Source organism: Streptomyces sp. WMMC940 (assembly GCF_027460265.1).
GTDB lineage: Bacteria > Actinomycetota > Actinomycetes > Streptomycetales > Streptomycetaceae > Streptomyces.
Map to the genome: position 1 here is coordinate 5950353 of NZ_JAPZBC010000001.1, position 56902 is coordinate 6007254.

Genomic DNA, 56902 nt, shown 5'->3' on the forward strand with positions numbered 1-56902 from the left:
CGGCGGGACCGGCGCCCGGGCGGGAGGGCGGGTGCGCGTGCCCCTGCGGCGGCCCCGGTTGTCGGTGCCCGCCAGTAGGGTGGGCGGCATGGCAGACCCCTCCAGCTACCGCCCCAAGCCGGGACAGATCCCCGACTCGCCAGGGGTCTACAAGTTCCGCGACGCGCACCGCCGGGTGATCTACGTCGGCAAGGCGAAGAGTCTGCGGCAGCGGCTGGCGAACTACTTCCAGGACCTGGCGGGTCTGCATCCGCGCACCCGCACGATGGTCACGACCGCGGCCTCGGTGGAGTGGACCGTCGTCTCCACGGAGGTGGAGGCCCTTCAGCTGGAGTACTCCTGGATCAAGGAGTTCGACCCCCGCTTCAACGTCAAGTACCGGGACGACAAGAGCTACCCGTACCTCGCGGTGACCATGAACGAGGAGTTCCCGAGGGTCCAGGTGATGCGCGGCGCCAAGAGGAAGGGCGTGCGCCACTTCGGTCCGTACGCGCACGCGTGGGCGATCCGCGAGACGGTCGACCTGATGCTCCGGGTCTTCCCCGTGCGCACCTGCTCCGCCGGGGTCTTCAAGAACGCGGAGCGCACCGGCAGGCCCTGTCTGCTGGGCTACATCGGCAAGTGTTCCGCGCCCTGCGTCGGCAGGACCGGCGCCGCGGAGCACCGCGAACTGGCCGAGGAGTTCTGCGACTTCATGGCCGGCCGCACCGGCACCTACATCCGCCGCCTGGAGAAGGAGATGACGGCGGCGGCCGAGGAGATGGAGTACGAGCGGGCCGCCCGCCTGCGGGACGACATAGAGGCCCTGAAGCGCGCCATGGAGAAGAACGCGGTGGTGCTTGCCGACGCCACCGACGCGGATCTGATCGCGGTCGCCGAGGACGAGCTGGAGGCCGCCGTCCAGATCTTCCACGTCCGCGGCGGGCGCGTGCGCGGTCAGCGCGGCTGGGTCACCGACAAGGTCGAGGCCGTCGACACGTCCGGCCTCGTCGAGCACGCGCTGCAGCAGCTGTACGGGGAGGAGAGCGGTGACGCCGTCCCCAAGGAGGTCCTCGTCCCGGCCCTGCCCGAGGACCTCGCCGCGGTCACCCAGTGGCTGGGCGACCGCCGGGGTTCGGCCGTTTCGCTGCGCATCCCCCAGCGCGGCGACAAGAAGGACCTGATGGAGACGGTCGGGCGCAACGCCCAGCAGGCCCTCGTCCTGCACAAGACCAAGCGCGCCAGCGATCTGACGACCCGCTCCCGGGCCCTGGAGGAGATCGCCGAGGCGCTCGGCCTGGACTCCGCGCCGCTGCGTATCGAGTGCTTCGACATCTCTCACCTCCACGGGGAGGACGTGGTCGCGTCCATGGTCGTGTTCGAGGACGGGCTGCCCCGGAAGAGCGAGTACCGGCGCTTCCAGATCAAGGGTCGTGTCGGAGACACGCAGATCTGGCACGGCGAGGGCCAGGACGACGTCCGCTCGATGCACGAGGTGATCAGCCGGCGCTTCCGGCGCTATCTCGCGGAGCGGGAGAGGACCGGCGAGTGGGCGGTCCCGGAGGACGGCGAGGCCCTGGCGGGCGGCGAGGTGCCGTCGGCCGCGGTGGACGACGGCAGACCCAGGAGGTTCGCCTATCCGCCGCAGCTGGTGCTCGTCGACGGCGGGCAGCAGCAGGTCGCGGCGGCCCAGCGGGCCCTGGACGAGCTGGGGATCGACGACGTCGCCGTCGCCGGCATCGCCAAGCGCATGGAGGAGGTGTGGCTGCCGGGGGAGGACGACCCGGTCGTGCTGCCCCGCTCCAGTGAGGGGCTGTACCTCATCCAACGGGTGCGTGACACCGCTCACGACTTCGCGATCCGCTACCAGCGGTCCAAGCGCACCAAGCGGCTGCGGACCGGTCCGCTGGACTCCGTGCCGGGTCTCGGCGAGACCCGCAAACAGGCACTGATCAAGCACTTCGGCTCGGTGAAGCGGCTGCGGCAGGCGACGATCGAGCAGATCTGCGAGGTCCCGGGCTTCGGCAGGAAGACCGCGGAGTCCGTGGCCGTCGCCCTGGCGCAGGCCGCTCCGCCCGCCCCGGCGGTGAACACGGCGACAGGCGAGATCATGGAAGAGGACCTCGGGGCAGCAGCGACGGAAGGAATCGGGGGAACCACGGAATGACCGAGCGGAACAGACAGGAACACGGAGCAGGAGACGTGAGTACGGGCACGACCGAGGCCGGGCAGGCCGCAGAGGCGGCCATCCCCGAGCTGGTGATCATCTCCGGAATGTCGGGCGCCGGCCGCAGCACCGCGGCGAAGTGCCTGGAGGACCTCGGCTGGTTCGTCGTGGACAACCTGCCGCCCGCGCTGATCCCCACCATGGTGGAGCTCGGCGCACGCTCCCAGGGCAACGTGGCGCGGATCGCCGTCGTCGTGGACGTCCGCGGCCGGCGGTTCTTCGACAACCTCCGCGAGTCCCTCGCGGACCTCGACGCCAAGCAGGTCACCCGCCGGATCGTCTTCCTGGAGTCGTCCGACGAGGTCCTGGTGCGCCGTTTCGAGTCCGTGCGCCGCCCGCACCCGCTGCAGGGCGACGGCCGGATCGTCGACGGCATCGCCGCCGAGAGGGACCTGCTGCGGGAGCTGCGCGGCGACGCCGACCTCGTGATCGACACCTCCAGCCTCAACGTCCACGAGCTGCGCGCCAAGATGGACGCCCAGTTCGCGGGCGACGAGGAGCCGGAGCTGCGGGCCACCGTGATGTCGTTCGGGTACAAGTACGGCCTGCCCGTCGACGCCGACCTCGTGGTGGACTGCCGCTTCCTGCCGAATCCGCACTGGGTTCCGGAGCTGCGCCCCTTCACCGGGCTGAACGAGGAGGTGTCGGGCTATGTGTTCAACCAGCCAGGGGCCAAGGAGTTCCTCAACCAGTACACCGGGCTGCTGCAGCTGATCGCCGCGGGCTACCGCCGCGAGGGCAAGCGGTACGTGACGATCGCCGTGGGCTGCACGGGCGGCAAGCACCGCTCCGTCGCCATGTCCGAGAAGCTCGCAGCCCGGCTCGGTTCCGAGGGGATCGAGACCGTCGTCGTCCACCGGGACATGGGGCGCGAGTGACCGCACGCAATCTCCGGCTGCGCCGGCTGCGGGGCAGTGACGCGCTCCGCACCGGCCGCAGACGCGGGACCCAGCCCAAGGTCGTCGCCCTCGGCGGCGGCATGGGCCTCTCCGCGTCCCTCGCGGCGCTGCGCCGCATCACGGGCGACCTCACCGCCGTCGTCACCGTCGCGGACGACGGGGGCTCCAGCGGGCGGCTCCGCAAGGAGCTCGGGGTGCTGCCGCCCGGCGATCTCCGCAAGGCGCTCGCGGCGCTGTGCGGCGACGACGACTGGGGCCAGACCTGGTCCCGGGTCATCCAGCACCGCTTCCAGTCCCAGGGCGAGCTGCACGAACACGCGGTCGGCAATCTGCTGATCGTCGCGCTGTGGGAGCAGCTCGGCGACCATGTGCAGGCCCTGGACCTGGTCGGCAGGCTGCTCGGCGCCCACGGCCGGGTGCTGCCCATGTCCGCCGTGCCGCTGGAACTCCAGGCGCTGGTCAAGGGGCACGATCCGGCGCGGCCCGACGAGGTGGGCACGGTGCGCGGCCAGGCGACGGTGGCGCTGACGCGGGGCGAGGTGCAGTCCGTGCACCTGGTGCCGAACGATCCGCCGGCCGTCCCGGAGGCCGTCGAGGCCGTGCTGGACGCCGACTGGGTGGTCCTCGGCCCCGGCTCCTGGTTCTCCTCGGTCATCCCGCACCTGCTCGTGCCCGAGCTGCTGGACGCGCTCGTCGAGACCAAGGCCAGGCGTGTTCTGTCGCTCAATCTCGCCCCGCAGCCCGGGGAAACGGAGGGCTTCTCTCCGCAGCGTCATTTGGAGGTTTTGGGGCGACACGCCCCTAAACTCGCCCTGGACGTGGTGCTGGCCGACGAGGCCGCCGTGCCCGACCGCGAGTCCCTCGCCGACGCGGCGAAGCGGCTCGGTGCCGCGGTCGAGCTGGCGCCCGTGGCGAGACCCGACGGGGCTCCGAAGCACGACCCGGAGCTGTTGGCCGCCGCGTACGACCGTATTTTTCGGATGCATGGAAGGATCGGCCCATGGCGATGACGGCAGCGGTGAAGGACGAGATCTCCCGGCTCCCCGTCACCCGGACCTGCTGCAGAAAGGCGGAGGTCTCGGCGATCCTGCGGTTCGCGGGCGGGCTGCACCTGGTCAGCGGCCGCATCGTGATCGAGGCGGAGCTGGACACGGGCATCGCGGCACGCAGGCTCCGCAAGGACATCCTGGAGATCTTCGGGCACTCCTCGGATCTCGTGGTGATGGCTCCCGGCGGGCTGCGGCGCGGCTCGCGCTACGTGGTGCGCGTCGTGGCGGGCGGTGACCAGCTTGCCCGCCAGACCGGGCTGGTCGACGGCCGGGGCCGCCCCATCCGCGGGCTGCCGCCCCAGGTCGTCTCGGGCGCCACGTGCGACGCGGAGGCCGCCTGGCGCGGTGCCTTCCTCGCACACGGCTCGCTGACCGAACCCGGCCGTTCGTCCTCGCTCGAGGTGACGTGCCCCGGCCCCGAGGCCGCGCTGGCGCTGGTCGGTGCCGCGCGCCGGCTCTCCATCGCCGCGAAGGCCCGTGAGGTGCGCGGAGTGGACCGGGTCGTGGTGCGCGACGGCGACGCCATCGGCGCGCTGCTGACCCGGCTCGGCGCGCACGAGTCGGTCCTGGCCTGGGAGGAGCGGCGGATGCGCCGTGAGGTCCGGGCCACCGCCAATCGGCTGGCCAACTTCGACGACGCCAATCTGCGCCGCTCGGCCCGGGCCGCGGTCGCCGCCGGCGCACGGGTGCAGCGCGCTCTGGAGATCCTCGGCGAGGAGGTCCCCGAGCACCTCGCGGCGGCGGGCCGGCTGCGCATGGAGCACAAGCAGGCGTCGCTGGAGGAGCTGGGTGCGCTGGCGGACCCGCCGCTGACGAAGGACGCGGTCGCGGGCCGTATCCGCAGGCTGCTGGCGATGGCGGACAAGCGCGCCCAGGACCTCGGGATCCCGGGTACGGAGTCCAATCTGACGGAGGAGATGGCCGACGGCCTGGTGGGCTGAGCCCGCCCGGGGCGCGCCCGCCTCTCCGAGTGGCCGCCTCCCGAGGCCGCGCGCACGGACACCCCGTGGCCGAGGCCGCGTCCCGGGTCGGCTCGCTCTCGGGTTGGGGCTCGCCGGGCCGCGCTCGCGACGATGCGTTTGTGGGGTGTGTTCCGCGTACGCGTTTCCCGCGGCTCCGTGGGCGAGGCCGCTCTTGCCGGGTTTCCGTCCGCCGGGGTGGTCCTGCGCGTGTCCTTCCGGTACGAGGTCGTCTCGGGCCGGGTTCGCCGGGCCGCGATCGCCGAGACCCCCTCCGCGGGTCCCGCGTTGCGCTGCCCCACCCCGCGAGCCGTGCCCCGAACGCACGCGCCCCACAGAGCCAACTGACGGATCCGTTCCACGGTCCCACCAGGGCGTCTTGCGAAAGTCCCTCCCGCCCTGAGGGCGGGCGGAGGCACCTTCCCGACCCGCCCGGGCGCAGGCCGTCCCGCGTCCGCCCGTGGACGTCACGGCCCGTCGGGCCGTCCGCGGCCGGACGGCGGACGTGCTCCTCCGCACCCGTCACGCTCCGCGCGCGGCGCGCTCATCCGCCTCAACGCCCAGTGTGCCAAGGCCACTTGGCCGTCCAGAGCATCTTGACATGATCATGAACTGTCATGAGCCTGGCATCTGTTTTCTTTCGCGACAGACGAAAGCAAGGGGGGCCAATGAGACGAAGAGCGAGATCGATCCTCGCCGCGACCTCACTCCTGATGGCCGGTCTGGCCGCCGCGCCGCTCGCCCGGGCGGACACCGGCGCCGACGCCGCCGGACTATCCGTGTGGCAGGCGGAAGTCACCAGGGAACAGGTGCCACTGCTCCTCCAGGCGGGCGCCGACGGTCATGAACTGACCGAGCAGGTACCGGCCAAGGGCACCGCCACGGTCGAGGTGTTCCTCACCGAGGCCCAGGCGGGAGCGCTCCGCGACAAGGGCGTGAGCCTCACCGAGCACACCGTGTCCGGCGCGGCGAAGAAGCGCGTCGCCGCCGCCGGGGACGGTGTCTTCCGGCCGTACGGCGGGGAGGGCGGCCTCCAGGAGGAGATCCTCGCCGTCGCCGCCGCCAACCCGTCGATCACCAAGGTCGTCAGCATCGGCAGGACCGTGCAGGGCAAGGACATCCTCGCCCTCAAGCTGACCAAGGGCGCCAAGAAGCACCGGGACGGCGCCAAGCCGTCCACCCTCTACATGTCCAACCAGCACGCCCGCGAGTGGATCACGCCCGAGATGACCCGGCGGCTGCTCCACCACTACGTGGACGGCTACGGCAAGGACCGGCGCCTCACCCGGATCGTGGACCGCACCGAGCTGTGGTTCCTGCTGTCCGCCAATCCGGACGGCTACGACTTCACCCACGCCTCCGACAGCAACCGCCTCTGGCGCAAGAACCTGCGCGACAACAACGGCGACGGCAGGATCACCACCGGCGACGGTGTCGACCTGAACCGCAACTTCGCCTACAAGTGGGGCTACGACAACGAGGGTTCGTCCCCCAACGCCGCCAGTGAGACCTACCGCGGCCCCGGCCCCTCCTCCGAGCCCGAGACCGTCGCGCTGGACCGCTTCCAGAAGCGCATCGGCTTCGAGTACGGCATCAACTACCACTCCGCCGCCGAACTGATCCTGTACGGCGTGGGCTGGCAGGTCGCCACCCCCACGCCGGACGACGTGCTCTACAAGGCGCTGGCGGGCACCCCGGACAACCCGGCCGTGCCCGGCTACCACCCCCAGGTCTCCTCCGAGCTCTACACCACCAACGGCGAGGCCGACGGCCACGCGGCCAACGTCAACGGGACGATGATGTTCACCCCGGAGATGACGACCTGCCAGACCGCCTCCGCCGTCGACCCGAACGACCGGTGGCGGCCCGAGGACTGCCGTTCCGGGTTCAACTTCCCCGACGACGAGAAGCTGATCCAGGCGGAGTTCGCGAAGAACGTCGAGTTCGCGCTGTCCGTCGCCGAGACCGCCGTCCACCCCGACCAGCCGTCGTCGGCGGTCGGTCTGGAGGCCCCCGACTTCACCGTCGACCCGTTCACGACCTCCTACTCGCGCGGCGGCGACCAGGAAGTGTCCGTCATCGCCCGCAAGTCCCTGCGGGACAAGGAACTCAAGTACCGCGTCAACGGCGGTCGCACCCACGACATGGCGCTCCGGCCGTGGCGGGGCGGGGAGACCTACGGCGGCGAGGACAACATCCGCTTCGACCAGTACCGGGCCAAGGTCAAGGACGGGGACGTCGGCGACCGGGTCGAGGTCTGGTTCACCGGCGAGACCAGAAGCGGAAAGCGCGTCTCCAGCGAGCACTTCACCTACACCGTCGCGGTCCGGCCCAGAGCGGACACCGTGGTGGTGGCGGAGGAGGGTGCGCCTGCCCAGCACGCCCGGGCGTACGTCGACGCGCTCCGGGCCAACGGCCGCAAGGCCGTCGTGTGGGACGTCGCCACCCAGGGCGCCCCGCACCCGCTCGGAGTCCTCGGCCACTTCGCCACCGCCGTCCACTACACCGGCGCGCAGGCGCCCGGCGGACCCACCCAGCTCGCCCTTCGCGACTTCCTCAACGAGGGCGGCAAGCTGATCGAGGCCGGGGAGCTGGCCGGCGGCAACGCCCAGGTCGGCAGGGCCGTGACCAACGACTTCAGCCAGTACTGGCTGGGGGCGTACGGCCGCGCCTCGGCGCCCGGTGCCACCGGGTTCGCCGGAGCGGGAAGACTCACCGGATCCGGCGGGCCGCTGTCCGGTGCCACCGGCAACCCGCTGAACGCGCCGGGGGCGTACACGGTCACCTCCGACACGCTGCCGGTCGCGCGGTTCCCGCAGTTCGCGAGCGCCCAGGCGGGCCGCTTCGACGGGGTGACCAACCCCTACGCCCCGTACGCGGGCTCGTCGATGGCCTCCGCGACCCATGAGGACAACGACTGGAAGCGGCTCACCCGGACCGTCGACCTCACCGGGGTCACCGCGGCCGACGCGCCGCGGCTGAAGCTCGCGCTCAACTGGAACACCGAGCCGGGCTACGACCACGCGGTCCTGGAGGCCCACACCGTGGGCGCCGAGGACTGGACGACGCTCCCGGACGAGGGCGGGCTCAGCGGTACCGCGGTACCGGAGGAGTGCGAGGCCGGGTACTTCCTGGGCGGGCATCCCTTCCTGCGGCACTACCTCACCCTGGGCTCCGGCGGCTGCACCGCGTCCGGCTCCAGCGGCACCTGGAACAGCTTCACCGGCTCCTCCGCCGGCTGGAAGCAGGTCTCCTTCGACCTGAGCGCCTACGCCGGCAAGCGCGTGGAGCTCTCACTCGCCTACGTCACCGACCCGGGCAGCGGCGGCCGCGGTGTGTTCGCCGACGACGCCGCCCTGGTCGTCGGCGGGGCGGAGAGGGAGAGCGAGGGCTTCGAGACCTCGCTCGGTCCGTGGACGACGCCGGGGGCGCCGGAGGGCAGCCCCGCGCTCGGTGGTGACTGGGCGCGCACAGGTGAGCTGTTCGTCTCGTACGCGGCCGTCACCACCCGCGACACGGTTCTGCTGGGCTTCGGCCTGGAACACGTCACCGCGCCCGCGGACCGCGACGCACTGGTCCGGAAGGCGCTCGCCGCGCTCCGTCGCTGACACTGCGTAGTCGCCGAAAAGCGCCGGTGGTCCGTACTTGTCGGTAGGTACGGGCCACCGGTTTTCGGCTCGATCCGGGGGCGTGCTCGATGCCACTCCGGCTGCCCCGGGGAGGTAGGGTCGTAAGCGGTCGGGGACATCCCATATCAGCTCGCCGGCGTCGAAACCGGCGTACCACTGAGGAGATCGGTTCGTGACGATCCGCGTAGGCATCAACGGCTTTGGCCGCATCGGTCGTAATTACTTCCGCGCGCTGCTGGAGCAGGGTGCAGACATCGAGATCGTGGCTGTCAACGACCTGGGTGACACCGCGACCACCGCTCACCTGCTGAAGTACGACACCATCCTCGGCCGTCTGAAGGCCGAGGTCAGCCACACCGCAGACACCATCACCGTCGACGGGCACACCATCAAGGTGCTCTCCGAGCGCAACCCGGCCGACATCCCCTGGGGCGAGTTCGGCGTCGACATCGTCATCGAGTCCACCGGTATCTTCACGAAGAAGGCGGACGCCGAGAAGCACATCGCCGGCGGCGCCAAGAAGGTCCTCATCTCGGCTCCGGCCACCGACGAGGACATCACCATCGTGATGGGCGTGAACCAGGACAAGTACGACCCCGCGCAGCACAACGTCATCTCCAACGCCTCGTGCACCACCAACTGCGTGGCCCCGATGGCCAAGGTCCTCGACGAGAACTTCGGCATCGTCAAGGGCATGATGACGACGGTCCACGCGTACACCAACGACCAGCGCATCCTCGACTTCCCGCACAAGGACCTGCGCCGCGCCCGCGCCGCCGCGGAGAACATCATCCCGACCTCGACGGGTGCCGCGAAGGCCACCGCCCTGGTCCTCCCGCAGCTCAAGGGCAAGCTGGACGGCATCGCCATGCGCGTCCCGGTCCCCACCGGCTCCGTCACCGACCTCGTCCTGGAGCTGGACCGCGAGGTCACCAGGGACGAGATCAACTCCGCCTTCCAGAAGGCCTCCGAGGGCCAGCTGAAGGGCGTCCTGGAGTACACCGAGGACCCGATCGTCTCCTCGGACATCGTGAACTGGCCGGCCTCCTGCACCTTCGACTCGAAGCTGACCATGGTCCAGGGCAAGCAGGTCAAGGTCGTCGGCTGGTACGACAACGAGTGGGGCTACTCCAACCGCCTCGTCGACCTCACGGTCTTCGTCGGCAACCAGCTCTGATCGCCTGCCGGCGACGGTAAGCACCCCGATGTGAGCGGAGCAGGGCTCGGGCAGCGCAACGGCGCGCTGCGCGGGCCCTGTGGCGTGTCCCCGACCTCTCCTAGGAGCCAACAAAGCATGAAGACGATCGACGAACTCCTCGCCGAAGGCGTCTCCGGCAAGCGGGTCTTCGTCCGCGCCGACCTGAACGTGCCCCTCGACGGCACCACGATCACCGACGACGGCCGTATCCGTGCCGTGCTGCCGACCGTGAAGGCCCTGGCCGGCGCGGGCGCCCGGGTCGTCGTCGCCTCGCACCTCGGCCGTCCGAAGGGTGCCCCGGACCCGGCCTTCTCGCTCGCCCCGGCCGCCGCGCGGCTCGGTGAACTGCTCGGCGCCGAGGTGGCGTTCGCCACCGACACGGTCGGCGAGTCCGCCCGTGCGACCGTGGCCGGTCTCGGCGACGGCGGCGTCGCCGTCCTGGAGAACCTGCGCTTCAACCCCGGGGAGACGTCCAAGGACGACGCCGAGCGCGGCGCCTTCGCCGACGAGCTCGCCTCCCTCGCCGACGTCTACGTCGGCGACGGCTTCGGCGCCGTTCACCGGGGGCACGCCTCGGTGTACGACCTCCCGGCCCGGCTGCCGCACGCGGCCGGGTACCTCATCGCCGCCGAGGTCTCGGTGCTGAAGAAGCTCACCGAGGACGTCAAGCGGCCGTACGTGGTCGTCCTCGGCGGCGCCAAGGTCTCCGACAAGCTCGCCGTGATCGACTCGCTGCTGGCCAAGGCCGACCGCCTGCTGATCGGCGGCGGCATGGCCTACACCTTCCTCAAGGCGCAGGGCCACGAGGTCGGCGTCTCCCTCCTCCAGGAGGACCAGGTCCCGGTGGTGAAGGAGTACATGGAGCGTGCCGAGAGGAACGGCGTGGAGCTGGTGCTGCCGGTCGACGTCCTCGCCTCCACCGAGTTCCCCGACCTCAAGACCAAGGCGCCCGCCGAGTACATCGCGGTGGACGCCGACCGGATCCCCGCCGACAAGGAGGGGCTGGACATCGGCCCGAAGACGCGCGAGCTGTACGCGTCCAAGATCGCCGACGCCGCCACGGTGTTCTGGAACGGCCCGCTGGGCGTCTTCGAGCACCCGGACTACGCCGGCGGCACCCGTGCCATCGCCCAGGCGCTCGTGGACGGCAAGGCGTTCACCGTCGTCGGCGGTGGCGACTCGGCCGCCGCGGTCCGCACGCTGGGCTTCGACGAAAACGCATTCGGCCACATCTCGACCGGTGGCGGCGCGAGCCTCGAGTACCTCGAGGGCAAGACGCTTCCCGGACTCGCCGCACTGGAGGACTGAACACCACATGAGCACCCGCACCCCGCTGATGGCGGGCAACTGGAAGATGAACCTCAACCACCTCGAGGCCATCGCCCACGTCCAGAAGCTCGCCTTCGCCCTGACCGACAAGGACTACGACGCCGTGGACGTCGCGGTCCTGCCCCCCTTCACCGATCTGCGCTCCGTGCAGACCCTGGTGGACGGAGACAAGCTGAAGATCACGTACGGCGCCCAGGACCTCTCGGCGCACGACTCCGGCGCGTACACCGGTGAGATCTCCGGCACGATGCTCGCCAAGCTGAAGTGCGCCTACGTGGTCGTCGGTCACTCCGAGCGACGCCAGTACCACGCCGAGTCCGACGCGCTCTGCAACGCCAAGGTGAAGGCCGCGTTCCGGCACGGTCTGACCCCGATCCTCTGCGTCGGCGAGGGCCTGGACGTCCGCAAGGCCGGCCAGCAGGTCCAGTACACGCTGAACCAGATCGACGGCGGACTGAAGGACATCACGGCCGAGCAGGCCCAGACCCTGGTGATCGCCTACGAGCCCGTCTGGGCCATCGGCACCGGTGAGGTCGCCACCCCGGAGGACGCCCAGGAGGTCTGCGGGGCGATCCGCGGCCGGCTCGCGGAGCTGTACGGCCAGGAGGTGGCCGCCAAGATCCGCATCCAGTACGGCGGCTCGGTGAAGTCGAACAACGTCGCGGCGATCATGGCTCAGCCCGACGTCGACGGAGCCCTGGTCGGCGGCGCGTCCCTCGACGTGGACGAGTTCGTCAAGATCGTGCGCTTCCGGGACCAGTGAACGGGCGGTAGCGCTGCCCGCCCTCCTCGTCACCTGCGGTGAGGAGGGTCCGGCCCGCGGCGAGGGTCGTGGAAATGGGTAACCTCGTCGTACGCTTGCGGGGGCCGAGGCTTGTGGGCTCGGCCCCCGTTCTCCTGATCAGTTGTTCAGTCTGATTCGTTCGTCCGAGGAAGTTGGTCCAGCCGTGGTTATGGGGTTCTCGATCGCCCTGATCGTCTTCAGCCTGCTGCTGATGCTGCTGGTGCTGATGCACAAGGGGAAGGGCGGCGGCCTCTCCGACATGTTCGGTGGCGGCATGCAGTCGTCCGTCGGCGGCTCCTCGGTCGCCGAGCGCAACCTGGACCGCATCACGATCGTGGTCGGCCTGATGTGGTTCGCGTGCATTGTCGTACTTGCTCTGTTGATGAAGCTGGGCGGCTGACCGCAAAGGGCGTCCCGGAGGTGGGGGTGTAACTCCAATCACTGGACGAGCGTTGGGCCTTACGTAGACTGGGGCATCTTCGAGCACCATCACGCAGGGAGTTACGACCGTGGCAAGTGGCAACGCGATCCGGGGAAGCCGGGTCGGGGCGGGGCCGATGGGGGAGGCGGAGCGGGGCGAGTCCGCACCGCGTCTCCGCATCTCCTTCTGGTGCTCGAACGGGCACGAGACGCAGCCGAGCTTCGCCAGCGACGCACAGGTTCCGGACAGCTGGGACTGCCCGCGCTGCGGGTTCCCGGCCGGCCAGGACCGGGACAACCCACCGGACCCGCCGCGTACCGAGCCGTACAAGACGCATCTGGCGTATGTGCGCGAGCGGCGCAGCGACGCGGACGGTGAGGCGATCCTCGCCGAGGCGCTCGCCAAGCTCCGAGGTGAGATCTGAGCAGCTGACGCCGGGCCCGGCCGGCGGTGGGATCCCAGGATCCCGCCGCCGGCCGGGCCCGATGCGTTCCGCCCGCACGCCGTTGCGTCGCGCCGGCCGCCCTCACGATCAATTAGGTTGGTGGGGCAGCGGGGACGCAGTCAGGTACGAGAAGAAGTGGGCTGAAGATGAACGCAATCCGGCTCAACCGGAGGCCCGAATGGGCTGCTCTGACCAAGCACCGTGAGCAGATGGCGGACACGCATCTACGGGAGCTGTTCGCCGCGGATCCCGAGCGCGGCAGCCGGTACACCCTGAGGGCCGGCGATCTGCACCTCGACTACTCCAAGCAGCGGGTGACCGACGAGACGCTGGCACTGCTGCGCGACCTCGCCGCCGCCACCGGGGTCACGGAGCTGCGGGACGCCATGTTCCGCGGTGAGAAGATCAACATCACGGAGGACCGGGCGGTCCTGCACATCGCGCTCCGCGCCCCCCGGGACGCGGTCATCGAGGTCGACGGCGAGAACGTGGTGCCCGCCGTGCACGCCGTGCTCGACAAGATGAGCGACTTCTCCGGGCAGATCCGTTCGGGCCGCTGGACCGGTCACACCGGGAAGCCCATCAGGAACGTCGTCAACATCGGTATCGGCGGCTCCGACCTCGGCCCCGCGATGGCCTACGAGGCGCTGCGCGCCTACACCGCACGGGACCTGACGTTCCGTTTCGTCTCGAACGTGGACGGGGCCGACATCCACGAGGCGGTCCGCGACCTCGACCCCGCGGAGACGCTGTTCGTCATCGCCTCCAAGACGTTCACCACCGTCGAGACCATCACCAACGCCACCACCGCCCGCGATTGGCTCCTGACCGGCCTCGGCGCGGGCCAGGAGGCCGTGGCCAAGCACTTCGTCGCGCTGTCCACCAACGCGGAGAAGGTCGCCGACTTCGGCATCGACACCGCGAACATGTTCGAGTTCTGGGACTGGGTCGGCGGCCGCTACTCGTACGACTCGGCGATCGGGCTCTCGCTGATGATCGCCATCGGTCCGGAGCGCTTCCGCGAGATGCTGGACGGATTCCACCTCGTCGACGAGCACTTCCGCACGGCGCCGCCGGAGGAGAACGCGCCGATGCTGATGGGCCTTCTCGGCATCTGGTACGACGACTTCTTCGACGCCCAGTCGCACGCGGTCCTGCCGTACTCGCACTACCTGAGCAAGTTCACCGCGTATCTGCAGCAGTTGGACATGGAGTCGAACGGCAAGTCCGTCGACCGCGAGGGCGAGCACGTCGAGTGGCAGACGGGACCCGTCGTCTGGGGCACGCCGGGCACCAACGGGCAGCACGCGTACTACCAGTTGATCCACCAGGGAACCAAGCTCGTGCCGGCCGACTTCATCGGCTTCGCCGACCCCGTCGACGAGCTGCCCGCCGGACCGGCGGGTCACCACGACCTGCTGATGGCGAACTTCTTCGCCCAGACCCAGGCGCTGGCCTTCGGCAAGACCCCGGAGGAGGTGCGTGCGGAGGGCGTGCCCGAGGAACTGGTGGCGCACAAGACGTTCCGCGGCAACCACCCGACCACGACGATCCTCGCCGGCAGGCTGACGCCCTCCGTCCTCGGCCAGCTCGTCGCACTCTACGAGCACAAGGTGTTCGTCCAGGGCGCCGTCTGGAACATCGACTCCTTCGACCAGTGGGGCGTCGAGCTCGGCAAGGTCCTGGCCAAGCGCCTGGAGCCGGTGCTCACCGAGGGCCGCGGGGGCGAGGACCTCGACAGCTCCACCGCCGCGCTGGTGTCCACGTACCGCACTCTGCGCGGCCGGAGCCCGCTGGGCGGCGGGGCGTAGGACGGGATCCGATGACGGGGGAGGGGACCGTGCGGCTGAGGCCGCCGAGCAACACGCTGAACGAACGGGCCGTCGGGTGGTGGCGGGCGCGGTGCCTGCTGACGGCGGCCGTGCCGGTGGCGGTGCTCGCCGCACTCGGCGCGTTCACCGTGCCCGCCAGGACCTGGCTGTGGTTCGCTGCCGGGGCACTGGCGGTCCTCGGCCTGGCCGGCACGGCCTTCTTCCCCTCCTGGTGGTACCGGGTCCACCGCTGGGAGGTCACGGAGGAGGCCGTGTACGTCCGCACGGGCGCCCTCTGGCAGGAGTGGCGGATCGCCCCGATGTCCCGGATCCAGACCGTCGACACCGTACGCGGTCCGCTGGAGCAACTCTTCCGGCTGGCCACGGTCACCGTCACCACCGCCTCCGCCAAGGGAGCGCTCAGGATCGAGGGCCTGGACCACGAGGTCGCGGCCCGACTGGCCGAGCGGCTGACGCGGATCACCCAGGCCACTCCCGGCGACGCCACATGAGTTTCCTGAGTCAACCTCTATGCCGCCATCCGCGTCTCCGCGGTCGTGTTGATCTTGCTGTTGGATTGGTGGATCACGGGGTCATAGCAGGTGCCGTCGCGCCAGCAGGCCCACATCACGCGGAGCCATGCTCGGGCCAGGATGCGGATCGCGTGGGGGTGTCGCTTCTTGCGCGCCCTGGCGTCGTTGTAGATCTTGGCGGCCCAGTCGCTGCCGTGGCGGCTGTTGTCGGCGAAGGTCGTCAGCGCGAGTCGAGCTCTTCGGTTGGTCGCGAAGCGGAAGGAGACCGTGCGGGCCTTGCCCGAGGCCCGGGTGACCGGGACGACGCCAGCTTCGGCGACGAGTTGTTCGCAGGTCTGGGCGCGTTCCAGGATCGGGCCGATCTCGCCGATGATCTGCCCGAGGCTGACCTTGCCGATGCGCGGCATGGTGGCGAAAAGCGGTGCGTAGGGATGGGTTGCGGCTGCTTCGGCGATGGACTTGTCCAAGACACGGATCGTCGCGCGTATGCCCTGCACCAGCTGCACCTGGACTCGGACGAGCTGTCCGGCGACCTGTTCGCTGAGGCGGGAGGCGGCCTTCGGGGCCAAGCGCAGGCGTTCGATCAGGACGCTGCCGGGCTTCTTCCCGGAGTATCCGTGGCGCTTGCACCAGGCTTCGAGGCGTCCGGCGGTGAGCCTGGCGGCGGAGGCCGGGGTGGGGTAGCGCTCCAGGAAGGCCATGGCGATGTCGCTGTCGAGTTCGTAGAAGACGGCCTTGCCCCCGGGCCGGTGCTCGTCCAGCAGGGCGGCGAGCTGGTTGACGGCGGCGACCTTGGCCTCGATGTGGTCGGCACGCTGCCGGGTGAGGGCCTGGAGGTCGAGGGTGGCCTGCTCGGTGGGTTCCAGTCTGGGCAGCATGTGCCCGTCGGTGCGCAGGTAGTCGGCGAGTTTCATGCTGTCGCCGGCGTCGGTCTTGGCCTTGGAGGCGCCCCAGCGTGCCCGCATGGCGTGGAAGGCGTTGGGGTGCACCGGCACGATGGGGTGTCCGGCGGCAAGGAGGCGGTCGACGGCCAGGCCGCGGGTGGTCTCGATCGCTACGGGCAGGTCTGCCGGAGCACCGTGTTTGCGCAGCCTCGCCAGAGTCTTGGTGAACCCCTCCTCGGTGTGGGCGAGTTCCCACCGGTCGATGCGTTTTCCGGCGTCGTCCATGACGGTCACGTCATGGGTCTCGGTCGCCCAGTCCCACCCGATGAACACGAAGGTCGTACTCCTGTGCCTGTGACGGAGCACCTGCCCGGTGATGAGGTCGTCTGCCGGGAGCTCATTAATCGGCCCTCTGCGGGGCGTGTCCCTGAAGCCGATCAGACGGCCTCGGCCCGGCGGGGCTGGCGTAACTCATGTTGGCCGTCGAGCAGCTCGCGACACTGGCCATGCACCCACCGGGACCGAGAGGTCACAACCCTACCGAAGAGGGCTGCAGAAAGGATGGTCCTCTAATGAGCGCCTCGGGCGGGCCCGACCAGGGCTGGCGGCGGCTGGACCCGCGCACGGTGCTCGCCACGGCCGCCGTGACGGCGGGGGTGGCGGGCGGTGCCGGACTGCCCGTCGTGCTCGGTCTGGCCGGGAACATGCCGTGGTGGCAGGCGCTCGGCTGGGTGCTCGCCGGGGCCCTGGTGGTCATCGCCGCGGGCGCGGGCGCTGACTGGCTGCGCTGGAGGCGCACGCGGTACCGCATCGGCCCCGAGCGCGCCGAGCTCCACACCGGGCTGCTGCTGGTGAAGCGGCGGTCCCTGGCGCGCGAACGCATCCGCACCGTCGATCTGACGGCCCATCCGCTGCTGCGGATACTCGGCCTGGTCAAGGTGCGGATCGGCACCGGTGAGCACACCGGCGGTGGGGAGTCCACGCTGGAACTCGACCCGGTCACCAGGGCCGAGGGCGAGCGGCTGCGCCGGGAGCTGCTGGTGCGGCGGGCCGCCGGGGTGACGGAGGCCGAACGGGACGGGACACTGGCGGCCCTCGACCCCCGCTGGATCCGCTACGCGCCGGTGTCCTTCGTCGCGCCCCTGCTCGGCGGTGCCGCGGTCGGAGCGGTGATGCAGGTCAGCCAGTGGTTCGGGGTGCAGACCCAGGTGATCGACTGGGTCGGCGAGCGGTTCCGGGACACGCCGCTGCTCTGGACGGTCGTGGTACTGGCCGTACTGGCAGTGGTCGCCGGGGTCGTCGGAGCGCTCGGCCTCTGGGTGGAGATGTGGTTCGGCTACCGGCTGGAACGCGAACGGGGCGGCACGCTGCGGGTCCGCCGGGGGCTGTTCACCTCCCGTTCCCTCTCGATCGAGGAGCGACGGCTGCGCGGAGTCGAACGCGTCGAACCCCTCGGCGTGCGACTGTTCGGGGCAGCGCGGGTGGACGCCGTGGCGACCGGCCTGGTCGAGGACGACGAGGACGGGCAAGCCGACCACAGGACGCTGCTGCCGCCCGCGCCGGGGCCCGTGGCCGACGACGTCGCCGCCCTGGTGCTGCGGGAGCCCCGCCCGCCCACGAGCGCCCCGCTCACCGCGCATCCGCGTGCGGCGCGTTCCCGCAGACTGCGCCGGGCCCTCGCGGCGGCCCTCGCGCCGGTCCTGGTCCTCGTCGTCCTGGGCCTGTCGGTGACGGACGTCCTGCTGTACGCAGCCGCGGCGAGCGCGGCGGTGTCCCTGCCGCTCGCGGTGCTGCTGGCCCTGGACGCGTACCGGAGCCTGGGCCACGCACTCGAAGGCGACTATCTGGTCGCCCGCTCGGGGACCGTCCGGCGGGGCACGGTGGCGCTGCGGCGGGGCGGCGTCATCGGCTGGACGCTGAGGCAGTCGTGGTTCCAGCGGCGTGCCGGGGTGCTGACCCTGACCGCCACCACGGCGGCGGGCGACGGTGCCTACCCGGTGTACGACGCCGACGAGCACGAGATCCTGGACTTCGCGGCCCGGGCGGTTCCGGGGCTGCTGGAGCCCTTCCTCGAACGGCCTGCCGAAACCCGGAGGCCCCGGGGCGCACGGGGCATGAGCGGGTCCGTCGCGCCTGTGCCGGTCCGCGCCTCCGGAACGGTGTACGGCCCGGTCCGCCGGGAAAGGGCGGACCGGGCCGTACGCACCCGGGCGGTGAGCCTCCGTCAGGCGGAGGCGGGCGGATAGAGATCACGCGGCAGTTGGGACGCGGCCGCCGAGTCCAGCAGCCACAGCGTCCTCGACCTGCCGTACGCCCCTGCCGCCGGGGCCTGGATCTCGCCCGCGCCCGACAGGGCGATCCGTGCGGCGTTCGCCTTGTCCTCGCCGGCGGCGAGCATCCACACCTCGCGCGCCGCCCGGATCGCCGGGAGCGTCAGGGAGATGCGCGTCGGCGGGGGCTTCGGCGCGCCGTGGACGCCGACGACCGTGCGCTCCGTCTCCCGTACCGCGGGAAGCTCGGGGAACAGGGAGGCGACGTGCGTGTCGGGGCCCACGCCCAGCATCAGGACGTCGAACGCCGGCACGTCGCCGCCCGCGTCGGCAGCCGCCGACCGGTAGTGCTCGGGGCCCGCGGCGGCGGCCAGCTCCTCCGCGTACGCGGCCGCCGCGGCGTCCGCGTCGTTGCCGTACCGTCCGCCCGACGCGGGCATCGGGTGCACCCGGGCCGGGTCCAGCGGCACCGAGTCGAGCAGGGCCTCCCGGGCCTGGGTGATGTTGCGCTCCGGGTCCCCCTCGGGGAGGAAGCGCTCGTCGCCCCACCACAGGTCGAGCCTCGACCAGTCGACGGCGTCCCGCGCGGGCGCCGCGGCGAGCGCGGCCAGCAGGCCGTTGCCGTTGCGCCCGCCGGTGAGCACCACCGAGGCGGAGCCCCGGGCGGCCTGGGCGTCCACGATCTTCGTGATCAGCCGGGCCGCCGCGGCCTGGGCCATCAGCTCCTTGTCGCGGTGGACGACGAGTTGGGGGGCGCTCACTTGGACGCCGCCTTCCTCGCCTGGGCCTTCGCGGGAGTCCTGTCCCCGCTCCTCTCCCCGGACGTCTCCGCCGTCGGGTCCGGGCGCTTCGCCGGGGCCTTCCTCGCTGCGGAGCCGCCGCCGGCCGGTGCGCCCTCCTGGTCGAGCCGGTCCACCCCGAACCGCAGCGTCGCGGCGTAGATGTCGTCCGGGTCCAGCCGCCGCAGCTCCTCGGCCATCAGCTCGGCGGTGTCACGTCGCTTCAGCGCCACCGCACGGTCCGGCTGGCCCTCGATGGACAGCGTCGCCAGGGAGCCGTCCGCGCGGTCCAGCACGATGGTGCCGCTGTCCGTGAGCAGCCGCACGGCGGTGAGGCCGGGACCGCCGGAGACCGTGCGCGTCACCGGTACGTCCAGCCGGTCGCCGAGCCACATCCCGAGCAGTTCGCAGCTCGGGTTGAACTCCTCGCCCTCGACCTCGGCCCCGGTGATCCGCCAGTCGACCTGGTCCAGCGCGGCCGCGAGCATCGAGCGCCACGGCGTGATGCGGGTCCAGGACAGATCCGTGTCGCCCGGGGTGTAGGCGTCGGCGCGGGCGGTCAGCTCGGCGATGGGCTGCTCGCAGGCGTAGGTGTCGGTGACCCGGCGCTGGGCCAGTGCGCCCAGCGGGTCGGACGCCGGATCGACCGGCGCGTTCACCGGCCACCACACCACGACCGGCGCGTCCGGCAGGAGCAGCGGCAGCACCACGGACTGGGCGTGGTCGGCGACCTCGCCGTACAGCCGCAGGACCACCGTCTCGCCGGTGCCGGCGTCCGCACCGACCCGGACCTCGGCGTCCAGCCGCGCCTTGGCCCGGTCGCGCGGCGAGCGGGAGACGCGCTTGATGACGACGAGCTTGCGCGAGGGGTGTTCGCGGGCGGCCTCGTTGGCCGCCTTCAGCGCGTCGTAGGCGTTCTCCTCGTCGGTGACGATGACGAGGGTGAGGACCATGCCCACGGCCGGGGTGCCGATCGCCCGCCGGCCCTGTACCAGCGCCTTGTTGATCTTGCCGGAGGTGGTGTCCGTAAGGTCGATCTTCATGGCCGGCGCCAGCTCCGTCCGTCTCGTGCGAGCATTTCGTCCGCCTCGACCGGACCCCACGTCCCGGCCGGGTATTGCGCGGGCCTGCCGTGCTTCTCCCAGAACTCCTCGATCGGGTCCAGGATCTTCCAGGACAGCTCGACCTCCTCGACCCTCGGGAAGAGGTTGGAGTCGCCGAGCAGCACATCGAGGATCAGCCGCTCGTACGCCTCCGGGCTCGACTCCGTGAAGGACTCGCCGTAGGCGAAGTCCATGGAGACGTCGCGGACCTCCAGCGAGGTGCCGGGGACCTTCGAGCCGAAGCGCAGGGTCACGCCCTCGTCCGGCTGGACCCGGATGACCAGCGCGTTCTGCCCGAGCTCCTGGGTGGCCGTGCGGTCGAAGGGGGAATGCGGCGCGCGCTGGAAGACGACGGCGATCTCGGTGACGCGGCGGCCGAGCCGCTTGCCGGTGCGGAGGTAGAACGGCACACCCGCCCAGCGCCGGTTGTCGATCTCCAGCTTTATCGCCGCGTAGGTGTCGGTCTTGGAGGTGCGGTCGATCCCCTCCTCCTCCAGATAGCCGACGACCTTCGCGCCGCCCTGCCAGCCGGCCGCGTACTGTGCGCGGACGGTGCCGGCGGCGAGGTCCCTGGGCAGCTTCACCGCGCCCAGCACCTTGGTCTTCTCCGCCGCCAGCGAGTCCGCCTCGAAGGAGGCGGGCTCCTCCATCGCGGTCAGGGCGAGCAGTTGGAGCAGGTGGTTCTGGATGACGTCGCGCGCGGCGCCGATGCCGTCGTAGTAGCCGGCACGGCCGCCGATGCCGATGTCCTCGGCCATGGTGATCTGCACGTGGTCGACGAACGACCGGTTCCAGATCGGTTCGAAGAGGGTGTTGGCGAAGCGGAGCGCCAGGATGTTCTGGACGGTCTCCTTGCCCAGGTAGTGGTCGATGCGGAAGACCTGGTCCGGCTCGAACACGTCGTGGACGATCGAGTTGAGCTCCATCGCGGAGGCCAGGTCGTGGCCGAAGGGCTTCTCGATGACGGCGCGCCGCCACGAGCCGTCCTTCTGCTCCGCGAGCCCGTGCTTCTTCAGCTGCTTGACGACCTTGGGGAAGAACTTCGGCGGCACCGAGAGGTAGAAGGCGAAGTTGCCGCCCGTGCCCTGTACCTGGTCGAGTTCCGTGATGGTCTTCTTCAGGGTCTCGAACGCGTCGTCGTCGTCGAACTCGCCGGGGACGAACCGCATGCCCTGGATGAGCTGCTGCCAGACCTCCTCCCGGAAGGGAGTCCGGGAGTGCTCCTTCACGGCCTCGTGGACCTCGTGCGCGAAGTCCTGGTCGTCCCACTCGCGGCGGGCGAAGCCGACGAGGGAGAAGCCCGGCGGCAGGAGGCCGCGGTTGGCGAGGTCGTACACGGCGGGCATCAGCTTTTTCCGTGACAAATCGCCCGTAACGCCGAAGATCACCAGGCCCGACGGCCCCGCGATGCGCGGGAGCCGTCGGTCCGCGGCGTCACGAAGCGGATTCGCTCCGTGTGCGGAAGTCAAGGTGTTCAGCCCTCCGAAGGAGCGAGGCGCTGGAGCTCCGCCTCGGTCGACTTGAGCAGGTCGTTCCAGGACCCCTCGAACTTCTCGACGCCCTCGTCCTCGAGCAGTTGGACGACGTCGTCGTAGGAGATCCCGAGCTTCTCGAGGGCGTCGAGCTCGGCACGGGCCTGCTCGTACGTCCCGCGCACCGTGTCGCCCGTGATCCGCCCGTGGTCGGCGGTCGCCTCCAGCGTGGCCTCCGGCATGGTGTTGACCGTGCCCGGTGCGACCAGCTGGTCCACGTACATCGTGTCCGGGTACGCCGGGTCCTTGACGCCGGTCGAGGCCCACAGCGGACGCTGCGCGTTGGCCTGCGCCTTGTCGAGGGCGGCCCAGCGCTCCGACGCCGGCGTCGACTTGTCGGCCGAACCGAACACCGCCTCGTAGGCCTGGTAGGCGAGCCGCGCGTTGGCGAGCGCCGCCTTGCCGCGCAGCTGCTTCGCCTCGTCCGTGCCGAGGGCGTCCAGCCGCTTGTCGATCTCGGTGTCCACCCGGGACACGAAGAACGACGCCACAGAACGGATCTTCGACAGGTCCAGGCCCGCGGCCTTCGCCTTCTCCAGGCCGGCCAGGTAGGCGTCCATGACCTCGCGGTAGCGCTCCAGCGAGAAGATCAGCGTGACGTTGACGCTGATGCCGAGGCCGATGACCTCGGTGATCGCCGGAAGGCCGGCCCGCGTGGCCGGGATCTTGATGAACGTGTTCGGCCGGTCCACCAGCCATGCCAGCTGCTTGGCCTCGGCGACGGTCGCCGCCGTGTTGTGCGCCAGCCGCGGGTCGACCTCGATCGACACCCGGCCGTCCTGGCCGCCCGTGGCGTCGAACACCGGCCGCAACACGTCCGCGGCGTCGCGCACGTCCGCGGTGGTGATCATGCGGAGGGCTTCCTCCACGGTCACCCGGCGGGTGGCGAGGTCGGAGACCTGCGGCTCGTAGCCGTCGCCGGACGAGATGGCCTTCTGGAAGATGGACGGGTTGGTGGTGACGCCCACGACGTGCTGCTGGTCGATGAGCTCGGCCAGGTTGCCGGACGTGATGCGCTTGCGCGACAGGTCGTCGAGCCAGATCGCGACGCCTTCGTCGGAGAGGCGCTTGAGTGCGTCTGTCATGAGAATTGCATCTCCTACTAGTCGTATACCGGCGTCAGCGCTCGGCGGCGGCGATCCCAGTCGTTGAATCGAGGACGGCCCGCGCGGCGGCGGCCACCGCCTCGGGGGTGAATCCGAACTCGCGGAACAGCACCTTGCCGTCGGCCGAGGCACCGAAGTGCTCCAGCGACACGATCCGGCCGGCGTCACCGACGAAGCGGTGCCAGGTCAGCCCGATACCGGCCTCGACGGCCACCCGCGCCTTCACCGACGGCGGCAGCACCGAGTCCCGGTACGCCTGGTCCTGCTGGTCGAACCACTCGACGGACGGCATCGAGACGACCCGCGTCGCGATGCCCTCGGCCTGCAGCTGCTCGCGGGCCTCCACGGCCAGGTGCACCTCGGAGCCGGTGGCGATCAGCAGGGCCTGCGGCTCGGCGCTCTCCCCTCCGGGACCCTCGGCCTCGAACATGACGTAACCGCCCTTGGCCGCGTCCTCGTTGGGCTCGTACGTCGGCACGCCCTGGCGGGTCAGCGCCAGACCGTGCGGCGTGCCCACACGGAACTCCTTCGTCCAGCGACGGAGGATCTCGCGCCAGGCGATCGCCGTCTCGTTGGCGTCGGCCGGGCGCACGACGTTCAGACCCGGAATGGCGCGCAGCGAGGCCAGGTGCTCCACCGGCTGGTGCGTCGGGCCGTCCTCGCCGAGACCGATCGAGTCGTGGGTCCAGACGTACGTCACCGGCAGGTGCATCAGCGCGGACAGCCGGACCGCGTTGCGCATGTAGTCGGAGAAGACGAGGAACGTACCGCCGTAGACACGGGTGTTGCCGTGCAGCGTGATGCCGTTCATGATCGCGGCCATCGCGTGCTCGCGGATGCCGAAGTGCACCGTGCGCCCGTACGGGTCCGCCTCGGGCAGCGGGTTGCCCCTGGGCAGGAACGACGAGGTCTTGTCGATCGTGGTGTTGTTCGAGCCCGCCAGGTCCGCGGAACCGCCCCACAGTTCCGGGACCACCGCGCCCAGCGCCTGCAGCACCTTGCCGGACGCGGCACGGGTGGCGACCGCCTTGCCGGTCTCGAAGACCGGGAGCTTCTCCTCCCAGCCGGCCGGGAGTTCGCCCGCGCGGATGCGGTCGAACTCGGCGGCGCGCTCCGGGTTGGCGGCACGCCACTCCGCGAACGTCTTCTCCCACTCCTCGCGGCCGGTGCGCCCGCGGTCGAGGGCCTGACGGGTGTGCCGGATGACCTCGTCGGAGACCTCGAAGGTCTTCTCCGGGTCGAAGCCGAGGACCCGCTTGGTGGCCGCCACCTCGTCGTCGCCCAGCGCCGCGCCGTGCGCGGCCTCGGTGTTCTGGGCGTTCGGGGCCGGCCACGCGATGATCGAGCGAACGGCGATGAAGGACGGACGCTCGGTCTCCTCCTTGGCCGCCTTCAGCGCCTCGTACAGCCCCACCGGGTCCAGGTCGCCGCTCGGCAGCTGGGCCACGCGCTGGACGTGCCAGCCGTACGCCTCGTACCGCTTCAGGGTGTCCTCGGAGACCGCGGTCTCGGTGTCGCCCTCGATGGAGATGTGGTTGTCGTCCCAGAGCAGCACCAGGTTGCCGAGCTTCTGGTGGCCGGCCAGCGAGGACGCCTCGTGGGAAATGCCCTCCTGGAGGCAGCCGTCGCCGGCGACGACCCAGACGGTGTGGTCGAACGGGGAGGTGCCGGGAGCGGCGTCCGGGTCGAACAGCCCGCGCTCGTAGCGGGCGGCCATGGCCATGCCGACGGCGTTGGCGACGCCCTGGCCCAGCGGGCCGGTCGTCGTCTCGACGCCCACGGTGTGGCCGTACTCGGGGTGGCCCGGGGTCCTGGAGTCCCATGTGCGGAAGGACTTGAGGTCGTCGAGCTCCAGACCGTACCCGGCGAGGTAGAGCTGGATGTAGAGGGTCAGACTGGAGTGACCCGCGGAGAGCACGAACCGGTCACGGCCGGTCCAGTCCGCGTCGGCGGGGTCGTGGCGCATCAGCTTCTGGAAGAGGACGTACGCCGCGGGGGCCAGGCTCATCGCCGTACCGGGATGGCCGTTGCCGACCTTCTGTACGGCGTCGGCGGCGAGGACACGGACGGTGTCCACTGCCCGCTGGTCCAATGCGGTCCACTCGAGGTCTGTGGTGGTCGGCTTGGTGCTCACCCTGGGTCAGGGCTCCTCTCCACATGTTCGGGTCCCGGTGACTGACCGGGCGCTGTCGAGCCTACCCTCGCAGCAACGTGCAGCCTTTCGGGTGCACGTCTCTCCAATCGGACACATCAACCAGCCTGCGGGTACCGGCCCGACTTCGCCTGTTGTCGGTGACTGACTCCGGTGATTACGGACGGCGCCGCCGCGGCGCTCAACACGACCCACCCCCGCGAAGATCGGCATGGGGCCAACGTCTAGAGTGGCGTGGTACGCGCAAGCCTTCACCGGGCATTCACGCCTCCATGACCCTCCGGGTACGAGGGATGCCCCCGCGAAGCTTGCTGGGAATTCTCTGTCAGGGGTGTGCGTGACGGCCGTCGAGTCCCGACCCGCCGGGGTCGTCTTGACTCCCAGCCCGGGGGGCCACCGGCCGTTCGGGGCCCGCGTCAAGGCATTCGTGGCGCTGACCAAGCCGCGGATCATCGAGCTGCTCCTCATCACCACCGTACCGGTGATGTTCCTGGCGGCGCAGGGTGTGCCGGACCTCTGGCTCGTGATCGCCACGTGCGTCGGCGGATACCTCTCCGCGGGCGGTGCCAACGCGCTCAACATGTACATCGACCGCGACATCGACGCCCTGATGGACCGCACCGCGCAGCGCCCGCTGGTCACCGGCATGGTGTCGCCGCGCGAGGGCCTGGTCTTCGGCGTCACTCTGGCCGTGGTCTCCACGCTCTGGTTCGGACTTCTCGTCAACTGGCTGTCGGCGGCCCTGGCGCTCGGCGCGCTCCTCTTCTACGTGGTCGTCTACACGATGCTGCTGAAGCGGCGCACCGCGCAGAACATCGTCTGGGGCGGCATCGCCGGCTGCATGCCGGTGCTGATCGGCTGGTCCGCCGTCACCGACTCCATGTCGTGGGCCGCCGTCGTCCTCTTCCTCGTCATCTTCTTCTGGACGCCGCCGCACTACTGGCCGCTGTCGATGAAGGTGAAGGAGGACTACGCGCGCGTGGGCGTGCCGATGCTCCCGGTCATCGCCTCGAACAAGGTCGTCGCCCGGCAGATCGTCGTCTACAGCTGGGTGATGGTGGCGGTCTCGCTGCTGCTGACCCCGCTCGGCTACACCGGCTGGTTCTACACGTCGGTGGCGCTGGCCACCGGCGGCTGGTGGCTCTGGGAGGCGCACGCACTGCAGAGCCGCGCCAAGGCCGGGGTGACGGGCGGGAAGCTCAAGGAGATGCGGCTGTTCCACTGGTCCATCACCTATGTCTCGCTGCTGTTCGTCGCCGTCGCCGTGGACCCCTTCCTGCGCTGACCGGCCGCCCGGGGCGCCCCGGGCACGGCGTGGCCGAGACCACGTGGCCGGGCGGTCGCCAGTCGATCTACCCGCGAGTAGCATCATGGTCATGGCAGACACCCAGGTTGACGAGAAGCAGTCCGCGAAGACCGAGCGGAAGGCGGCGAAGCTCGCCAAGCAGATCGGCGCCTTCGCCAAGGCGCACGGCGGCGCCGAGGGCCAGCTCGCGTACATCGGCCGGACGGGCACCCGCATCGTGCTCGTCGGTGAGGACGGCGGCTGGGGCGACCTGGTCGCGCCGACCCACGAGATCGCCGTCAGGGCCGCGGAGAAGTCCGGCATCACCCTGCACGAGTCGTTCGACGGCGACTTCGCGCTGAAGGTCCGCACCGGACCGTACGAGTGGACCCGGATGGCCGGCATCCAGGTCGGCGGCCCGTCGAACGGCTGACCGCTCCGTGCCCTGCAGGGGCACGGGAGAGCGGCCGTTGCGGCCCGGGGCAACACCTCGCGCGGGGCTCACCCGTTAGGACGGGTGGAACGAACGTCCACCGCTGGGAGCCCCGGATGATCGACACGCCGTCCTTGGTGGATCAGTACTGTCACGGCGTCCTCCGCACGGAGCTGGGCCTCGGTACCTTCGAGGCCCACCTCGGCAGGACCGCCGGGCCGCCCGCACCCGGCACCACCTTCTTCGACAGCCAGACCGGCTTCGCCGTACGCCGCTGGTGCCCGCCGCTGCTCGGCCTCGAACCCCACTGCCCGCCGACGCACTACCTCGCGCGCCGCCGTGAGCTCGGCGTCCTCGAATCCGGCAGGCGGCTGCTGCGGGCCACCGGGATCTCCACCTACCTGGTGGACACCGGGCCGCCCGGGGACCTCACCGGGTTGCCCGAGATCGCGGCCGCGGGCATGGCGGACGCCCATGAGATCGTGCGCCTGGAACTCCTCGCCGAACAGGTCGCCGACACCTCGGGCACCGTCGACTCGTTCCTCGCCAACCTCGCCGAGGCCGTGCACGGCGCGGCCGACTCGGCCGTCGCCTTCACCTCCGTCGCCGGCGTACGGCACGTGGCCTCCCTCCCGCCCGAGCCACCGGGGCCAGGCGAGGTGCGCGGTGCCACCGGGCGCTGGCTGGACGGCCGGACGGTCGGCGGCCGGCTCACCGACCCCGTGCTGCTGCGCCATCTGCTCTGGGTCGCCGTCGCCTCGGGGCGGCCGCTGCAGATCCACGTCGGGGTGGGTGATCCGCTGTCGCTGACCGGCTTCGCGGCGGCCACCGCGGGCCTCGGCACCGATCTGGTGCTGCTGCACGGCTATCCGTACCACCGCCACGCGGCGCATCTGGCGAGCGTCTTTCCGCACGTGTACGCCGACGTCGGCCCCGCCCTGGCCCACACCGGCGCGGGGGCGGCGGCCGTCCTCGCAGAGACCCTGGAGCACGCCCCGTTCGGGAAGCTGCTGTTCTCCAGCGGGGCCCGTGGGCTGCCCGAGCTCCATGTCGTCGGCGCCAGGATCTTCCGGGAGGCGCTGGACCGGGTGCTCGGCGGCTGGGTCGGCGACGGCGCCTGGTGCCGGGCGGACGCCCGGCGGGTCGCCGGGATGATCGCGGCGGACAACGCCCGCCGCGTCTACGGTCTGGCCGGCTGAACCGATCCGGCCGGCTCAGGCCGCCGTGAGGGCGGCATCCGGCGCGGCCGGGGCCCCGGGGGCGGCGAGCGGACGCTCCCGCAGGCTCAGGGCCAGCCGCAGCACGGCGATCCACATCAGGGAGGATCCGAGCATGTGCGCACCGACCAGCACCTCCGGCACATCGGTGAAGAACTGCACATAGCCGATGGCGCCCTGCGCGAGGAGCACGCAGATCAGCTCCCGGGCACGCGCCCGGGTGTCGTCGGGGGCGTCCACGATCCGCAGCGCCAACCACGCCGCCACGGCGAGCACGCACACCAGCCAGGCCAGTGCGGCGTGCACATGGGCCGCGTCCACCCAGTCGAAGGGCATCCTCGGCACGTCGCTGCTGTCGCCCGCGTGCTTGCCGGAGCCGGTCACGATCGTGCCCGCCGCGATCAGCAGGCCCGCCGCGACGGTCACTGCCCGGGACAGCCGGCGCACGGGGAGCGGGACCCGGGGCCGGGGCGCGGTGTCGCCCTCGCCCGCCCGGATCCAGGTGACCGTGGCGACCGTCAGCAGCGCGTTCGCCGCGAGGAAGTGCCCGGCCACCGTCCACGGGTTGAGGCCCGCCCACACGGTGATGCCGCCGAGGACCGCGTTGCTCATCACGACCCAGAACTGGGCCCAGCCGAGCCGGGTGAGCCCTCGCCGCCAGGGCTTGGTGGAGCGCGCCGCGATGATCGCCCAGCCCACCGCCGCGGACAGGACGTACGTCAGCATCCGGTTGCCGAACTCGATGGCGCCGTGGATGCCCTGCTCGGGCGTCGCGAACAGACTGTCGTCCGTGCACTTCGGCCAGGTGTCGCAGCCGAGTCCGGAGCCGGTCAGCCGGACCGCGCCGCCGGTGACGATGATGACCACGCTCATCACGACGGGTGCGAGCGCGGCGCGCCGGAGCACCTTGGGGGACGGCGTCCAGCGCTTGGCGATATGGGCGAGGGGGGTTTGCACGGCGACTATCGTAGAGGGGCGCTTGTGCGTGATTTCACGAGGGGCCCCCGGGGCGTCGTCGCCGGGCCGTACCAGGGGCCGCGCAGGCGCTCACTCCCAGCGGAAGAATCTCGCCGCCGCGGCGAGTCCCAGCACCGCCCAGCCCGCCAGGATGCCCAGGTCGCCCCACGGCAGTGCCGCGCCGTCGCGGAGCACGTCGCGCAGCCCGTCGGAGAGCGCGGAGATCGGCAGCAGCGAGAGGACCGTCTGCGCCGCGTCCGGGAACCTGTCCAGCGGCACGACCACCCCGCCGCCGACCAGCAGCAGGAGGAAGACCAGATTGGCCGCGGCGAGGGTCGCCTCGGCCCGGAGCGTGCCGGCCATCAGCAGACCGAGGCCCGAGAAGGCCGCCGTGCCCACGACCAGCAGCAGCGCCACGGCGACCGGACCGCCCCGCGGCGACCAGCCGAGCCCGAGGGCGATCAGCGTCAGCAGCGCGACCTGCAGGACCTCCGTGACCAGGACGGCGAGCGTCTTGGCCGCCATCAGCGCCCAGCGGGGGAGCGGGGAGGCGCCCAGCCGCTTCAGCACGCCGTAGCGGCGCTCGAAGCCGGTGGCGATCGCCTGGCCCGTGAAGGCGGTGGACATCACGGCCAGAGCCAGGACGCCGGGGGCGAGGAAGTCCACGGCCCGGCCCCCGCCCGTGTCGACGATGTCGACGGTCGAGAAGAGCACCAGCAGCAGTGACGGGATGATCACCGTCAGCAGCAGCTGCTCGCCGTTGCGGAGCAGCATCCGTGTCTCCAGCGCCGCCTGCGCCGTGATCATCCGGACGACCGGCGCACCTCCCGGCCTCGGGGCGTACGCGCCCCTGCCGCCGGGCGAGTCCGATGTGCCGGACGTCCGGTCCGTGGTCACCTCAGCGGTCACGACCGCAGCTCCTTCCCCGTGAGCTCCAGGAAGACGTCCTCGAGGGTGTGGCGTTCCACCGAGATGCCGTCCGGCATCACCCCGTGCTGCGCGCACCAGGAGGTGACGGTGGCGAGCAGCTGCGGGTCGACGGTGCCGCTGATCCGGTAGGCGCCCGGTGTCAGCTCGGTCGCCGCGGTGCCGTCCGGCAGCGCCTTCAGCAGGGAGCCGAGGTCCAGGCCGGGGCGGCCGGTGAAGCGCAGGGTGTTCTCGGCGCCACCCCGGCACAGCTGCTCGGGGCTGCCCTGGGCGGCGACCCGGCCCGCGTCGACGATCGCGACGTCGTCGGCGAGTGCTTCCGCCTCGTCCATGAAGTGGGTGGTCAGGACGACCGTCACGCCGTCGGCACGCAGCTCGCGCACGAGGTTCCAGGTGGCGCGCCGGGCCTGCGGGTCGAGTCCGGCGGTCGGCTCGTCCAGGAATACCAGTTCGGGCCGGCCCACGACGGCCATGGCCAGGGCCAGCCGCTGCTGCTGTCCGCCCGAGAGCCGCCGGTAGGTCGTCCGGCCGCACGAACCGAGGCCGAGCCGTTCGATCAGGGCGTCCACGTCGAGGGGGTGGGCGTGCAGCTTCGCCATGTGGCGCAGCATCTCGTCGGCGCGGGCGCCCGAGTACACGCCGCCGGACTGCAGCATCACGCCGATCCGCGGGCGCAGCCGTGCGGCGTCGGCGACCGGGTCGAGACCGAGGACGCGGACCGTGCCGGAGTCGGCGCGGCGGTAGCCCTCGCAGGTCTCGACGGTGGTGGTCTTCCCGGCCCCGTTCGGGCCGAGGACGGCGGTGACCGTGCCGGTGCGGACGTCGAGGTCGAGCCCGTCCACCGCGGTTCTGGCTCCGTACCGTTTGACCAGGCCCCGTACCCGGACGGCGGACTCGTTGTTCATGCCGGGCAGTCTAGGGAGGGGTGAGGGGCCGCCGGGGCCCCGGGGCGGGATCCCGGCCCGGGGGAGGGCATGGTTCCGGCCACCCGCCGAGGTGCCCGGGAGGCGGTGGCCGCTCCCTCGGGACGGCGGTGCGCAGGGGCGCTCCGAGAGGGACGAATCGCCGGTCAGCGGGGGTGGACGGGTATCGCGAGTGCCTTTCGCCCGCCCGCTTCCAACCCCGCCGGATCGATCCCCCGACTGATCGTTTCCGCAGGTCAGGTTAGGTTTCCCTAAGTGATGCACGGCACCGCCCGTCCGGCGGGGCGCGGCTTGTCAGTCTCTCGGGAATTACGCAACAATGGCGTTGTGAAAAACGGCGGAGCTGTGGGGGAGTCCCCCCAGGAGGAGCTCGCGACCGGGGAGCGGTCCACCCGCAACCGGGTCGCGCGGTCGATCCTGGACCACGGCCCGTCCACCGTCGCCGATCTCGCCGGGCGTCTCGGACTCACCCAGGCCGCCGTGCGCCGTCATCTGGACGCACTCGTCTCCGACGACGTCGTCGTGGCCCGTGAGCAGCGCGTGTACGGCGCCCGCACCCGAGGCAGGCCCGCCAAGGTCTTCGCGCTCACCGACTGCGGCCGGGACGCCTTCGACCAGTCCTACGACGTGCTCGCCGTGGACGCCCTCCGCTGGATCGAGGAGAACGCGGGAGGCGAGGCCGCCGTCGCGGCCTTCGCCCGCGACCGCATGGAGGCCCAGGCCGAGGCGTACCGCCGGGCCGTGGAGGCCGCCGGTCCCGAGGCGCGTACCGATGCTCTGGCCAAGGCGTTGACCGCGGACGGGTACGCTGCCACGGCGCGTAACGCCCCGGTCGGCGAGCAGCTGTGTCAGCACCACTGCCCCGTCGCCCATGTGGCCGAGCGGTATCCGCAGCTGTGCGAGGCGGAGACCGAGGTCTTCTCCCGTCTGCTCGGCACGCACGTACAGCGTCTGGCCACCATCGCCCACGGCGACGGCGTGTGCACGACCTTCATCCCGAAGGCCGGTCACCGGTCCGACGACCGGCCGGCCGACGGGTCCGGCGGCACCAGCACGACCAGCAACACCGACAAGACCACTTCGCAAGCATCTGCAAGCACGGCCGGGAGGAACCCCGCATGACTCTCCCCACGGAGACTGCCCACCCTGAGCTCGAGGGCCTGGGCAAGTACGAATACGGCTGGGCCGACTCCGACGTCGCGGGCGCCTCCGCGAAGCGCGGCCTCTCGGAGGACGTGGTCCGGGACATCTCCGCGAAGAAGTCCGAGCCCGAGTGGATGCTGAAGATGCGTCTGAAGGGCCTGAGGCTCTTCGACAAGAAGCCCATGCCGAACTGGGGCTCCGATCTCTCCGGCATCGACTTCGACAACATCAAGTACTTCGTGCGGTCCACGGAGAAGCAGGCGGAGTCCTGGGAGGACCTGCCCGAGGACATCAAGAACACGTACGACAAGCTCGGCATCCCCGAGGCCGAGAAGCAGCGCCTCGTGGCCGGTGTCGCCGCGCAGTACGAGTCCGAGGTCGTCTACCACCAGATCCGCGAGGACCTGGAGGAGCAGGGCGTCATCTTCCTGGACACCGACACCGCGCTGAAGGAGCACCCGGAGCTCTTCAAGGAGTACTTCGGCACGGTCATCCCGGCCGGCGACAACAAGTTCGCCTCGCTGAACACCGCGGTGTGGTCCGGCGGCTCCTTCATCTACGTGCCGAAGGGCGTGCACGTCGAGATCCCGCTCCAGGCCTACTTCCGGATCAACACCGAGAACATGGGCCAGTTCGAGCGGACGCTGATCATCGTCGACGAGGACGCCTACGTCCACTACGTCGAGGGCTGCACCGCCCCGATCTACTCCTCGGACTCGCTGCACAGCGCCGTGGTCGAGATCATCGTCAAGAAGGGCGCCCGCTGCCGCTACACGACCATCCAGAACTGGTCGAACAACGTCTACAACCTGGTCACCAAGCGTGCCGTGGCGTACGAGGGCGCGACCATGGAGTGGGTCGACGGCAACATCGGCTCCAAGGTCACGATGAAGTACCCCGCCGTGTACCTGATGGGCGAGCACGCCAAGGGCGAGACCCTGTCCATCGCCTTCGCGGGCGAGGGCCAGCACCAGGACGCCGGCGCCAAGATGGTCCACATGGCGCCGAACACCTCGTCGAACATCGTCTCCAAGTCGGTGGCGCGAGGCGGCGGCCGCACCTCCTACCGCGGTCTGATCGAGATCGGCGAGGGCGCCCCCGGTGCCAAGTCCAACGTGCTCTGCGACGCCCTGCTCGTCGACACGATCTCCCGGTCCGACACCTACCCGTACGTCGACGTCCGCGAGGACGACGTCTCCATGGGGCACGAGGCCACCGTCTCCAAGGTCTCCGAGGACCAGCTCTTCTACCTGATGAGCCGCGGCCTCTCCGAGGACGAGGCGATGGCGATGATCGTGCGCGGCTTCGTCGAGCCGATCGCCAAGGAGCTGCCCATGGAGTACGCCCTGGAGCTCAACCGGCTGATCGAGCTGCAGATGGAGGGCGCGGTCGGCTGACGCCGGCGCCCCACCCGCAGCGACGCAGAATCTCACGTAGGAAGCGAGCAACACGACAGCCATGGCTGAGGCTCAGAACATCCCGGTGGGCTCCACCACCGCCGGCTCGATCGCGGTGGCCGCGGAGTCGACCGTCGCCACGCGCATGAGCGCGCCCCCGTCCTTCGACGTGGCGGACTTCCCGGTCCCGCACGGCCGCGAGGAGGAGTGGCGGTTCACGCCGCTGGAGCGACTGAAGGGGCTCCACGACGGCACCGCGAAGGCCGACGGTTCGATCAAGGCGGAGGTGGACGCCCCCGACGGCGTCACCGTCGAGTCCGTGGGACGCGACGACGCGCGGATCGGCAAGGCGGGCACGCCCGTCGACCGGGTCGCCGCGCAGGCGTTCTCCTCCTTCGAGAAGGCCACCGTCGTCTCGATCCCCAAGGAGACGGTCCTGGCCGAGCCGGTGCGGGTCACCCTGCACGGCGAGGGCGGCACCACCTTCGGGCACACGGTCTTCGAGATCGGCGCCTTCGCCGAGGCCGTCATCGTCATCGACCACACCGGTGACGCCGTGCGCGCCGCCAACGTGGACTTCCTGATCGGCGACGGCGCCAAGGTCACCTTCGTCTCCGTCCAGGACTGGGACGACACGGCGGTCCACTGCTCGCAGCACAACGCGCTCGTCGGCCGTGACGCCACCTTCAAGTCGGTCGTGATCACCTTCGGCGGCGACGTCGTCCGCCTCCACCCCCGTGTCGAGTACGCGGGTACGGGCGGCGAGGCCGAGCTGTTCGGCCTGTACTTCACCGACGCGGGCCAGCACCAGGAGCACCGCCTCCTGGTCACCCACAACACGCCGCACTGCAAGTCCAACGTCGTCTACAAGGGCGCGCTCCAGGGCGACGACGCGCACGCCGTCTGGATCGGTGACGTCCTCATCGAGGCCAAGGCCGAGGGCACCGACACCTACGAGATGAACCGCAACCTGGTTCTGACCGACGGCGCCCGCGTCGACTCCGTGCCCAACCTGGAGATCGAGACCGGGGAGATCGTCGGCGCCGGCCACGCCTCCGCCACCGGCCGCTTCGACGACGAGCAGCTCTTCTACCTGATGGCGCGGGGCATCCCGGAGGCCGAGGCCCGCCGCCTCGTCGTCCGCGGCTTCTTCGCCGGACTCGTCCAGCAGATCGGTCTGCCGGACGTGGAGGAGCGCCTCATCGCCAAGATCGAGGCGGAGCTGGAGGCGTCCGTCTGATGGCCTTCGTCCGCGCCTGTGGGCTGAGCGAGCTGGAGGAGGACACCCCGAAGCGGGTGGAACTCGACGGCACGCCGGTCTCCGTCGTCCGTACGGAGGGCGAGGTGTTCGCGATCCACGACATCTGCTCGCACGCGAACGTCTCCCTCTCCGAGGGCGAGGTGGAGGACTGCCAGATCGAGTGCTGGCTGCACGGCTCCAGCTTCGACCTCCGCACCGGCAAGCCGTCCGGCCTTCCCGCGACGCGCCCCGTCCCCGTGTACCCCGTAAAGATCGAAGGGGACGATGTGCTCGTCTCCGTCACCCAGGAGTCCTGAGTCACCCATGGCAACGCTTGAAATCCGCGACCTGCACGTCTCCGTCGAGGCCGAGAACGGCCCCCGGGAGATCCTCAAGGGCGTCGACCTGACCGTGAAGCAGGGCGAGACCCACGCCATCATGGGCCCCAACGGCTCAGGCAAGTCGACCCTCGCCTACTCCCTCGCGGGCCACCCCAAGTACACGATCACCGGTGGCACCGTGACCCTGGACGGCGAGGACGTCCTGGAGATGTCCGTCGACGAGCGCGCCCGCGCCGGCCTCTTCCTCGCCATGCAGTACCCGGTCGAGGTCCCCGGCGTCTCGGTCTCCAACTTCCTGCGCACCTCCGCCACCGCGATCCGCGGCGAGGCTCCCAAGCTGCGCACCTGGGTGAAGGAGGTCAAGGAGACCATGGAGAGCCTCCAGATGGACCCCTCGTTCGCCGAGCGGAACGTGAACGAGGGCTTCTCCGGCGGTGAGAAGAAGCGCCACGAGATCCTCCAGCTCGAGCTCCTCAAGCCGAAGATCGCGATCCTCGACGAGACGGACTCCGGCCTGGACGTCGACGCGCTGCGCACGGTCTCCGAGGGCGTCAACCGCGTCCGCGGGACCGGTGAGGTCGGCACCCTGCTGATCACCCACTACACGCGCATCCTGCGCTACATCAAGCCCGACTTCGTCCACGTGTTCGCGAACGGCCGCATCGCCGAGTCCGGCGGCGCCGAGCTCGCCGACAAGCTCGAGGCCGAGGGCTACGAGGCATACACGAAGGGTGGCGTATCCGCGTGACACAGATGCCGGGCCTCCTCGACACCGAGGCGATCCGCAAGGACTTCCCGATCCTGGACCGCGTGCTCCACGACGGCAGGAAGCTCGTGTACCTGGACAACGCGGCGACCTCGCAGAAGCCGCGCCAGGTGCTGGACGCGGTCGCCGAGTACTACGAGCGCTACAACGCCAATGTCCACCGCGGTGTGCACGTGCTCGCCGAGGAGGCCACGGCACTGTACGAGGGCGCTCGCGACAAGGTCGCCTCCTTCGTCAACGCGCCGAGCCGCGACGAGGTGATCTTCACCAAGAACGCGTCGGAGTCGCTGAACCTCGTGGCGAACATGCTGGGCTGGGCCGATGAGCCCTACCGCGTGGACCGCGAGACCGAGATCGTCATCACGGAGATGGAGCACCACTCCAACATCGTTCCGTGGCAGCTGCTGGCGCAGCGCACCGGCGCGAAGCTGAAGTGGTTCGGCCTCACCGACGACGGCCGCCTCGACCTCTCCGACATCGAGGAGGTCATCACGGAGAAGACGAAGATCGTCTCCTTTGTGCTGGTCTCCAACATCCTGGGGACGGTCAACCCGGTAGAGCAGATCGTCCGCCGGGCGCAGGAGGTCGGCGCGCTCGTCCTCGTCGACGCCTCGCAGGCCGCCCCGCACATGCCGCTGGACGTCCAGGCCCTCGGCGCCGACTTCGTCGCCTTCACCGGTCACAAGATGTGCGGTCCGACCGGCATCGGCGTGCTCTGGGGCCGCCAGGAGCTGCTGGAGGACCTGCCGCCGTTCCTGGGCGGCGGCGAGATGATCGAGACCGTCTCGATGCACTCGTCGACGTACGCCCCGGCGCCGCACAAGTTCGAGGCCGGTACCCCCCCGATCGCCCAGGCCGTCGGCCTCGGTGCCGCCGTGGACTACCTCGACGCGATCGGCATGGACCGGATCGCCCAGCACGAGCACGCGATCACCGAGTACGCCGTCCGGCGGCTGCAGGAGGTCCCCGACCTGCGGATCATCGGCCCGGTCACGGCCGAGGACCGCGGCGCGGCCATCTCCTTCGTGCTCGGGGACATCCACCCGCACGACGTGGGGCAGGTGCTCGACGAGCAGGGCATCGCCGTCCGGGTCGGCCACCACTGCGCACGGCCGGTGTGCCTCCGGTACGGAATTCCCGCGACCACCAGGGCGTCGTTCTATCTGTACTCCACGCCGGGCGAGGTGGACGCGCTGGTCGACGGCTTGGAGCACGTCCGTAACTTCTTCGGCTGAGGGGCCTGACGTGAAGCTTGATTCGATGTACCAGGACGTCATCCTGGACCACTACAAGCACCCGCACGGGCGGGGCTTGCGGGACGGCGACGCCGAGGTGCACCACGTCAATCCCACCTGCGGCGACGAGATCACGATGCGTGTGAAGTACGACGGCACACGCATCGAGGACGTCTCCTACGAGGGGCAGGGCTGCTCCATCAGCCAGGCGTCCGCCTCCGTGCTGAACGAGCTGCTCGTCGGCAAGGAGCTCGCCGAGGCGCAGAAGATCCAGGCGACGTTCCTGGAGCTGATGCAGTCCAAGGGCCAGATCGAGCCGGACGACGCGATGGAGGAGGTGCTGGAGGACGCGGTCGCGTTCGCCGGCGTCTCCAAGTACCCGGCGCGCGTGAAGTGCGCCCTCCTGAGCTGGATGGCATGGAAGGACGCGACGGCGCAGGCGCTGTCCGAAGGGAAGACCGCATGACTGAGAACCGCGAGACCACGGCGGAGAAGGACTGGCCGGACGAGGAGACCTTCTCCTCCGAGGCCGCGGCGCCGACGAGCACGAAGGCCTCCGAGGAGGAGGTCCGCGAGGCCCTCTACGACGTCGTCGACCCCGAGCTGGGCATCGACGTGGTCAACCTCGGGCTGATCTACGGCATCCACATCGACGACGCCAACATCGCGACCCTGGACATGACGCTGACGTCCGCGGCCTGCCCGCTGACGGACGTGATCGAGGACCAGGCGAAGGCCGCGACCGACGGCATCGTCAACGAGCTGAAGATCAACTGGGTCTGGATGCCGCCGTGGGGACCGGACAAGATCACGGACGACGGCCGTGAGCAGCTGAGGGCGCTCGGCTTCAACGTCTGAGACCGCTCGGCTCCGCCCCCGACGCCGGGGCGCGGCGCCGGGGCGCGCTCCGGCCGGGAACCTCCGTCCGGCCGACCGTGGAGGGAGGGCGTCAGGGACGTCCGTGGCGCGGAGACGTGACGGTCCTCGGGGACCGGGTACGGCCGTGCCCGCCAGTCCGACTAGCGGGCACGGCCGTACGTGCGTACGGCCCCGTACCGGGTCAGCCGGCGACCGGCGGGGCCGGCGGATGCGGTCCCGTGCCGCCCGCCGCGGAGGCCAGCACCGGCGCCAGGTTCTCGTTGCGGATGCGCTGGTCGACGTAGAGGAGCCCGGTCACCAGCTGGGGGAACGTCGAGGTGACGATCTGCGCGACCAGCTGGCCGACCAGGGCCAGGGCGAACCAGCCGGACATCCCGACGAGGAGCGTCGCGAGATCCTCGCCCTCGTCCAGGGGCGCGGTACCCGCCATCGGGAAGACGCTCGTCGCGTCGACCGCCTCGCGGATCACGATGCTCACCACCGCCGCCATCAGATAGCCGAGCAGCGAGATCCCGAAGATCCGCCACCAGCCGCCGCGCACCAGGTCCCAGGAGCGGCGCATCGACCGGACCGGGCCCTGCCCCTCGAAGACCGCGACATGCGCGGCCAGGCTGAACTTCACCCAGAGCCAGACCGCGACCGGCGCGGTGGCCAGTACCCCGAGGAAGCCGAGCGCGGCCGGCACGCCTGCCGCGCCTCCGTCGCCGTCCAGCGAGGTCAGCAGGCCGACCATCAGGGCCACGAAGCCGACCATCAGCAGGGCCACGGGCACGAGAGCGATCAGGCCGGTGAGGAGGACGGTGCCGAGCACCGCCGGAACCCTTACCCAGGCCCGGCGCCAGACCGCACCGAAGACGACCGGCCGGCCGAGCACCGTGTCCTGGAGGACGGCGGGGACCGCTGCCGTGACCACCGTCGTGGACAGGAGCATCACCACGACGGCGAACACCCAGACGCACACGAACGCGACGACCAGGGGCTGTACCTGGTCCCAGGACGGCTCCCCGCCCCGGGGCAGGTCGACGATCTCGTGCAGCCTGTCGCCGACCGCCGAGTACGCCATCGCGATCGCCCCGCCGACCAGGAGCGCCGCGCCGAGATAGACGGCGACGGCGGTGCCGTACAGCTGTTTCCAGCCACGGCCGATCGACGCGAACGCACCGCCCAGGACGTCACCGAGGTCGAGCGGGCGCAGCGGTATCACTCCCGGCTTCGGTGCCGGGGGAGGCCCCCAGCCGCCCCAGCCGGGGGCTCCGCCGTATCCCGGCGCCCCGCCCGAGCCGGGAGTGCCGTCGTACGGTCCGGATCCCGGCCCCATGTTGTTGTCCGACATATGTCTTGCCCCCACCCGGTCGCCCCATCTGACCGGGACACGGTAGCTGGCCCGAACGCGCCGGAGGACGCCGGTACCCGTCTCGTCATGTACGACCGGCCCCTTTCTTGTGTACGGTCGTACACATGGCATACGGACTGCTGGCCGCGGCGATCGCGGCGGAGGTCGCCGGCACCACGGCGATGAAGTACAGCGAGGGCTTCACCCGGCTCTGGCCCTCACTGGTCACCGTCATCGGGTACGTGATCGCCTTCGCGCTGCTGGCACAGACGCTGAAGACCCTCTCCGTCGGCACGGCCTACGCGATCTGGGCGGGCGTCGGGACCGCCGCCGTCGCGGCGATCGGCATGGTGTTCCTGAACGAGTCCACCAGCCTCGTGCGGATCACCGGCATCGCGCTGGTCGTCGCGGGCGTCGTCGTGCTCAACCTCGGCGGCGCGCACTGATGGGGCGCCGGTACGACCCCGATCGGCGCCAGCGCATCATCGACGCGGCCATCCGGGTGGTCGGGCGCCACGGCATCGCCCGGCTGAGCCACCGCACGGTCGCCGCCGAGGCGGACGTGCCGCTGGGATCGACGACGTATCACTTCGCCTCGCTGGACGAGCTGCTGGTCGCCGCGCTGCGCCAGGCCAACGAGAGCTTCGCGACCGCCGTCCGGGACAGCGGGGTCCTCGCGGACCCCTGCCGGGATCCGGCCGGTGAGCTGGCCCGGCTGATGGGGGAGTGGCTCGGGCGCGAACGCAGCGGGGTGGAACTGGAGTACGAGCTGTATCTCGCCGCCCTGCGCCGCCCCGCGCTGCGCCCCGTCGCGGCGGAGTGGGCCGACGGCGTCACCGAGGTCCTCGCCCGCCGCAGCGACCCGGTGACGGCCCGGGCCCTGGTGGCGCTGATGGACGGGATCTGCCTCCAGGTCCTGCTCACGGACACGGCTTATGACGAGGAGTACGCGCGCGAGATGCTGGGCCGGATCCTGTCCGCCGGGCGGGTCTCCGCCCGGCCCGCCCCGGCGGCCCGCACGGGGGACGGCCCGCCGGGGCACGCGCCCGGCACCTGAGACCGGTTCGCCCCCGCCCGGCCCCGCCGGTTAGGTTCTCCTCATGACTGACTCGCCCGACAGCACCACCGCACCTCGCCCCACCGGAGCCGTCGCCGCCGGTCTCGCCACCATCGCCGGTGACGGCACCGTGCTCGACACCTGGTTCCCCGCCCCCGAGCTCTCCGCCGAGCCCGGCCCGGCCGGTACCGAGCGCCTCACGCCCGACCAGGCGGTCAACCTGCTCGGTGAAGGCGCCGCCAGGGCCGTCGGTGTGGACGCCCGGCGCGAGGTCGAGATCGTCGCCGTACGCACGGTCGTCGCCTCGCTCGACGAGAAGCCGATCGACGCCCACGACGCCTACCTGCGCCTCCACCTGCTCTCGCACCGGCTCGTGCGGCCGCACGGCCAGAGCCTCGACGGGGTCTTCGGGCTGCTCGCCAACGTCGCCTGGACCTCCCTGGGGCCCGTCGCCGTCGACAACGTCGAGAGGGTGCGGCTCAACGCCCGCGCCGAGGGCCTCCATCTCCAGGTGACCTCGATCGACAAGTTCCCGCGGATGACGGACTACGTGGCGCCCAAGGGCGTCCGCATCGCCGACGCCGACCGCGTCCGGCTCGGCGCGCACCTCGCCGAGGGCACCACGGTCATGCACGAGGGCTTCGTCAACTTCAACGCGGGCACCCTCGGCACCTCCATGGTCGAGGGCCGTATCTCCGCCGGCGTCGTGATCGGCGACGGCTCCGACATCGGCGGCGGCGCCTCCACCATGGGCACCCTCTCCGGCGGCGGCAACGTGATCATCGCCATCGGCGAGCGCTGCCTTATCGGCGCCGAGGCGGGTGTCGGGATCGCGCTCGGCGACGAATGCGTCGTCGAGGCCGGTCTGTACGTCACCGCGGGCACCCGCGTCACGATGCCCGACGGGCAGATCGTCAAGGCCCGTGAGCTGTCCGGCGCCTCGAACATCCTCTTCCGCCGCAACTCGGTGACCGGCGCCGTCGAGGCCCGTCCGAACAACGCGGTCTGGGGCGGTCTCAACGAGGTGCTGCACAGCCACAACTGAGGCCGGCTGTCGCCGCCCCGGGGACCGGAGGTCCGCTCCCCGGGGCCGCTGAACGCTTTCGTGTGACTCCGCGTGACCTCCGGCGCCTCCGGACGGATGAACAGGTGACCGTGGAGTCCTACGAAATGCCAAGGCGAGGAATCGACATGAAGACCAGGCCGGCCGTGCTCGGAACGCTGATGCTGGGGGCCCTGGTGGGTCCGTGCGGACTCGCGCACGCCGACGAGACCCACAGCGACTCGCACAACGCCCCCGTCGTGGCGCTGGTGTCGACCGGCCAGATCGACGATCCGCTCGAGGACGTCCTGGAGCACGCCGCCGTCCTCGGCTCGACCTACGTGTCCGACTGAGCCCGGACGGGGATCTTCCGGGCCGCACCGGCCCGGTGCGCGCGCGGCGTCGCCGGGTACAGCCGGGCCAGTTCCTCGTATGCCGCCAGCAGCCCGCCCGCCGTCTCCCGGCCGGCGGGCCGCAGCGGCTCGCGGACCGGCCCGGCGGGCAGTCCGATAGCCCCCAGCAGGGCCTTCGCGGTCACCGCGCCCGGCAGCCCCGACGCCGTCATCTGCTCGGCGAGCGGCAGAGCGAGCTGGTTGAGCGCGGTGGCCTCGGCCGTCAGGCCCGCGTCGAAGGCGTCCAGGACGGCCCGCACGGGGCGCGGGGCGGCGTTCGCCACGGTGCTGACGAACCCGGCGGCGCCGACGGCGTAGAGCGGGAGGTTCGTCTCCTCGCAGCCCGAGTAGTACGCGAGCGAGGTCCGGGCGATCACCTTGGTGCTGCCGAGCAGGTCGTAGGCGCAGTCCTTCACGGCCACGATCCGCGGGTGGGCGGACACGCGCACCAGGGTGTCCGGCTCGATGCGGGTGCCGGTGCGGCCCGGGATGTCGTACAGCATCAGCGGAATGCCCACCGCGTCCGCGACCTGCCGGAAGTGGGCCGCGAGGGCGTCCTGCGGCGGCCTGCTGTAGTACGGGGTCACCACCAGCAGGCCGTCCGCCCCCGCCAGCTCCGCCGCCCGGCCCAGCTCGACGGTGTGCCGGGTGCTCGCGCTGCCGACGCCGGCGACGACGGCCGCTCGTTCGCCCACGGCCTCGCGCACGGCCCGCACGAGCGCGGTCTTCTCGGCGTCGGTGGTGGTGGGTGACTCACCTGTGGTGCCGTTCAGCACCAGCCCGTCGCAGCCCTCGGCCACCAGGTGCGCGGCCAGCTTCTGTGCGCCGTCCAGGTCGGGACCGCCATCGGCGGTGAACGGGGTGATCATCGCGCAGAGTGCACGGCCGAACGGTCGCGGTCGCGGTCGTGTCGTCGTCATGGCCGAAGTGTCCGCCCTGGCGACTGTGAAGGTCCACTTAGTTCTGCTTGAGTTCAAGGGAAAGCGTTGCTGAAGGGTTATGGCGCGGTGAGATGAACGCCGGGCCCTGACCGCCGCCAATGGGCGGCGCCCGCGTCCGCGGCCACGCCGAGGGGGAGAGCCGGGGGGACCCCCGAGGAGGCGCCCGAGGGGCCCGGCGGCGGATCCGGTTCCTGTACCGCGCCGTGGGACGGTGTCCGCAACCACCGGGCCCCACGGGCGGACGCGTGACGCGCCGGACGCCCGCGCTCGGGGGAGAGCGCGGGCGTCCGGGACCGCCGCGGCCGACCGCCCCGGTGTCCGGGCGGCGCCGGGCCTGCGACGGGCGCCCGGCCGCTGTGCGTCCGGTCGGGCGTTCCGCCTGCTCCGCGGTTACGGGCGGAAGCGCAGCACCTGCGGGTCGTGGTCGCTGTTCTGGTCCGCGAACTCCGCGTTGATGTGGACGCTGTCGTAGCTGAAGTCGTCGATCGACGGACTGGTCAGGATCTGGTCCAGCACCTGGCTGTTGCCCTGGTACACGTACGAGTAACGCTCCGCGCGCGGGAGCGACTTGATGGCCGGGTACAGCGCACCGCCGTGCGTCAGCGCCTTCGTGGTCTGTGAGAACTCGAAGTCGTTGATGTCGCCGAGCACGACCACGTCGGCGTTGCGCTGGACCTTCAGGATGTCCTTCACAAAGGTGTTCACGGTCTGGGCCTGCTGGTGGCGCTGGGCCTCGGAGGACCGGGTCGGCGGCTGGTGGTGTGAGGTCAGGCTCTCGTCGCCGCCCTTCGAACCGAAGTGGTTGGCGATGACGAACACCGTGCGGCCGCAGAAGACGAACTCTCCCGCGAGCGGCTTGCGGCTGTTCTCCCACGCCGTGTTGGCCGGGTCGATCCGGCCGGGGGAGAGGGTCAGGGCGGCGCGGCCCTTCTCCCGGACGACACCGGTCGCGGCGGTCGGCGTGCCGCCCGCACGGTCGGTGAAGGAGACCCGCTCGGGGTTGAAGAGGAACACCTGGCGGATGTTTCCGCCCGGCTGGCCCCCGTCCTTGTTGTTCTCCGGGTCGACCGAGCGGAAGTCGTAGGCCGGACCGCCGGCGGCGACGATCGCCTCCGTGAACTTGCGGACGGTCTGGTCCGCGGCGACCACGCCGTCGTTCGTCGCACCCGTGTTGTCCTGGATCTCCTCCAGGGCGATGATGTCCGGCGTGGCGAGGTTCTCGACGACGGCCCGGGCCAGGGCGTCGAACTTCTCCTGCGGGTCGGACGGGTCCAGGTTCTCCACGTTGTACGTGGCCACGGACAGTTCACCGCGGCGCTCCTGGCGGGCGCGCTCGCGCTCCAGGCCGCGGTCCTTCACCGTGCCGAGGGTGCGGGCCGTGATGGTGTAGCCGCCGAACTGGTTGAAGTCCAGCGGGCCCTCGGTCGTCCCGGACAGCACGTCACCGACGTTCGCCTTCGGGAACGGCTGCTGAGAGATCGGCACCAGCGACTGGATCTGCAGCCGGCCGGTGTTCTGGGAGTCGTACGAGCCGTAGCGGGTTCCGCCGCGCACGGTGCGGTTCTCCCACGGCTTCACCGTGACCCACAGCTCCGAGTACGGGTCGGTGGCCCCGACGACGCGCGAGGAGCCGATCCGGACGTTGCTGCCCTCCAGGGACTCGTAGTAGTCCAGGGCGTACGCGCGGGGCCGCAGCGGCAGCGCGTTGATGCTGTTCCCGGCCGCGGGGTCGCCCTCGGGCGCGTACGCCGACGGCACGGAGCGGGCGGTGATCCTCACCGGCGCGGGCAGTTCGTTCCCGGAGGAGGCCACGGTGATCGTCGGCTTGGAGATCTGGGTGATCGACTGGTTGCCGGAGTTGAGGCCCCCGGGGACGTACTCGCCGACCGTGCCCGAGACCTTGACCGCGTCGCCGGTGGCGACCGTGGGGGTGGAGCCCGTGAAGACGAAGATTCCCTCGCTGGTGGCGGGGTCGGCGTCGGCCTGGGGGTCCTGGATCCAGAATCCGCGGGAGGAGCCGTACGTGCGGACACCGATGACGATGCCCTCGACGTCGGTGACCTGGCGGCCGACGAGCGGGGACGTACGGGTCGTGCCCTGGATGTCGTGAATGCGGACCCCCGGGTCCGCGTTCTCGGTATCGGCGGCGGCCGAGGAGGAACCGGCGAGCAGGCCGGCGGCCAGTGCGGAGGCCACGACGGCTGCGACGGCGGCAGATCTCGGTATGGAAGGCATCAGGGAACTCCGGTGTGAGGGTTGAGGGGTGGCATGTGGGACCACTGATGGATCTACGCGCGTCAATGTCTTGTGTGGATGCGTGAGTTGTCAAGAGGTGCCGGGTGTACGGGGGTTGACGGGTACATGAATCGGAAGGCATCGGGCGAATTGCGTCTACGCTGGGGGCCGCCACGAGCCGGATCGCCCACAGTCGAGGAGAGCCCCCAGATGCCAGCAGACCGCCCCGCCGGACGCCGTGCCCTGCCGCCCGTGCGACTGCACTCGGACGCGGAACTGGCGCGGGACGCGCTGGGCGCGCCCCTGCTCGCCCGGGCCGTCCGGCTGGCGCGCTGGGCCGGGCCGGAGACCAGGGTCGGTGCGGGCGGCGAGCTCGCCGACGAGCAACTCGCTCCGGCAGCCGAGGTGTTGGGGCTGCCGGCGGACGAGGACGGCCGGGCGTACGCCAGCGAGGCATGGCGGATCGCCGTGGACACCGGGCTCGTCGAGGTCACGGATCCGGAGGACGACAGCGCCGAGTTCGGCACGGTCACCGCCGGCGGCGCGCTGCCGCTGGTCACCGGCGGCAGCCCGCAGGACGTGCTCGCGCTCTGGCAGGACGCCTTCGACGCGGTCTACGCCGACGCCATCGCCCCCGTGCTGGAGGATCCGGACGCGATCATCGGCCCGGACGGCGGGATCGACTTCGATGCGCTCGGCTGGGACCCCGAGGCCGAGACGGAGTTCCTCGACGGCGTCCTCGGCAATCTCTACCTGCTGACGGCCATGGGGACCGGAGCGGTGGAGGGACAGGTTCCGCTGCCGGCCCTCGCCGCGTCGATGATCGTGCCGGACGACATGCGGGAGCCCACCGACGCCGTGCTGGAGCAGGTCTCCGACGCGATGATGCGCCTCGACGACCAGTTCCGGGTGCTGGAGCCGATCGGGCTGGTGGAGTACCGGCCGGTCGACGAGGCACTGATGGTCGAGGAGGGCGCCGAGCCCGCGCTCCCGGGCGTCGAGGAGGACGTCTCGCGCTACGGGCTGGTGAAGCTCACCCCGCTCGGACTGCACGGCGTCAGGAACCGGTTGATCGAGGGCGGGGAGTCGGTTCCGGCCGTCGGCGACCTCGCCGACAAGGACGCGGACGCGCTGCTCGACGGCGTGGCGTACTACCCCGACGGAGCGGCGCGGGCGGAGACCGAGCGGTGGCTCGGCGCCCGTGCCCCGCTGCAGGCCGCCCGTGAGCTGCTCGCCGCCGCGCGGGGCGACGACCCCGGCGCGCCGCTGCGCCGTCTGCGCTGCCAGCAGGCGCTCGCGCTCGCCGGCCCCGAGGCGGAACCGGCGGTCCGGGACGTCCTGGACGACCGCGAACTCGGCGGCCTCGCCCGAGTCTGGCTCGCCGAGCGCGGCGCACCGGACGTACCGCCGCCGCCGGAGGCCATGGTCTTCTGGCTTGCCGTCGACACCATCGCGGCCCAGCTCGACGCCGAGGGCGACCTGGCGGAAGTCCAGGACCTGATCGTGGGCCTCGTGGGTCAGCACGGCGGCTTCTTCGACGCGGTCTGGCGCGTCGACCACCCCGCCACGGTCGACGTCCTCGACGCGATGGGCCGTCTCCACCCCGACAAGAAGACGGCGAAGGACGCCCGCAAGGCGGCGTTCAAGGCCCGCTCCCGCGGCTGACACCGCGTCCGCGACGCCGGCGGTGGTACCGCGTCCGCGCTGCGGCCCGGTACCGCGCCGCGGACGCGCTCGTGGTGGGCGTCGTGCCTCCGCGCGCGGCCGGTCGTTGGAGGCCGGTCCTCCGCGGGCCCGGGTGCGTGGGACGCCGGGCCGGTGGGGTACTGGTTGGTGCGGGGCGCCCGCCCGCGCGGGGCGCCGGTTGCCGCTTCCCCGTCGTACGCCCGCGAGGAGAGCACCGCGGTCACTTCGTTGTCATCGAGAACCCGACCGCAGCCGTCCTTGATCTCGGGAGGCCCTGCATGCGGAGACCCCTCAGCCACCGCCGACCGGCACACCTTCGGCGGACTGACGGACGCGGCTTTCCGGATGGTGCCGCTGCTGGAGGCCGGTCGGGACGCGGACCGGCCGTGGGCGGCGGGTTGAACCGGGAGCGGGGGGAGGGCACATACTGCAGGCGATGACTGAATCTGCCGGTTCCCGGCGTCACCTGCCCACCAGTCCCTTCCACCGCCCCACCCAGCCCGCCCCGCCGATCGAGCACTTCGACGTCGGAGACCGGGTGTCGCACGACCAGTTCGGACTCGGAAGAGTCACCGGAATCGAGGGCGCCGACGCCGTCCTCGTCGACTTCTCAGGGCGACAAGGGAGGATCCTCAGCCCCTTCACGAAACTGACCAAACTCTGACGCAGCGGGCCCTGGGCCGCCGCCGCACCGGCGGCGGCCGGGCTTCGCCCGACGGTCGTGATCAGTGCGACCGGTGCCGTCGGTACGGCGCCTTGCGGTCCACCTGACGCGGCACGCCCTAAAGCGCTTGGGCGGCGGGCTTGACCATGCCCCGGACCGTGCGGGACTTCACGAACTCGCCCATCGCCGTCATCTCCCATTCGCCCGAGTACTGGCGGATGAGCTTCGCCATCATCACCCCGGTCTGCGGTTCGGCGCTGGTGAGGTCGAAGCGGACGAGCTCCTCGCCCGAGGCGGCGTCGATCAGCCGGCAGTACGCCTTCGCGACCTCGGTGAACTTCTGGCCGGAGAAGGAGTTCACCGTGAAGACCAGCCCCGTGGCGTCGGCGGGGAGCCTGCCCAGGTCCACGACGATCACCTCGTCGTCTCCCGCGCCCTCCCCGGTCAGATTGTCGCCGGAGTGCTTGATCGCGCCGTTCAGGATCGACAGCTTGCCGAAGTAGCAGCTGTCGAGGTGGTTGCGCTGCGGGCCGTACGCGATCACGGAGGCGTCCAGGTCGATGTCCCGGCCGCGGTAGGCGGGCTCCCAGCCGAGGCCCATCTTGACCTGGGAGAGCAGCGGGCGGCCGCCCTTGACCAGGGAGACGGTCTGGTTCTTCTGGAGACTGACCCGGCCCTTGTCGAGGTTGATCTTGCCGGAGCCGGCCGGGGCCGCGGACGGGGCGGGTGCCGCGGGGGCCTGCGCCGGGGGTGCGGCCGCCGCCGGGGCGGGGGCCGGGGAGGGCACCGCAGCGGGTGCGGCGGCCGGTTCCTCGTCGACCGAGACGCCGAAGTCGGTGGCGATGCCGGCCAGCCCGTTCGCGTACCCCTGGCCGACGGCTCGGGCCTTCCACGCCCCGTTCCGCAGGTAGATCTCCACGACGACCAGGGCGGTCTCCGCGCCCAGACGCGGCGGGGTGAAGGTCGCCAGCGCCGTGCCGCCGTCGGCGTCGCGGATCGTGGCGGTGGGCTCGATGCCCTGGAAGGTCTGCCCCGCGGCGTCCGGGCTGGCGGTGACGACGATCCTCTCGATTCCGGCCGGAACCGCCGTGGTGTCGACGACGATCGCGTCCGGTGCGGAGCCGCCGCCCGACCGGTACGTCACTCCGGGGCCGGAGGGCTGGTTGTAGAAGATGAAGTCGTCGTCTGAGCGCACCTTGCCGTCGGCGGTGAGCAGCAGGCCCGATACGTCGAGCCGCACCGGGGCGGCGACGTCCACCGCCACGCGGGCGGCGGCCAGGGGGATGTTCGAGCCGGGGGTCATAGCTGTCATGACTGGGGTAACGAGCGAGGTCGCTTTGCCGTTCCCTTACCTTCGGCCGAATCGGTACGGACGGCGGACTGGGCCCGGTGCTCCGGCTCCCCCCGCTCAGTGCGGCCGGCGGTGGCTCGGCCATGAACGGCCCGCCCGGACTTCGGTCCAGCGGGGCCGACGCGGCGCCCCGCACCGGCCCGCGAGGTACCCGGCAGCGGTCCCGCCAGGGCCGCGCCCGCATCGTGAGCAGCGGGAGGGCGGCCGGCGGTCCGAACCCGTCCGCGGCGTCACCCCGATGCCGGAGACCGGCTGTGACCTCCCCCCGGGCCTCCGTCGGAGGTGGGTCCCGCCGCTCCCGGCGGTCCAGTCGGGTAACGCCGTGGTCAAGTGACGTGGCGAAAACCTGAAGGGCCCTCCCGGCGGGCACAATCCAGCCGTCCGACACGCGTGGAACCGTCACCCGCCGAGGAGAGCCCATGCCGGAAACACCAGCGCGGAACGCCTTCGACCGCTACTTCCGCGTCTCCGAACGGGGGTCGACGGTCGCCCGCGAAGTGCGGGGCGGTATCGCCACGTTCTTCACCATGGCCTACATCCTCGTGCTCAACCCGATCATCCTCGGCAGCGCCCAGGACAAGTTCGGCAACCAGCTGTCCACTCCCCAGTTGGTCACCGTCACCGCCCTGGTGGCCGCCGTGATGACGGTGATCATGGGCGTCGGCGGCAACGTGCCGATCGCCGTCGCGGCCGGCCTCGGCCTCAACGCCCTCGTCGCCTACCAGATCGCGCCGCTGATGAGCTGGCCCGACGCGATGGGCCTCGTGGTGATCGAGGGCATCGTCATCTCCGTCCTCGTCATCACCGGGCTGCGCGAGGCGATCATGCACGCCATCCCGCAGCAGCTGAAACAGGCCATCAGCGTCGGCATCGGGATGTTCATCGCCTTCGTCGGGTTCGTCGACGCGGGCTTCGCGACCCGCATCCCCGGCGAGACGGGGACCGTGCCCGTCCAGCTCGGCGCCACGGGCCATCTCTCCGGATGGCCGGTGCTCGTCTTCTGCCTGGGTGTGCTGCTGACCGTCTCCCTGGTGACCCGGAAGGTGCGCGGCGCGATCCTGCTGTCCATCGTCACGATGACCGTCGTCGCCATCGTCGTCGACGCGATCGCCGACATCGCCCCGCCCGCCTGGGGACTGACCGTGCCGTCCGTCCCGGACGACCTGGTGGCCTTCCCGGACTTCGGACTCGTGGGCTCCTTCAGCCTCTTCGGGGCCTTCGAGCAGGTCAGTGCCGTCACCGTCGTCCTGCTGGTGTTCACCCTCGTTCTCAGCGACTTCTTCGACACCATGGGCACCGTCGTCGGCGTCTCCAACGAGGCCGGGCTGCTCGACGAGAAGGGCGACGTCCCCAACCTGGGGCGGATCCTGCTCATCGACGGCGCGGCCGCGACCGCGGGCGGTCTGGCCTCGGCCTCCTCCGCGACGTCCTACGTCGAGTCCGCCGCCGGTGTCGGCGAGGGCGCCCGCACGGGTTTCGCCAACCTGGTCACGGGCGCGCTCTTCGGCCTGGCCCTGCTGCTCACGCCGCTCGCCACGATGGTGCCCGCCCAGGCGGCGGCACCCGCCCTGGTGGTGGTCGGCTTCCTGCTGATGACCCAGGTGCGGTACATCGACTGGCTGTCGTACGAGATCGCCATCCCCGCGTTCCTGACCATCGCCGTGATGCCGTTCACGTACTCCATCACCAACGGCATCGGCGCGGGTTTCATCGCCTACGTCGTCCTCAGGACGGTGCTGGGCAAGGCGAGGGAGGTGCACGCGCTGCTGTGGGTCACGGCGGCCCTGTTCGTCGTGTACTTCGCGATCGACCCGATCGAGCAGCTGATCGGCCTCAGGTAGCGGCACGCCGTGCGTCGTACCGGAGGGCCAGGCCCGTCGCCAGCGCGCCGAGGCCCTCCCAGAGGCCCACGCCGAGGAAACCGGCCGGAGCTCGCCCGCCGATCACGGCCAGGATGAAGACGGTGCAGGTCAGCAGGCGGAACGGGACCGTCCAGCGGAAGAAGGGACGCCATTCGAAGAGCGCGGCCAGGACGTAGTACACGCCCATGTTGAGCGCGGCCATCGAGGACGCGGTCAGAAACACGACCGTGTGGTCCCCCTCCGTCCGTGCCGGGTCGGGCACCGTCTCGAAGCCCGTCAACGAGAGCAGTGCGTCCGGGGCGACCAGCCCCGTCACGCCCATGGCGGCGGCGAGAAGCCCGAACACGGCCATGGTCCAGCCGGACAGGGAGCGGGGCAGCGGCTGCACGAAGTCCTCCATGCGCAAGGGAAGTTGACGCGTGAACGACTCTTGCATACCGTGCGCCCCGCTCCCGGCCGCGCGCGGGGGGCTACTTCAGCGCCGCCCGCATCATCTTCTCCGCCACCGGCGCCGCGAGCCCGTTGCCGCTCACCTCGGAGCGGGCCGCCCCGGAGTCCTCGACGACCACCGCGACCGCCACCTCCCTGCCGTCGGCGGCCTCGGCGTACGAGGTGAACCAGGCGTACGGCGTCCTGCTGTTGTTCTCGCCGTGCTGGGCCGTGCCCGTCTTTCCGCCGACCTCCACGCCGTCGATCCGGGCGTTGCCGCCCGTGCCGTCCTCGACGACCGTGACCATCGCGCTGCGCAGCTGCCCGGCCGTCTCCGGGGAGACGATGCGCTCGGTCTCGGAGTCCGAGTACTCCTGCAGCGTGGTCCCGTCCGCGTCCACCACCCTGGACACCATGTGCGGCGACGCCAGGAGACCGTCGTTGGCCAGGGCGGCGGACACCACGGCCATCTGCAGGGGAGTGGCTGTGACCTCGAACTGCCCGATGCCCGTCAACGCCGTCTGGGCATCGTCCATCTTCGTCGGGTACACACTCTCCGCGGCACGCACGGGGACGTCCTGCTCGGAGTCGTTGAAGCCGAACCTCTCCGCCATCGCCCGGACCTTCTCCTTCCCGAGCTGCTCCGCCATCTTCCCGAAGACGTTGTTGCACGAGTACCGCAGTGCGGTGCGGATCGTGGCGTTCTCGCAGGGCGCGGACGCGTTCTCGTTGACCAGCACCGTCCGGGTCTGCGGCAGCGTGTAGGGCTGGGGGCTGTCGGTCGGCTCGTCCACGGACGCGTACAGGCCGTCCTCCAGCGCTGCGGCGGCGACCACGAGCTTGAAGGTCGAGCCGGGCGGCAGCGGCTGCCGGAGGGCCCGGTTGACCAGGGGCTGGTCCTCGTCCCCGGTGAGCCGCTGCCACGCCTCGCCGTCCCTGGTCCCGCTGATTCTCGACGGGTCGTACGACGGGGTGCTCACCACCCCGAGGATCCGTCCGGTCCTCGGGTCGACGGCGACCGCGGCGCCCTTCTTGTCACCGAGCGCCGCGAAACCGGCCTTCTGCACCGCGGGATCGATGGTGGTGAGGACGTCCCCCGGCTGGGCCCGCTCGCCGGTGAGCGCGTCCAGGGGGTTCTTCAGCCGGTTGTCCGTGCCGTCGAGCACGTCGCCGTGGATGCCCTCGAGCTGTGTGGCCCCGTACGCCTGCGAGCTGTAGCCGGTGACGGGTGCGTACAGCGCGCCGTCCGCGTAGGTGCGCTCGTACGCCAGATCGCCTCCCTCCGTCCGCTGCGAGCCGGTGACCGGGGAGCCGGCCACCACGATGTCGCCGAGCGGCTGCGCGTACCGCGCGATGGTGTTCCGCCGGTTGTGCTTGTCGTCCGCGAGGGCCTTGGCCTCGTAGCCCTGCACCCAGGTCGCCCGCAGCAGCAGGGCGAACACCAGGAGCAGGCTGAAGACCGCGGCGCGCCTGATCGTCTTGTTCATCCCGCAGAAGGACGAGCGGTACGGAGAGCTTCGTTCCGGATCGGCCGGTTTTCTCACCGGATCCTCATCCTCGCGAGGAGCCGCGACGACCCGTCCCGGGGAGTCCGCCCGGCGCGCGGGGTCCGCCTGCCGGGAGTCCTCCCGCACGCAGGGGTTCGTCCGGGCGCCGGTCCGCGGAGGTCCGCCCGGGCCCCGCGTGCCGTGAGGGCCGCGGGAGTCCCGGCACCCGGCGGCGGCCCGGAGACGGCCGCCTGCGGCCTCAGCCGTCGAGCCGCAGGAGCAGTTCCTCGGTCTCCTCGCCCCTGGCGTGGGCGAAGCCGCTGTCCCGCCCGGTCACCGTGAAACCGCACTTGACCAGCACCCGCAGGGAACCCGTGTTGTCGGCGGCCACGCGGGCGTGCAGCGGCCGTTCCGGCACGGTCAGCAGCAGGGCGCTCAGCGCGGCCGTGGCGACACCCCGCCCCCACAGGGCGCGGTCGATCCAGTAGGTCACCTCGCGCTCGCCGGGCGGCCCGTACACGGCGGCGTGCCCCGCCACTGCGCCGTCGACGAGGACGGTGCGGTTGACGTCGTCCGTGCCCAGGACCCGCTCCCAGTGGGCGTCGAACCGGGCCCGGTCGCCCGGGTCCTCGGCCGTGAACGCGGCCATGCGCCCGGCCTCGGGGTCCTGCATCAGCGTGAAGAGGACGTCGAGATCGGAGGGTCGGACCTCACGGAGGACGACCTCCGCCCGAGCCCCGCGAAGGGGGCCTTCCGCACCGGCGGGGTGGGGAGCGGCCTCTCCGGACCCCTCCGACCTCGACTCGGTCCACTGGTCCGAGGTGTTCACCGGTACCTGCCTCTCCGCCGCTCTCGGCCCGTCCTGCGTGTGGTGATCGTGTGGCTGTGGCCAGGACGTTCCGCCGGTCCTCCGGCGGGGTGCGATCCCGGGTTCCACGCGGTGCGCTGACCGAAGTGCCAGGAGCCCGGCGCCCGGCCTGACGGAGTCGTCAGAGCCGCCGGGTGGCGAGCGTCAGCCGGTCCCGCGCGTCGAACAGCGCGTTCTTGATCGTCTGCTCGTGCGCGGGGGTCAGCCGGGCCACCGGCACCGAGCAGCTGATCGCGTCGCGGGCCGGGGTGCGGTAGGGGATGGCCACGCCGAAGCAGCGCAGGCCCAGCGTGTTCTCCTCCCGGTCCACGGCGTACCCCTGCTCGCGGACCTGCCGCAGCTCCTCGATCAACCGCTCGCGGTCGGTGACGGTCCGCTCGGTGAGCGCGGGCAGCGTCTCCGGGAGCATCTTCCGCACCTGTTCGTCGCTGTGGGTCGCGAGCAGCGCCTTGCCGAGCGAGGTGGAGTGCGCGGGCAGCCGGCGGCCGACGCGGGTGAACGGCCGCAGATAGTGCTGCGACTGGCGGGTGGCGAGGTACACGACGTTCGTACCGTCGAGCCGGGCCAGGTGGATGGTCTCCGCGGTGTCGTCCGAGAGCCGGTCCAGGGTGGGGCGCGCCGCCGCGACGACCTCGTCGCCGTCGATGTACGACGTGCCGACGAGCAGGGCCCGTACGCCGATGCCGTAGCGGGTGCCGGTCGCGTCAGTCTCCACCCAGCCGAGCTCGACGAGGGTGCGCAGCAGCATGTACAGGCTGGACTTCGGATAGCCGACGGCCTCCTGGACGGCTGCCAGCGAGTGCATTCCGGGGCGGCCCGCGAAGTACTCGAGCAGCTCCACCGTCCGCACCGCGGATTTGACCTGTGCCCCACCCTGGTCGGCAGTCGCCATGGTCCTCAACCCTTCTTGACCGCGCAGAACGCCCGGAAATAGAGTCACCGACGACCCCACTATTCATCATCGGGAACCCTGTTCAGAATACCGAACAACTCGGGGAAGGAAGCCGCGGTGGGAGCAGCACCAGTCTGGAGTGTGGACCCCCGAACCGGGAAGCCGCGCGAGCAGGTTGCGGTCGAGGCCACGGCGGAGGAGGTCGACCGCGCGGTGCGCTCCGCGGAGGCCGCCCGTGCCGCCCTGGGCGACCGCGGGGCCAGGGCCGCCCTGCTGCGGACCACCGCGGACCTCCTGGACGAGTCGGGGCGGCACGTCATCGAGGCCGCCGACGCCGAGACCGCACTCGGTCCCGTCCGGTTGACCGGTGAACTCGCCCGGACCACCGCCCAGTTGCGGGCCTTCGCGGACGTGGTCGACGAGGGCTCCTTCCTGGACATCCGCATCGACCGCGCCGACCCCGCGCGCACCCCGCCGTGGCCCGACCTGCGCCGCTGGAAGATCCCTCTCGGCGTGGTCGCCGTCTACGCGGCGAGCAACTTCCCCCTCGCCTTCTCCGTGCCCGGCGGCGACACCGCGAGCGCCCTCGCCGCCGGCTGCCCCGTGGTCGTCAAGGCCCACCCCGACCACCCGGCGACCTCCGAACTGTGCGCGGCACTGCTGCGCGCGGCGGCCCGGCGCTCCGGACTGCCCGAGGACGTCGTCGTGCTGGTGCACGGCTTCGAGGCGGGCGTCGAGCTCGTGGGCCATCCGCTGGTCGCCGCGGCCGGGTTCACCGGTTCGGTGCGCGGCGGACGCGCCCTCTTCGACGCTGCCGCCGCCCGCCCGGTGCCGATCCCCTTCCACGGGGAACTCGGCTCCCTCAACCCGGTCGTGATCACCGAGGCCGCGGCCGCGGAGCGTGCCGAGTCCATCGGCAGGGGTCTTGCCGGCTCGATGACCCTGGGGGAGGGGCAGTTCTGCACCAAGCCCGGATTCGTCCTCGCCCCCGCCGGCGACGCGGGCGACCGGCTGCTGAAGTCCCTGACCGCCGCGGTGAGCGAGACCGATCCCGGGGTCATGCTCGACCACCGGATGCGGGACGCCTTCATCGCGGGCGTGGGCGAGCGGGCCGCACTGGAGGGCGTCGAGTCGCCCGTCACCCCCGGCGCGTGCGGCGACCACAGCGTCAGCGCGGGTTTCCTGACCGTGCCGGCGCGGCGGTTGACCGAGGAGGGACCGCACGACCTGCTCCTGGAGGAGTGCTTCGGCCCCGTCGCGGTCGTCGCCCGCTATGAGGGCACGGACGAGATCGAGGCCGTGCTGTCCCGGCTGCCGGGCAATCTCACGGCCACGCTGCACGTCTCCGAGGAGGAGGCCGGGGGCCCCGCCGCGGAACTGCTCGCCTCGCTCACCGCCCTGGCGGGCCGCGTCCTCGTCGACGGCTGGCCGACCGGCGTCGCCGTCGCCCCCGCCCAGCACCACGGCGGCCCCTACCCGGCCACCACGTCCACCTCCACCTCGGTCGGCGCCACCGCGATCGAGCGCTGGCTGCGGCCCGTCACCTTCCAGTCCGCTCCTTCCGCCCTGCTCCCGCCCGAGCTTCGCGACGACAACCCGCTCGGGCTGCCGCGACGGGTCGACGGGCATCCGGAGGCTCCACGAGGGTGACCGGGTGACCGACCGTGCGCGCGGGCGGGGGGCGGACGCCCGATCCCGGCGGCCCGCGGGCGGGAACGCCGGGTACCGGCGCTCCCGTTCGACGGGAGCGACGCGCCTCCCGCCGTGCGTCGACCGCCTCGCCGCGGGGCTCACCGCCGGCCGCGGGACGGATCAGCCGGTGCGCCCGGACTCGCCGTAGGCTACGGAGACATGGACACCCTGGGAGGCGCCGAGTTCGCGCCCACGTCGACGTATCTGAACACCTCCAGCTGCGGTCTGTGGCCGAGGCGCTCGGTGGAGGCCGTCGGAAGGCTCGCTCAGGAGATCGCCGACGGCCGCCCGGAGGGCTCGGGCAGCACCGGGGTCGTCGAGGCGGCCCGGGCCTCCTTCGCGCGACTGACGGGCGTGTCCGCGGACCGCGTGGCGCTGGGCGGCTCCGTCGCCGTCCATGTGGGGCTGATCGCGGCCTCCCTTCCCGCCGGAGCCGAAGTCCTCGTCCCCGAGGGGGAGTTCAGCTCCATGGTCACCCCGTTCACCACCCGGGACCTGAAGGTGCGGTACGCCCCGCTCGACTCGCTCGCCGAGGCGGTGGGGCCCGGCACCACGCTGGTGGCCCTCTCCGCGGTGCAGTCCGCCGATGGCCGGATCGCCGACCTGCCCGCGGTGCGGGCCGCGGCGGCCGCGCACGGGGCGCGCGTCCTGCTGGACGCCAGCCAGGCCGCCGGCTGGCTGCCGTTGGACGCCGGACGGTACGACTACACGGTCACGGGCGGCTTCAAGTACCTGATGTGCCCGCGCGGCGCCTCCTTCCTCACCGTCACCGAGGAGGCCCAGGAATCGCTCGTCCCGGTGCACGCGGGGCTGTTCGCGGCCGAGGATCCCGAGGGCAGCACGTACGGGCCCGTCGAGGAGTTCGCGCGTTCGGCCCGGCGCTACGACGAGCCGCCCTCGTACCTCGCCTACCACGCGGCCGCGCGGTCCCTGCCGCTGCTGGAGGAGATCGGCATCGCGACGGTCCACGCCCACAACACCGCGCTCGCGGCCCGGTTCCGGGAGGGCCTGAGGGAGTTCGGGCACGAGCCCGTACCCGGTGACTCGGGCATCGTCGCCGTGCCCGGACTCGGCGAGCGCCGGCCCCTGCTGGCCCGTGCCGGGATCGTCGTGTCGGCCCGCGCCGGCAATCTGCGGGC

50 protein-coding genes (1 of these 50 running past the window's edge) are annotated in these 56902 nt (G+C 71.4%); 33 read left to right on the forward strand and 17 right to left on the reverse strand.

Annotation, left to right across the window (positions count from 1 at the left end):
* The first annotated feature begins 88 nt into the window (after nucleotides 1-88).
* The 12 genes from uvrC to O7595_RS26215 all read left to right on the forward strand — a co-directional run bounded on the left by uvrC (nucleotide 89) and on the right by O7595_RS26215 (nucleotide 15242).
* Entirely contained in the window at nucleotides 89-2146 is a 2058-nt protein-coding gene (gene uvrC, locus O7595_RS26160) for an excinuclease ABC subunit UvrC (protein ID WP_269731060.1), read from the forward strand.
* The gene (rapZ, locus tag O7595_RS26165; RefSeq protein ID WP_269731061.1) at nucleotides 2143-3084 is read left to right on the forward strand and encodes an RNase adapter RapZ; all 942 of its coding nucleotides are present in this window, start codon (nucleotides 2143-2145) and stop codon (nucleotides 3082-3084) included. Before uvrC ends, rapZ begins: the two co-directional genes overlap by 4 nt.
* Nucleotides 3081-4115, forward strand: a complete 1035-nt coding sequence (locus O7595_RS26170; protein WP_269731062.1) for a gluconeogenesis factor YvcK family protein — start codon at nucleotides 3081-3083, stop codon at nucleotides 4113-4115. The genes rapZ and O7595_RS26170 overlap by 4 nt, the downstream gene beginning before the upstream one ends.
* The gene (whiA, locus tag O7595_RS26175; protein ID WP_093653140.1) at nucleotides 4106-5095 is read left to right on the forward strand and encodes a DNA-binding protein WhiA; all 990 of its coding nucleotides are present in this window, start codon (nucleotides 4106-4108) and stop codon (nucleotides 5093-5095) included. The genes O7595_RS26170 and whiA overlap by 10 nt, the downstream gene beginning before the upstream one ends.
* A 686-nt stretch (nucleotides 5096-5781) precedes the next feature.
* On the forward strand, nucleotides 5782-8721 hold the full coding sequence (locus O7595_RS26180) for a M14 family metallopeptidase (protein ID WP_269731063.1): 2940 nt from the start codon (nucleotides 5782-5784) through the stop codon (nucleotides 8719-8721).
* 193 nt (nucleotides 8722-8914) lie between these two features.
* On the forward strand, nucleotides 8915-9919 hold the full coding sequence (gene gap / locus O7595_RS26185; protein WP_269731064.1) for a type I glyceraldehyde-3-phosphate dehydrogenase: 1005 nt from the start codon (nucleotides 8915-8917) through the stop codon (nucleotides 9917-9919).
* Between the two features lie 117 nt (nucleotides 9920-10036).
* Nucleotides 10037-11248 (forward strand): phosphoglycerate kinase, encoded by a 1212-nt coding sequence (locus tag O7595_RS26190; protein WP_269731065.1) that lies wholly within the window; start codon nucleotides 10037-10039, stop codon nucleotides 11246-11248.
* A 7-nt stretch (nucleotides 11249-11255) separates the two neighbouring features.
* A complete protein-coding gene (gene tpiA, locus O7595_RS26195) occupies nucleotides 11256-12032 on the forward strand; it encodes a triose-phosphate isomerase (protein WP_269731066.1) in 777 nt (258 codons plus the stop codon).
* A 184-nt stretch (nucleotides 12033-12216) separates the two neighbouring features.
* Nucleotides 12217-12453: a preprotein translocase subunit SecG gene (gene secG / locus O7595_RS26200; protein ID WP_170813917.1), complete on the forward strand. Its 237-nt coding sequence runs from the start codon at nucleotides 12217-12219 to the stop codon at nucleotides 12451-12453.
* Between the two features lie 109 nt (nucleotides 12454-12562).
* On the forward strand, nucleotides 12563-12898 hold the full coding sequence (locus O7595_RS26205; RefSeq protein ID WP_078503510.1) for an RNA polymerase-binding protein RbpA: 336 nt from the start codon (nucleotides 12563-12565) through the stop codon (nucleotides 12896-12898).
* A 167-nt stretch (nucleotides 12899-13065) separates the two neighbouring features.
* Nucleotides 13066-14730, forward strand: coding sequence for a glucose-6-phosphate isomerase (gene pgi, locus O7595_RS26210; protein ID WP_269731067.1), 1665 nt, complete (start codon nucleotides 13066-13068; stop codon nucleotides 14728-14730).
* Between the two features lie 11 nt (nucleotides 14731-14741).
* Nucleotides 14742-15242, forward strand: coding sequence for a PH domain-containing protein (locus O7595_RS26215; RefSeq protein WP_269731068.1), 501 nt, complete (start codon nucleotides 14742-14744; stop codon nucleotides 15240-15242).
* A gap of 17 nt (nucleotides 15243-15259) precedes the next feature.
* On the opposite strand, the gene O7595_RS26220 is transcribed toward O7595_RS26215, so the two are convergent.
* Complete coding sequence (locus O7595_RS26220) at nucleotides 15260-16480, reverse strand: IS110 family transposase (RefSeq protein ID WP_269726866.1); 1221 nt, start codon at nucleotides 16478-16480, stop codon at nucleotides 15260-15262.
* 239 nt (nucleotides 16481-16719) lie between these two features.
* On the opposite strand from O7595_RS26220, the gene O7595_RS26225 reads away from it, so the two are divergent.
* The gene (locus O7595_RS26225; RefSeq protein ID WP_269731069.1) at nucleotides 16720-18393 is read left to right on the forward strand and encodes a PH domain-containing protein; all 1674 of its coding nucleotides are present in this window, start codon (nucleotides 16720-16722) and stop codon (nucleotides 18391-18393) included.
* Here O7595_RS26225 and pgl read toward each other — a convergent pair.
* From pgl to tkt, 5 genes are read right to left on the reverse strand one after another with little or no spacing between them, the layout of a single operon-like run.
* Nucleotides 18372-19178 (reverse strand): 6-phosphogluconolactonase, encoded by an 807-nt coding sequence (pgl, locus tag O7595_RS26230; RefSeq protein WP_269731070.1) that lies wholly within the window; start codon nucleotides 19176-19178, stop codon nucleotides 18372-18374. The genes O7595_RS26225 and pgl overlap by 22 nt on opposite strands.
* A complete protein-coding gene (gene opcA, locus O7595_RS26235; RefSeq protein WP_269731071.1) occupies nucleotides 19175-20239 on the reverse strand; it encodes a glucose-6-phosphate dehydrogenase assembly protein OpcA in 1065 nt (354 codons plus the stop codon). Before opcA ends, pgl begins: the two co-directional genes overlap by 4 nt.
* Nucleotides 20236-21768 (reverse strand): glucose-6-phosphate dehydrogenase, encoded by a 1533-nt coding sequence (gene zwf / locus O7595_RS26240; RefSeq protein WP_269731072.1) that lies wholly within the window; start codon nucleotides 21766-21768, stop codon nucleotides 20236-20238. The genes opcA and zwf overlap by 4 nt, the downstream gene beginning before the upstream one ends.
* 5 nt (nucleotides 21769-21773) lie before the next feature.
* A complete protein-coding gene (gene tal, locus O7595_RS26245; protein WP_269731073.1) occupies nucleotides 21774-22916 on the reverse strand; it encodes a transaldolase in 1143 nt (380 codons plus the stop codon).
* Nucleotides 22917-22950: 34 nt separating this feature from the next.
* Complete coding sequence (gene tkt, locus O7595_RS26250; protein WP_269731074.1) at nucleotides 22951-25071, reverse strand: transketolase; 2121 nt, start codon at nucleotides 25069-25071, stop codon at nucleotides 22951-22953.
* Nucleotides 25072-25426: 355 nt separating this feature from the next.
* Between tkt and O7595_RS26255 the strand changes: the two genes are divergently transcribed.
* The 3 genes from O7595_RS26255 (at nucleotide 25427) to O7595_RS26265 (ending at nucleotide 28006) form a co-directional block, all read left to right on the forward strand.
* Nucleotides 25427-26374 carry a heme o synthase gene (locus O7595_RS26255; protein WP_269731075.1) on the forward strand — a complete coding sequence of 316 codons (948 nt, stop codon included), beginning with the start codon at nucleotides 25427-25429 and terminating at the stop codon, nucleotides 26372-26374.
* Nucleotides 26375-26465: 91 nt separating this feature from the next.
* Entirely contained in the window at nucleotides 26466-26807 is a 342-nt protein-coding gene (locus tag O7595_RS26260) for a hypothetical protein (RefSeq protein ID WP_269731076.1), read from the forward strand.
* A 116-nt stretch (nucleotides 26808-26923) separates the two neighbouring features.
* The gene (locus O7595_RS26265; protein WP_269731077.1) at nucleotides 26924-28006 is read left to right on the forward strand and encodes an amidohydrolase family protein; all 1083 of its coding nucleotides are present in this window, start codon (nucleotides 26924-26926) and stop codon (nucleotides 28004-28006) included.
* Nucleotides 28007-28021: 15 nt separating this feature from the next.
* On the opposite strand, the gene O7595_RS26270 is transcribed toward O7595_RS26265, so the two are convergent.
* From O7595_RS26270 to O7595_RS26280, 3 genes are all read right to left on the reverse strand, one after another.
* The gene (locus tag O7595_RS26270; protein WP_269732628.1) at nucleotides 28022-28990 is read right to left on the reverse strand and encodes a COX15/CtaA family protein; all 969 of its coding nucleotides are present in this window, start codon (nucleotides 28988-28990) and stop codon (nucleotides 28022-28024) included.
* Nucleotides 28991-29071: 81 nt separating this feature from the next.
* Nucleotides 29072-29788 (reverse strand): ABC transporter permease, encoded by a 717-nt coding sequence (locus O7595_RS26275; RefSeq protein WP_269732629.1) that lies wholly within the window; start codon nucleotides 29786-29788, stop codon nucleotides 29072-29074.
* A gap of 98 nt (nucleotides 29789-29886) precedes the next feature.
* Entirely contained in the window at nucleotides 29887-30813 is a 927-nt protein-coding gene (locus tag O7595_RS26280) for an ABC transporter ATP-binding protein (protein ID WP_269731078.1), read from the reverse strand.
* A 345-nt stretch (nucleotides 30814-31158) separates the two neighbouring features.
* Here O7595_RS26280 and O7595_RS26285 point away from each other — a divergent pair, with 345 nt between their 5' ends.
* The 8 genes from O7595_RS26285 to O7595_RS26320 all read left to right on the forward strand — a co-directional run bounded on the left by O7595_RS26285 (nucleotide 31159) and on the right by O7595_RS26320 (nucleotide 37811).
* Nucleotides 31159-31953 carry a helix-turn-helix transcriptional regulator gene (locus O7595_RS26285; RefSeq protein ID WP_269731079.1) on the forward strand — a complete coding sequence of 265 codons (795 nt, stop codon included), beginning with the start codon at nucleotides 31159-31161 and terminating at the stop codon, nucleotides 31951-31953.
* Complete coding sequence (gene sufB, locus O7595_RS26290) at nucleotides 31950-33371, forward strand: Fe-S cluster assembly protein SufB (RefSeq protein WP_269731080.1); 1422 nt, start codon at nucleotides 31950-31952, stop codon at nucleotides 33369-33371. The genes O7595_RS26285 and sufB overlap by 4 nt, the downstream gene beginning before the upstream one ends.
* A gap of 61 nt (nucleotides 33372-33432) precedes the next feature.
* On the forward strand, nucleotides 33433-34611 hold the full coding sequence (gene sufD, locus O7595_RS26295; protein ID WP_269731081.1) for a Fe-S cluster assembly protein SufD: 1179 nt from the start codon (nucleotides 33433-33435) through the stop codon (nucleotides 34609-34611).
* Nucleotides 34611-34928: a non-heme iron oxygenase ferredoxin subunit gene (locus tag O7595_RS26300; RefSeq protein WP_017948817.1), complete on the forward strand. Its 318-nt coding sequence runs from the start codon at nucleotides 34611-34613 to the stop codon at nucleotides 34926-34928. The genes sufD and O7595_RS26300 overlap by 1 nt, the downstream gene beginning before the upstream one ends.
* A 7-nt stretch (nucleotides 34929-34935) precedes the next feature.
* Entirely contained in the window at nucleotides 34936-35700 is a 765-nt protein-coding gene (sufC, locus tag O7595_RS26305) for a Fe-S cluster assembly ATPase SufC (protein ID WP_269731082.1), read from the forward strand.
* Entirely contained in the window at nucleotides 35697-36953 is a 1257-nt protein-coding gene (locus O7595_RS26310) for a cysteine desulfurase (RefSeq protein ID WP_269731083.1), read from the forward strand. The genes sufC and O7595_RS26310 overlap by 4 nt, the downstream gene beginning before the upstream one ends.
* Before the next feature lie 10 nt (nucleotides 36954-36963).
* The gene (gene sufU, locus O7595_RS26315; protein WP_269731084.1) at nucleotides 36964-37419 is read left to right on the forward strand and encodes a Fe-S cluster assembly sulfur transfer protein SufU; all 456 of its coding nucleotides are present in this window, start codon (nucleotides 36964-36966) and stop codon (nucleotides 37417-37419) included.
* Nucleotides 37416-37811 carry a metal-sulfur cluster assembly factor gene (locus O7595_RS26320; RefSeq protein WP_269731085.1) on the forward strand — a complete coding sequence of 132 codons (396 nt, stop codon included), beginning with the start codon at nucleotides 37416-37418 and terminating at the stop codon, nucleotides 37809-37811. Before sufU ends, O7595_RS26320 begins: the two co-directional genes overlap by 4 nt.
* A 202-nt stretch (nucleotides 37812-38013) precedes the next feature.
* Here the strand turns inward: O7595_RS26320 and O7595_RS26325 are convergent, their stop codons facing one another.
* Nucleotides 38014-39165 (reverse strand): DUF7847 domain-containing protein, encoded by a 1152-nt coding sequence (locus O7595_RS26325; protein WP_269731086.1) that lies wholly within the window; start codon nucleotides 39163-39165, stop codon nucleotides 38014-38016.
* A gap of 125 nt (nucleotides 39166-39290) precedes the next feature.
* On the opposite strand from O7595_RS26325, the gene O7595_RS26330 reads away from it, so the two are divergent.
* The 4 genes from O7595_RS26330 (at nucleotide 39291) to O7595_RS26345 (ending at nucleotide 41617) form a co-directional block, all read left to right on the forward strand.
* On the forward strand, nucleotides 39291-39611 hold the full coding sequence (locus O7595_RS26330) for a DMT family transporter (RefSeq protein ID WP_269731087.1): 321 nt from the start codon (nucleotides 39291-39293) through the stop codon (nucleotides 39609-39611).
* Nucleotides 39611-40222 carry a TetR/AcrR family transcriptional regulator gene (locus tag O7595_RS26335; RefSeq protein WP_269731089.1) on the forward strand — a complete coding sequence of 204 codons (612 nt, stop codon included), beginning with the start codon at nucleotides 39611-39613 and terminating at the stop codon, nucleotides 40220-40222. The genes O7595_RS26330 and O7595_RS26335 overlap by 1 nt, the downstream gene beginning before the upstream one ends.
* Before the next feature lie 43 nt (nucleotides 40223-40265).
* A complete protein-coding gene (dapD, locus tag O7595_RS26340) occupies nucleotides 40266-41267 on the forward strand; it encodes a 2,3,4,5-tetrahydropyridine-2,6-dicarboxylate N-succinyltransferase (protein WP_269731090.1) in 1002 nt (333 codons plus the stop codon).
* 146 nt (nucleotides 41268-41413) lie between these two features.
* Nucleotides 41414-41617 (forward strand): hypothetical protein, encoded by a 204-nt coding sequence (locus tag O7595_RS26345; protein ID WP_269731091.1) that lies wholly within the window; start codon nucleotides 41414-41416, stop codon nucleotides 41615-41617.
* Here the strand turns inward: O7595_RS26345 and dapA are convergent.
* The gene (gene dapA / locus O7595_RS26350) at nucleotides 41602-42576 is read right to left on the reverse strand and encodes a 4-hydroxy-tetrahydrodipicolinate synthase (protein WP_269731092.1); all 975 of its coding nucleotides are present in this window, start codon (nucleotides 42574-42576) and stop codon (nucleotides 41602-41604) included. The genes O7595_RS26345 and dapA overlap by 16 nt on opposite strands.
* 411 nt (nucleotides 42577-42987) lie before the next feature.
* The gene (locus tag O7595_RS26355; protein WP_269731093.1) at nucleotides 42988-44832 is read right to left on the reverse strand and encodes an endonuclease/exonuclease/phosphatase family protein; all 1845 of its coding nucleotides are present in this window, start codon (nucleotides 44830-44832) and stop codon (nucleotides 42988-42990) included.
* Between the two features lie 210 nt (nucleotides 44833-45042).
* Between O7595_RS26355 and O7595_RS26360 the strand changes: the two genes are divergently transcribed.
* On the forward strand, nucleotides 45043-46497 hold the full coding sequence (locus O7595_RS26360) for a hypothetical protein (protein WP_269731094.1): 1455 nt from the start codon (nucleotides 45043-45045) through the stop codon (nucleotides 46495-46497).
* Nucleotides 46498-46954: 457 nt separating this feature from the next.
* Nucleotides 46955-47182, forward strand: a complete 228-nt coding sequence (locus O7595_RS26365; protein ID WP_269731095.1) for a hypothetical protein — start codon at nucleotides 46955-46957, stop codon at nucleotides 47180-47182.
* A 118-nt stretch (nucleotides 47183-47300) separates the two neighbouring features.
* Here O7595_RS26365 and O7595_RS26370 read toward each other — a convergent pair whose 3' ends face one another.
* Complete coding sequence (locus O7595_RS26370; protein WP_269731096.1) at nucleotides 47301-48494, reverse strand: TerD family protein; 1194 nt, start codon at nucleotides 48492-48494, stop codon at nucleotides 47301-47303.
* A gap of 458 nt (nucleotides 48495-48952) precedes the next feature.
* Here O7595_RS26370 and O7595_RS26375 point away from each other — a divergent pair, with 458 nt between their 5' ends.
* Nucleotides 48953-50374, forward strand: coding sequence for an NCS2 family permease (locus tag O7595_RS26375; RefSeq protein WP_269731097.1), 1422 nt, complete (start codon nucleotides 48953-48955; stop codon nucleotides 50372-50374).
* Here O7595_RS26375 and O7595_RS26380 read toward each other — a convergent pair.
* The 4 genes from O7595_RS26380 to O7595_RS26395 form a co-directional block, all read right to left on the reverse strand.
* On the reverse strand, nucleotides 50367-50795 hold the full coding sequence (locus O7595_RS26380) for a hypothetical protein (RefSeq protein WP_269731098.1): 429 nt from the start codon (nucleotides 50793-50795) through the stop codon (nucleotides 50367-50369). The genes O7595_RS26375 and O7595_RS26380 overlap by 8 nt on opposite strands.
* 70 nt (nucleotides 50796-50865) lie before the next feature.
* Nucleotides 50866-52311, reverse strand: coding sequence for a penicillin-binding transpeptidase domain-containing protein (locus tag O7595_RS26385; protein WP_269731099.1), 1446 nt, complete (start codon nucleotides 52309-52311; stop codon nucleotides 50866-50868).
* A 259-nt stretch (nucleotides 52312-52570) separates the two neighbouring features.
* Nucleotides 52571-53140, reverse strand: a complete 570-nt coding sequence (locus O7595_RS26390) for a GNAT family N-acetyltransferase (protein ID WP_269731100.1) — start codon at nucleotides 53138-53140, stop codon at nucleotides 52571-52573.
* A 160-nt stretch (nucleotides 53141-53300) separates the two neighbouring features.
* Complete coding sequence (locus O7595_RS26395; protein ID WP_269731101.1) at nucleotides 53301-54071, reverse strand: IclR family transcriptional regulator; 771 nt, start codon at nucleotides 54069-54071, stop codon at nucleotides 53301-53303.
* 117 nt (nucleotides 54072-54188) lie between these two features.
* Here O7595_RS26395 and O7595_RS26400 point away from each other — a divergent pair, with 117 nt between their 5' ends.
* Nucleotides 54189-55721 carry an aldehyde dehydrogenase (NADP(+)) gene (locus O7595_RS26400; protein WP_269731102.1) on the forward strand — a complete coding sequence of 511 codons (1533 nt, stop codon included), beginning with the start codon at nucleotides 54189-54191 and terminating at the stop codon, nucleotides 55719-55721.
* 201 nt (nucleotides 55722-55922) lie between these two features.
* Nucleotides 55923-56902, forward strand: the 5' portion of a protein-coding gene (locus tag O7595_RS26405; RefSeq protein ID WP_269731103.1) for an aminotransferase class V-fold PLP-dependent enzyme. 64 nt of this gene lie beyond the right edge of the window; 980 of the gene's 1044 nt are visible here — the first part of the coding sequence; it begins with the start codon at nucleotides 55923-55925; the stop codon falls past the right edge of the window.

Excerpts from the sequence above, each read along its gene's own strand:
- dapA (WP_269731092.1), bottom strand. The coding sequence starts at position 42,576 with ATGACGACGACACGACCGCGACCGCGACCGTTCGGCCGTGCACTCTGC.
- O7595_RS26180 (WP_269731063.1), top strand. The coding sequence starts at position 5,782 with ATGAGACGAAGAGCGAGATCGATCCTCGCCGCGACCTCACTCCTGATG.
- O7595_RS26320 (WP_269731085.1), top strand. The coding sequence starts at position 37,416 with ATGACTGAGAACCGCGAGACCACGGCGGAGAAGGACTGGCCGGACGAG.
- uvrC (WP_269731060.1), top strand. The coding sequence starts at position 89 with ATGGCAGACCCCTCCAGCTACCGCCCCAAGCCGGGACAGATCCCCGAC.
- pgi (WP_269731067.1), top strand. The coding sequence starts at position 13,066 with ATGAACGCAATCCGGCTCAACCGGAGGCCCGAATGGGCTGCTCTGACC.
- O7595_RS26355 (WP_269731093.1), bottom strand. The coding sequence starts at position 44,832 with ATGCCTTCCATACCGAGATCTGCCGCCGTCGCAGCCGTCGTGGCCTCC.
- O7595_RS26395 (WP_269731101.1), bottom strand. The coding sequence starts at position 54,071 with ATGGCGACTGCCGACCAGGGTGGGGCACAGGTCAAATCCGCGGTGCGG.
- whiA (WP_093653140.1), top strand. The coding sequence starts at position 4,106 with ATGGCGATGACGGCAGCGGTGAAGGACGAGATCTCCCGGCTCCCCGTC.
- O7595_RS26375 (WP_269731097.1), top strand. The coding sequence starts at position 48,953 with ATGCCGGAAACACCAGCGCGGAACGCCTTCGACCGCTACTTCCGCGTC.
- O7595_RS26275 (WP_269732629.1), bottom strand. The coding sequence starts at position 29,788 with ATGATCACGGCGCAGGCGGCGCTGGAGACACGGATGCTGCTCCGCAAC.
- sufC (WP_269731082.1), top strand. The coding sequence starts at position 34,936 with ATGGCAACGCTTGAAATCCGCGACCTGCACGTCTCCGTCGAGGCCGAG.
- O7595_RS26280 (WP_269731078.1), bottom strand. The coding sequence starts at position 30,813 with ATGAACAACGAGTCCGCCGTCCGGGTACGGGGCCTGGTCAAACGGTAC.
- O7595_RS26300 (WP_017948817.1), top strand. The coding sequence starts at position 34,611 with ATGGCCTTCGTCCGCGCCTGTGGGCTGAGCGAGCTGGAGGAGGACACC.
- rapZ (WP_269731061.1), top strand. The coding sequence starts at position 2,143 with ATGACCGAGCGGAACAGACAGGAACACGGAGCAGGAGACGTGAGTACG.
- sufB (WP_269731080.1), top strand. The coding sequence starts at position 31,950 with ATGACTCTCCCCACGGAGACTGCCCACCCTGAGCTCGAGGGCCTGGGC.
- dapD (WP_269731090.1), top strand. The coding sequence starts at position 40,266 with ATGACTGACTCGCCCGACAGCACCACCGCACCTCGCCCCACCGGAGCC.
- opcA (WP_269731071.1), bottom strand. The coding sequence starts at position 20,239 with ATGAAGATCGACCTTACGGACACCACCTCCGGCAAGATCAACAAGGCG.
- O7595_RS26225 (WP_269731069.1), top strand. The coding sequence starts at position 16,720 with ATGAGCGCCTCGGGCGGGCCCGACCAGGGCTGGCGGCGGCTGGACCCG.
- tpiA (WP_269731066.1), top strand. The coding sequence starts at position 11,256 with ATGAGCACCCGCACCCCGCTGATGGCGGGCAACTGGAAGATGAACCTC.
- O7595_RS26345 (WP_269731091.1), top strand. The coding sequence starts at position 41,414 with ATGAAGACCAGGCCGGCCGTGCTCGGAACGCTGATGCTGGGGGCCCTG.
- O7595_RS26380 (WP_269731098.1), bottom strand. The coding sequence starts at position 50,795 with ATGGAGGACTTCGTGCAGCCGCTGCCCCGCTCCCTGTCCGGCTGGACC.
- O7595_RS26260 (WP_269731076.1), top strand. The coding sequence starts at position 26,466 with ATGGCAGACACCCAGGTTGACGAGAAGCAGTCCGCGAAGACCGAGCGG.
- sufD (WP_269731081.1), top strand. The coding sequence starts at position 33,433 with ATGGCTGAGGCTCAGAACATCCCGGTGGGCTCCACCACCGCCGGCTCG.
- O7595_RS26370 (WP_269731096.1), bottom strand. The coding sequence starts at position 48,494 with ATGACAGCTATGACCCCCGGCTCGAACATCCCCCTGGCCGCCGCCCGC.
- O7595_RS26325 (WP_269731086.1), bottom strand. The coding sequence starts at position 39,165 with ATGTCGGACAACAACATGGGGCCGGGATCCGGACCGTACGACGGCACT.
- tal (WP_269731073.1), bottom strand. The coding sequence starts at position 22,916 with ATGACAGACGCACTCAAGCGCCTCTCCGACGAAGGCGTCGCGATCTGG.
- O7595_RS26360 (WP_269731094.1), top strand. The coding sequence starts at position 45,043 with ATGCCAGCAGACCGCCCCGCCGGACGCCGTGCCCTGCCGCCCGTGCGA.
- O7595_RS26265 (WP_269731077.1), top strand. The coding sequence starts at position 26,924 with ATGATCGACACGCCGTCCTTGGTGGATCAGTACTGTCACGGCGTCCTC.
- O7595_RS26330 (WP_269731087.1), top strand. The coding sequence starts at position 39,291 with ATGGCATACGGACTGCTGGCCGCGGCGATCGCGGCGGAGGTCGCCGGC.
- O7595_RS26365 (WP_269731095.1), top strand. The coding sequence starts at position 46,955 with ATGACTGAATCTGCCGGTTCCCGGCGTCACCTGCCCACCAGTCCCTTC.
- O7595_RS26335 (WP_269731089.1), top strand. The coding sequence starts at position 39,611 with ATGGGGCGCCGGTACGACCCCGATCGGCGCCAGCGCATCATCGACGCG.
- O7595_RS26190 (WP_269731065.1), top strand. The coding sequence starts at position 10,037 with ATGAAGACGATCGACGAACTCCTCGCCGAAGGCGTCTCCGGCAAGCGG.
- O7595_RS26215 (WP_269731068.1), top strand. The coding sequence starts at position 14,742 with ATGACGGGGGAGGGGACCGTGCGGCTGAGGCCGCCGAGCAACACGCTG.
- O7595_RS26385 (WP_269731099.1), bottom strand. The coding sequence starts at position 52,311 with ATGAACAAGACGATCAGGCGCGCCGCGGTCTTCAGCCTGCTCCTGGTG.